This window comes from Planococcus chinensis (assembly GCF_042681545.1).
In the GTDB taxonomy this organism is placed as follows: Bacteria; Bacillota; Bacilli; order Bacillales_A; family Planococcaceae; genus Planococcus; species Planococcus chinensis.
In genome coordinates this window covers 1-56511 of sequence record NZ_JBHUFW010000024.1, presented here as the reverse complement: position 1 = coordinate 56511, position 56511 = coordinate 1, and the positions used below count along the sequence as shown (strand labels likewise).

The following is a 56511-nucleotide window of genomic DNA, read 5'->3' as shown; positions in this document are numbered from 1 at the left end:
AAGAAGTGGCTGAGAAAGAAGCAGCTGGCATGCCGTATACATTGCGTATGAAAGTGCCGGCTGACGTAACGTATGAGTTTGAAGACCTGGTCCGCGGACCGATTTCCTTCGAATCAAAAGATGTTGGCGACTGGGTATTGGTAAAGACAAACGGCATCCCGACGTATAATTTCGCAGTAGTCATCGATGACCACTTGATGAAAATTTCACATGTCTTCCGCGGTGAAGAGCATTTGTCGAATACGCCGAAACAGATGATGATTTTCGATGCCTTCGGCTGGGAGCATCCGGTCTATGGCCATATGACGTTGATCATCAATGAAGAACGCAAGAAATTATCGAAGCGCGATGAATCGATCCTTCAGTTTATCTCCCAATACAAAGACCTGGGCTATATCCCGGAAGCGTTGTTCAATTTCTTCGCGCTTCTCGGCTGGTCTCCGGAAGGCGAAGAGGAGATCTTCTCGAAAGAGGAGCTGATCCGCATTTTCGACGTCAGCCGTTTGTCAAAATCGCCATCGATGTTCGACAAGCAGAAATTGACGTGGATGAACAACCAGTACATCAAAGCGATGCCGCTTGAAGAAGTGGTGAAACTCGCGCTTCCGCATTTGCAGAAAGACGGCAAATTGCCGCAGGACTTGACGGCAGAGCAGGCGGAGTGGGCAGAAAAGCTGATTGCCTTGTACCATGACCAGTTGAGCTTCGGTGCAGAAATCACGGAACTGACGGAAGTGTTCTTCACGGACGAGATCGCATTCAAAGAAGATGAAAAAGCGATTCTTGCAGGTGAGCAGGTGCCGGAAGTGATGGCCTCGTTCAAAGAACAGCTCCAAAACCTGGAAACGTTCGAAGCAGCCGATATTAAAGCGGCAATCAAAGCGGTGCAAAAAGCGACCGGCCATAAAGGGAAAAATCTCTTCATGCCGATCCGCGTCGTGACCACCGGCCAGATGCATGGGCCGGAGTTGCCGGATGCGATTTCGCTTCTTGGGAAAGACAAGACGATTGCCCGCGTTGCCCAATTTGCGAGCGCGTAAATTGACTTCTCCTTTAAAAGAGGTACAATAAATTTACTATCAATAAAACGTTGACGAGAAGAAGTACATGCAGCAAGCTCTGAAGAGAGGATCCTCACCGGCTGAAAGGGATCCGGGCCGCTGCTGCATCGAAATGCCTCTCTGAGTGCTGAGTCGAATCGAGTAGACCAGACGTGTCGCCTGCGTTAAAGGCTTCGAGAGAGAAAGGGCCCCGTGCCTTTTCTAATCAGAGTGGAACCGCGCAGAAAAGCGTCTCTGTCATTTAATTGACAGGGGCGTTTTTTATTTTGCCGAGAATGATAAGAAAGGAGTAGGAGAGTATGTGGAAGCGAATGAAAGAAGATATCGAGGTCATTTTTGAACAGGACCCTGCTGCCCGCAACTATTGGGAAGTGGTTTTGACTTATGCCGGCCTGCATGCCATATGGGCCCATCGCATCGCTCATTATTTCTTCAAGAAAAAATGGTTTTTCCTCGCCCGGTTCATTTCTCAAGTCAGCCGCTTTTTCACGGGCATCGAAATTCATCCGGGTGCGGTGATCGGCCGGCGGTTCTTTATTGATCATGGTATGGGCGTCGTGGTCGGAGAAACGTGCATCATCGGCAACGATGTCACCATCTACCAAGGAGTGACGCTTGGCGGGACAGGGAAGGAGCGCGGCAAGCGCCATCCGACGTTGGAAGACGGCGTATTGGTCGCAACAGGCGCGAAAGTGCTCGGATCCATTGTTATCGGCGAGAATTCGAAAGTGGGCGCCGGCTCTGTCGTGCTGAAAAATGTTCCAGCGAATTCTACCGTTGTGGGAATTCCAGGAAAAGTGGTCATGCAAAACGGTGTGAAAGTGAAGCCGGATTTGAACCACCAGAACATGCCGGATCCGGTCATGGACAAATGCGACAGCATGGAAGCGAAAATTGCTGCATTGCAGCTGGAAATAGAACGATTGAAAAATGAGCAGAAGAAAGCAGGGAGATTGCAATGACGATCCAGATTTTTAATTCATTGAGCCGGCAAAAAGAGGAGTTTATCCCGCTCGAAGAGGGAAAAGTGAAAATGTATGTGTGCGGCCCGACCGTCTACAACTACATCCATATCGGCAATGCGCGCCCGGTCATCGTCTATGATACGGTCCGCCGCTACTTGGAGTACCGCGGCTATGACGTAACGTATGTCTCCAATTTCACCGATGTCGACGACAAATTGATCAAAGCGGCCAATGAGCTTGGTGTGGAAGTGCCGGAGATCGCCGAGCGGTTTATCCAGGCATACTTCGAAGACACGAAAGCGCTCGGCTGCAGCGAAGCGGATGTGCATCCGCGCGTCATGGACCACATGCCGCAGATCATCGAGTTTGTCGAAGCGCTGATCCAAAAAGGGTATGCCTATGAATCGCAGGGCGATGTCTATTACCGTACGCGCAAATTCGACGGCTATGGCAAACTGTCCCATCAGTCAGTCGACGAACTGAAAATCGGTGCGCGCATCGAAACCGGCGACAAAAAAGAAGACGCCCTCGACTTTGCGCTATGGAAAACAGCGAAACCAGGAGAGATTTCATGGGACAGCCCTTGGGGCAAAGGCCGCCCCGGCTGGCATATCGAATGCTCGGTCATGGCCCGTGAGCACTTAGGGGACACAATTGACATCCACGCCGGCGGGCAGGACCTGACATTCCCGCACCACGAAAACGAAATCGCCCAGTCGGAGGCGTTGACCGGCAAACCGTTTGCCCGCTATTGGATGCATAACGGCTATATCAACATCGACAATGAAAAAATGTCCAAGTCGCTGAACAATTTCGTTCTGGTCAATGACATTCTAAAAGAACTTGATCCGCAGGTGCTGCGCTTCTTCATGCTGTCTGTCCATTACCGCCATCCGATCAACTATTCACAGCAATTGGTGGAAGATGCCATCGCTGCGCTTGAACGGCTGCGGACTGCCTACGGCAACCTGAAGCACCGCCTGGAAGCATCCGCCGGCCTCGGTGACCATTCGGATATCTGGCTGTCGAAAATGGAAGCGATCAAAGCCGAGTTTGTCAAAACGATGGATGACGATTTCAATACGGCAAATGCCATTTCCAAACTTTTCGATTTGTCGAAGCTGTCGAACACCTATTTAGTGGAGAAACAAACGTCCACGGAAGTGCTGCAGGCTTTCATTGACATGTTCGATGAGCTCGCCGGCGTGCTTGGCCTGCCGTTCAACCAGACGGAAGAACTGTTGGATGAAGAAGTGGAAGCGCTCCTTGCAGAACGCATCGAAGCCCGCAAAAATCGCGACTTCGCCCGGGCGGATGAAATCCGTGATTTGTTCAAAGAGAAAAACATCATTTTGGAAGACACAGCGCAAGGCACACGCTGGAAAAGAGGATAAGGACATGAATGTTTTACGCAATCAGGACGTCGACCAGCTGAACGCGCTGGCGCTCGCTTATATGGGGGATGCGGTATACGAGCAGGCAGTGCGGGAGCACCTCTTGCGCTCCGGGCGGGTCAAGCCGAATACGCTTCACCGCCTGTCCACCACATTCGTCTCCGCCAAAGCGCAGGCTGTGGTCTTGAAACGGCTAACCGAAGAGGAGTTTCTATCGGAAGAGGAGTTGGCGGTCATGCGGCGCGGCCGCAACGCCAAGTCCGGTTCGGTGCCGAAGAATACGGACGTCCAGACTTATAATTTCAGTACCGCGTTCGAAGCGGTGCTGGGCTGGCTGTATTTGAAAGAACGGCAGGAGCGGGTGGATGAAATCGTCCGCTATGCCATCGAGATCATTGAAGAGTTGAGAGGAGTGGTGAAATGAGTGAAGAGCTAACGCCCGAAATCATCGGCGGCAAAAACCCGGTGCTTGAAGCGCTGCGCGCCGACCGTGATGTCAATAAAATCTGGATTGCTGAAGGCGTGCAGAAAAAAGGGCTGACCGAACTGCTGCAATTGGCAAAAGAAAAAGGCGTGCTGGTGCAGTTTGTGCCAAAAAAGAAAATTGACAGCTTGACCGATTCCAACCACCAAGGGATTGCGGCGGCTGTGGCAGCCTATAACTACGCAGAACTTGACGATCTGTTCGAAGCGGCGTCCAGCCGGTCGGAAGATCCGTTCTTTTTAATCCTTGATGAATTGGAAGACCCGCATAATCTCGGGTCGATCATGCGGACGGCGGATGCTATCGGGGTCCACGGCTTGATTATTCCAAAAAGGCGGGCAGTCGGGCTGACGGCCGTTGTTGCGAAATCTTCGACGGGTGCGATTGAACATGTGCCGGTCGTGCGGGTCAACAATCTGTCCCAGACGGTCGACGAGCTGAAAAAGCGCAGCGTCTGGATTGCTGGAACCGATGCGAAAGAGTCGGTCGATTACCGCCGGATGGATGCCAATCTGCCGCTGGCTGTCATTATCGGCAGCGAAGGGAAAGGCATGAGCCGCATTTTGCGGGATAAATGCGATTTCCTGTATCAACTGCCGATGATTGGCCACGTTACGTCACTGAACGCTTCAGTTGCGGCAAGCCTCCTCATGTACGAAGTCTACCGGAAGCGGAATCCGCTGGGTTGATGCCATGGACATTCTACTGGTTGATGGATATAACATCATAGGGGATTGGCCAGAACTGCAGGAATTGAAAAAAGAGAAGCTTGCCGAAGCACGGGACCGATTGATCGAGCTGATGGCTGAATACCAGAGCTATAAAGGATGGCGCGTCATCATCATTTTTGACGCCCACCTTGTACCTGGCATTGAAGCGAAAAACCGCCGGCATGATATTGAAGTGATCTACACCCGGGAAAGTGAGACGGCAGATGAGCAGATTGAAAAGCTCGCTACGAGCTTGAACAATCGCAGGGACCAGATTTATGTAGCAACTTCCGATATGACCGAACAGCGGGTGATTTTCGGCAAAGGGGCGCTCCGCATATCGGCGCGTGAACTGGAAATCGAAATGATTGAAATTCAAAAAAATATTACAAAAAAAGTAAAAGAAATCCAGGAGCAGCGTGCGTTCTCGAAGATTATGCTATCGGATGAAGTAGCGGAAATTTTCGAAAAATGGCGGCGCGGCCAGAAATGATAGGTTGACGCTCAATTTTTCCTTCCTGTATACTGAGGGTATCGAGGCTCGCAACCGGAGGGATAGCCGTGCTAAATCAAGAGCAAGTTCAAGCCCAACGATTCACAGAAATGACAGATGAGGAACTTGTTAGCTTAGTCCACAGCGGAAACACTGAGGCCTTGGATTTTTTAATTACGAAGTACCGGCACTTTGTCCGGATGAAAGCACGCTCCTATTTCCTGATCGGAGCGGACAAAGAAGACATTATCCAGGAAGGGATGATCGGCTTGTACAAAGCCATCCGCGACTTCCGCAGCGATAAATTATCGTCTTTCCGCGCCTTTGCCGAGCTGTGCATCATCCGCCAGATCATCACGGCGATCAAGACAGCGACCCGCCAGAAGCACATTCCGCTGAATTCGTATGTGTCGCTCGACAAGCCGATCTATGATGAAGAATCCGACCGGACGTTGATGGATGTCCTGACCGGCAACGGAGCCGACGACCCGGAAGAGTTGATGATCAACAATGAAGAGTTCTTGTATATGGAAGCGAAGATGGGGGAAGTTCTGAGCACGCTTGAACGGGAAGTGCTGGCGCTTTACCTGGACGGGCAATCTTATCAGGAAATTTCGGAAAAATTAGAACGCCATGTCAAGTCGATCGACAATGCGCTCCAGCGCGTGAAACGGAAATTGGAAAGGCATCTCCAATTTGACGAGACCCGAACGTCCTGAAGTGCAGTTGACAGCCTAGTGCTAAGGTGATAACCTTGAAAAAGCTGAAAACTCGAATAGGGTGAGAAAAATGGCTAAAAAAATCGTTTTAAGCTGCTCGAAATGTGCATCCCGCAATTACACGGTACCGGCACGATCGGAACCTGGCACACGTTTGGAACTTAATAAATTCTGTGCTCATTGCAATGGGCATACCGTGCATAAACAAACGATATGAATATTAAGTGAATGCCGAACGATATAGAGTGATTTTGAAATTCGGAGGTTTTTTAAACAATGGGCAACATTGGCAGTTTCTTGAAGAACGTCGTCACGGAAATGAGAAAAGTAAGCTGGCCGAAACGCAAAGAGTTGACTCGCTACACGGTAGTCGTTCTTTCGACCGTTATTTTCATGGCTCTTTTCTTCGCTTTGATTGATACAGGCATTTCGGAATTATTCCGCTGGTTCTTGGCACTTTAAGGTGTACACAAAATAACACGAAAAAATAGCCCGTCAGTAGTCGAGAACGGGTTTTTTCATTTGGAGAAAAAGGAGGGATGGACGCTTAGTCCGAACGAATATGGAGAAAAATTGGTATGTAGTCCACACGTATTCCGGTTACGAAAATAAGGTGAAAGCAAACTTGGAAAAGCGTGTCGAAACGATGGGCATGCAAGACAAGATCTTCCGTGTCATCATCCCGGAAGAACAAGAAACGGATTTCAAAGACGGCAAAAAACGCACCGTCATGCGCAAAACCTTCCCGGGCTATGTGCTCGTGGAATTGATCATGACGGATGAATCCTGGTATGTTGTCAGAAACACGCCAGGCGTGACCGGCTTTATCGGTTCTTCTGGCGGTGGCGCTAAGCCGACGCCGCTATTGGATGAAGAAGTTGATTTCATCCTGAAGCAAATGGGCATGTCTTCACGCAAAGTGGAAATCGACTTTGCAGTCGGCGATACCGTCGAAGTTATGGAAGGGCCGTTTGCGAACTTCCAAGGGAAAGTGGAAGAGATCGACGAAACAAAAGGCAAAGTGAAAGTTTCGATCGATATCTTCGGCCGTGAAACAAAAATGGAGCTTGATTTCGACCAAGCCCAAAAAATTTAAAAGCTGCTTGCTATTCTGCCCGGAAAGTGTTATCATTTCATAGGTCAGACTGTCATCAGACAATTTGTACAGGATAAACTAATTCTATCAACATAGTTGACAGAGATATTGAGTGGGAGGGGAAACCCTATTACCACATCACGGACTTAAGGAGGTGTGTTTCGTGGCTAAAAAAGTGATTAAAGTTGTAAAATTGCAGATCCCTGCAGCAAAAGCTAATCCAGCGCCACCGGTTGGTCCAGCATTGGGTCAAGCAGGTGTTAACATCATGGGCTTCTGTAAAGAGTTCAACGCGCGTACGGCAGATCAAGCAGGACTGATCATTCCAGTTGAGATTTCGGTATTTGAAGACCGTTCATTTACTTTCATTACGAAAACTCCACCCGCAGCTGTCCTACTTAAAGTAGCAGCCGGTATTGAATCAGGTTCAGGCGAACCGAACCGCAATAAAGTAGCGACTGTGAAACGCGACAAAGTTCGCGAAATCGCAGAAACTAAAATGCCAGATCTAAATGCTGCTTCAGTTGAAGCTGCAATGTTGATGGTTGAAGGTACTGCTCGCAGCATGGGCATTACAATCGAAGACTAATACGGCAGTTGTTTTTGGATGGGTTGCGTGAGTTCAAATTGAACCGCGCAGCCTTTAATCGTGGGAGGTTTAAACCGTTAGACCACAACAAGGAGGACGTTTAAAATGGCTAAAACAGGCAAAAAGCTGCAAGAAGCAGCAAAATTGATCGACCGTACAAAACTTTACGATGCTAAAGAAGCGATCGAACTTGCGAAAAAAGCAAGCACAGTAAACTTCGATGCAACAGTGGAAGTCGCTTTCCGTCTTGGAATCGACACGCGCAAGAACGACCAGCAGATCCGTGGAGCTGTAGTGCTTCCGAACGGTACTGGTAAAACTCAAAGCGTATTGGTTTTCGCTAAAGGCGAAAAACTTAAAGAAGCTGAAGCAGCAGGCGCAGATTTCGTCGGCGACGCTGAATATATCCAAAAAATCCAGCAAGGATGGTTTGACTTCGATGTAATCGTTGCAACTCCGGACATGATGGGTGAAGTTGGTAAACTTGGACGCGTTCTAGGGCCAAAAGGCTTGATGCCAAACCCGAAAACAGGCACAGTTACATTTGATGTGACAAAAGCTGTTCAAGAAATCAAAGCTGGTAAAGTGGAATACCGTGCAGACAAAACTGGTATCATCCACGCGCCAATCGGGAAAGTTTCTTTCGAAGACAGCAAACTTGCTGAAAACTTGGAAGCAATCTACGACGTTGTTCTTAAAGCTAAGCCATCGGCAGCTAAAGGAACGTACATCAAATCCCTAAACGTAACAACTACAATGGGACCTGCTGTCAAAGTGGATTCTAGCTCTGTAGGAAAATAAGAGTATTGACAAATCTTTTGCGCTTTGCTAAACTGGCGAAGTTGTAAAAAGTATATTTGTACCGCAGACAGCAGGGGCGCCAGCCGCTTAATTTATCCCTGCCGAGGACATGATGAATTCAGTTGACATCTTTTTGATGCTGATATTATGCCTCTGTGTCTGTAAAGACCAGAGGCTTTTCTTATGGACGGACGGTACAGATGAAAAATCTATAGGAGGTGCCCAAATGACCAAAGCAGTTGAAACGAAAAAAGTAGTTGTGCAAACGATCGCTGACAAATTCAACGCTGCAGCTTCAGTTGTAGTTGTTGATTACCGTGGGTTGAACGTTGCTCAATTGACAGAACTTCGTAAACAGCTTCGTGAAGCAGGCGTTGAGTTCAAAGTTTACAAAAACTCAATGACTCGCCGTGCGACAGAAATGCACGGACTTGAAGCGATCAACGAACACTTTACAGGACCAAACGCCATTGCATTTTCTAACGAAGATGTAGTAGCACCAGCGCGGATCATCAACGATTTCGCTAAAAAGAACGAAGCGCTTGAAATTAAAGCGGGTATCATCGAAGGCACTGTAGCATCTGCAGAAGATGTAAAAGCATTGGCAGAACTTCCATCACGCGAAGGTCTACTTTCTATGCTACTCAGCGTACTTCAAGCACCAATGCGCAACTTCGCTGCGATCACAAAAGCGGTTGCGGACAGCAAAGAAGAACAAGGCGCTTAATAAGTTAGCCGGATAAGCACGACAAAAAAATCACCTTTCCATAGGAGGAAACTATAATGACACAAGAACAAATCTTAGACGCAATCAAAGAAATGACAGTTCTTCAACTTAACGACCTAGTAAAAGCAATCGAAGACGAGTTCGGCGTAACTGCTGCTGCTCCTGTTGCTGCAGCTGCTGCTGGCGGTGCTGCTGTTGAAGAGCAAACTGAATTCGACGTAATCTTGAACTCTGCTGGAGATCAAAAAATCAAAGTAATCAAAGTAGTACGCGAAGTTACTGGCCTAGGCTTGAAAGAAGCTAAAGCACTAGTTGACGAAGCTCCTAAAGCTCTTAAAGAAGGCGTTTCTAAAGAAGAAGCAGAAGAAATCAAAGCTAAAGTTGAAGAAGTTGGCGCTTCAGTAGAAGTTAAATAATTTCAACTTTTCATGGAATAAGAAAGAAAGCTCGTCAGTATCTTTACCGACGGGCTTTTTCTTCTTTCTAAATTCGGAAATGCCGGGCAGATTTCGTGATGAGTTAAGAACGGTAAGGAGGACTCCATGTGTCACAGCATTATTATTCCAAAAATCCTCAAACAAAAAGCAACCCTCGAGAATGGACATATACATTGCGGGGCGAGAAATTCCATTTCCAGACAGATGCAGGCGTATTCAGCAAAGGTGAAATCGATTTCGGTTCCCGGCTGCTGATCGAAGCGTTCGAGGATTCGGAATTGTCAGGGCCGATTTTGGATGTCGGCTGCGGGTACGGGCCAATCGGAATGGCCATCGCCAAAACATTTCCCCATAAAGAAGTTCATATGGTAGACGTGAACACACGCGCCCTTGAACTGGCTAGAAAAAACACCGAAAAAAACGGAGTCGGAAACGTCCGGATCTACGAAAGTGATGGATTAGGGTCTGTTGAAGAGGAAGGGTTTTCGTCGATCTTGACGAATCCGCCGATCCGCGCAGGAAAAGAGACGATCTTCCGGTTTTATGAAGAAGCATATACGAAGCTTGAACAAGGCGGGTCGCTTTGGGTGGTCATCCAGAAAAAACAGGGAGCACCTTCAACGCAGGAGAAATTAGAGGAACTTTTCGGGAATTGCCGTACAGCGGATAAGAAGAAGGGGTACTTTATTTTTGAGGCGAGAAAAGTTTGACTTGACAAAACGCCTATGTTATTATAATGAAATGCAAAATTATTATTTTGAGGTCGTTTGCCCTTTTTAGGGCATCGCATGGCGACACGCAACCACAGGTATACAGAAAATGAGCTCTCAGTCAGCCTCGTTTTCTTTTTGTCTTTTCGATATCATACACCATTTGGCAGAAATCGCAAAGACCTATAATCGTTTTATTGAGGGGTGAATAAGTTGGTAGGTCAACTAGTTCAGTACGGGCAACATCGTCAACGTAGAAGTTTTTCGAGAATTAAAGAAGTGCTCGATCTTCCAAACCTGATTGAGATTCAATCAGCGTCTTATGAGTGGTTCCTCGAAGAAGGGCTGCGCGAAATGTTCCGAGATATCTCGCCGATTGAAGATTTCACTGGAAATCTGTCGCTTGAGTTTGTTGACTACAGTCTCGCGGAACCGAAATATCCAGTCTCTGAATCAAAAGAACGTGATGTCACTTATGCGGCACCGCTGCGCGTAAAAGTGCGTCTGCACAACAAAGAAACAGACGAAGTGAAGGAACAGGATGTCTTTATGGGCGATTTCCCATTGATGACCGAAACTGGAACTTTTGTGATCAATGGCGCGGAACGCGTTATCGTTTCCCAGTTGGTGCGTTCACCAAGTGTTTACTTCCACGACAAGACCGATAAAAACGGCAAGAGAGGCTTCGGGGCAACGGTTATCCCTAACCGCGGCGCTTGGCTTGAATATGAAACAGATGCTAAGGACGTTGTATATGTCCGCATCGACCGCACGCGCAAATTGCCGGTAACGGTCCTTTTGCGGGCGCTTGGCTTCGGATCCGACCAAGAAATCATCGATTTGCTTGGAGATAACGAATACCTGCAAAACACCCTTGAAAAAGACAACACCGAAAGCACAGAAAAAGCGCTTCTTGAAATCTATGAGCGTCTGCGCCCTGGTGAGCCGCCGACAGTCGAAAGCGCAAAGAGCTTGCTCTACTCGCGTTTCTTCGACCCAAAACGCTATGACCTGGCAAATGTCGGCCGCTATAAAATGAACAAAAAACTTCACATCAAAAACCGTCTTTTCAATCAAACAATCGCTGAAACGCTGGTTGATCCTGAAACAGGCGAAATCCTGGTGGAAGCTGGCACGGTTATCGACCGCCGCGTGTTGGACCGCTTGATCCCTTATCTGGAAGGCGGCGTGAATTTCCACACTGCATCCCAGTCCGGCGGCGTCCTTGAAGGCGACGTTACACTGCAGTCCATCAAGATCTATGCTCCAAACGATGAAAATCAAAAAGAAATCACCGTCATTGGCAACGCTTATGTGGAAGACAAGATCAAACACGTAACGCCTGCTGATATCATTTCTTCTATCAGTTACTTCTTTAACCTTCTTTACGGAGTTGGAAACACAGATGACATCGATCACCTGGGTAACCGCCGCCTTCGTTCAGTCGGGGAATTGCTGCAAAACCAATTCCGCATCGGGTTGTCCCGTATGGAACGCGTTGTGCGCGAGCGTATGTCGATCAATGACACGCAAGCGATCGTGCCGCAGCAATTGATCAATATCCGTCCGGTTATTGCATCCATTAAAGAATTCTTCGGTAGTTCTCAGCTTTCCCAGTTTATGGACCAAACAAACCCATTAGGGGAATTAACTCACAAACGCCGTCTATCTGCGCTTGGGCCTGGTGGTCTGACGCGTGAGCGCGCCGGCTTTGAAGTGCGCGACGTTCACTACTCGCATTATGGACGCATGTGCCCGATCGAAACGCCTGAGGGCCCGAACATTGGGTTGATCAACACGCTTTCGACTTTTGCGAAAGTGAACAAATTCGGTTTCATTGAAACGCCTTACCGCCGTGTCGATCCGGAAACCGGAATCGTAACACCGCAAATCGATTACTTGACTGCCGACGAAGAAGATAATTACGTAGTGGCTCAGGCCAACTCGCGATTAAATGAAGACGGCTCTTTCGTAGAAGAAGAAGTGGTAGCCCGTTTCCGCGGTGAAAACACATTGCTTAAACGCGAACGCATCGATTACATGGACGTTTCGCCGAAACAGGTCGTTTCAGTTGCGACAGCTTGTATCCCGTTCCTTGAAAACGATGACTCCAACCGTGCATTGATGGGAGCGAACATGCAGCGTCAAGCAGTTCCATTGCTTAACCCTGAAGCACCTTTCGTCGGTACGGGCATGGAACATTTGGCGGCACGTGATTCAGGTGCGGCTGTCATCGCTAAATACGAAGGTATTGTTGAATCGGTGGAAGCACGTGAAATCAAAGTGCGCCGGATCGAAGAAGTGGATGGCAAAGAAGTCAAAGGCGACGTCACTTCTTACAAATTGCAAAAATTCGTCCGTTCAAACCAAGGGACCAGCTATAACCAACGCCCGATCGTCAAAGTCGGCGACCGCGTATCGCCTCGCGATATCCTGGCGGATGGACCTTCGATGGAACGCGGCGAAATGGCCCTTGGCCGCAACGTCCTTGTAGCGTTCATGACATGGGACGGCTTCAACTATGAAGATGCGATCATCATGAGTGAGCGTTTGGTAAAAGACGATGTGTATACATCTGTCCACATCGAAGAATACGAGTCCGATTCACGCGATACAAAACTTGGGCCGGAAGAAATCACACGCGACATCCCGAATGTCGGGGAAGATGCGCTTCGCAACCTGGACGACCGCGGAATCATCCGTGTCGGTGCAGAAGTGAAGGACGGCGACATTCTGGTCGGGAAAGTTACGCCGAAAGGGGTTACGGAACTGACAGCTGAAGAGCGCCTATTGCATGCAATCTTCGGTGAAAAAGCGCGTGAAGTGCGTGATACGTCCCTTCGTGTACCACACGGAGCCGGCGGAATCGTGCTTGATGTGAAAATCTTCAACCGCGAAGACGGCGATGAATTGCCGCCGGGTGTAAACCAGCTGGTGCGTGCATACATCGTCCAGAAACGTAAAATTTCAGTCGGGGATAAAATGGCCGGACGTCACGGAAACAAAGGTGTAATCTCGCGCATTCTTCCTGAGGAAGACATGCCGTTTATGCCGGATGGAACTCCTGTTGACATCATGCTTAACCCGCTTGGGGTACCATCACGGATGAACATCGGACAAGTACTTGAGCTTCACTTAGGTATGGCGTCCCGTTCACTTGGAATTCATATGGCATCATCTGTTTTTGATGGAGCCAATGAAGAAGATGTGTGGGAAACGATGGAAGAAGCCGGAATGCCGCGCGATGGAAAAACCATCCTTTACGATGGCCGTTCAGGTGAAGCATTCGATAACCGTGTGTCTGTAGGAATCATGTACATGATCAAACTTGCGCACATGGTCGATGATAAATTGCACGCCCGTTCAACCGGTCCATATTCGCTTGTTACGCAGCAGCCACTTGGCGGTAAAGCCCAGTTCGGCGGACAGCGTTTCGGTGAGATGGAAGTTTGGGCGCTTGAAGCATACGGGGCAGCCCATACGCTTCAGGAAATCCTGACTGTGAAGTCGGATGATGTGGTCGGACGCGTGAAAACGTATGAAGCGATCGTCAAAGGCGAAAGCGTTCCAGAACCGAGCGTTCCGGAATCGTTCAAAGTTTTGATCAAAGAGCTTCAGAGTTTAGGTATGGACGTTAAAATGCTGACGATTGATGACGAAGAAATCGAATTGCGCGATTTGGATGAAGAAGAAGATCTTCAACCGGCCGATTCGCTGAACATCCTGCCAATCGCAGATACAGAAGCACCTGTTGGAACAGTTGATTGATAAATCTTGGAATCGGGCGGTCTTAGCCTGCCGCCCGTCTTCCAATCACTTGGTCGCAAACGAGGAAAAGCCGTACAGAAACTCGAGACAAAAGGGAGGTAGGCTCCTTGATAGATGTTAACAATTTTGAGTATATGAAAATCGGATTAGCGTCACCCGATAAAATTCGCTCATGGTCTTATGGAGAAGTCAAAAAGCCAGAAACAATTAACTACCGTACATTAAAACCAGAAAAAGACGGTTTGTTCTGTGAACGTATTTTCGGTCCTACAAAAGACTGGGAATGCCATTGCGGAAAATACAAACGTGTCCGTTATAAAGGTGTAGTCTGTGACCGTTGTGGCGTTGAAGTCACACGTTCAAAAGTACGCCGTGAGCGCATGGGCCACATTGAACTTGCAGCTCCTGTATCACATATTTGGTATTTCAAAGGAATTCCGAGCCGCATGGGCCTTATCTTGGATATGTCCCCGCGCTCACTCGAAGAAGTCATTTACTTTGCTTCTTACGTAGTAATCGATCCTGCAGATACACCGCTTGAAAAGAAACAGCTTCTTTCGGAAAAAGAATACCGGGCTTATCGCGATAAGTTCGGGAAAAAATTCCAAGCCGCAATGGGTGCTGAAGCGATCAAACGACTTCTGCAAGAAATCGATCTTGAACGCGAAACGGATTCGTTGAAAGAAGAATTGAAAACTGCTCAAGGGCAGCGCCGCACACGGGCGATCAAACGCCTTGAAGTAGTGGAATCTTTCCGCAACTCCGGAAACAATCCGGACTGGATGATTCTTGATGTTCTTCCAGTTATTCCGCCGGAACTTCGCCCGATGGTTCAATTGGATGGCGGACGTTTTGCGACTTCCGACTTGAACGATTTGTACCGTCGCGTGATCAACCGGAACAACCGTCTGAAACGCTTGTTGGACCTTGGTGCACCTAGCATCATCGTCCAAAACGAAAAACGCATGCTGCAGGAAGCTGTTGATGCGTTGATCGATAATGGCCGCCGCGGCCGTCCTGTCACTGGACCGGGTAACCGTCCGTTGAAATCTCTTTCTCACATGTTGAAAGGGAAACAAGGGCGCTTCCGTCAAAACCTTCTTGGTAAACGCGTTGACTATTCAGGCCGTTCCGTTATCGTTGTAGGACCGAACTTGAAAATGTACCAATGCGGATTGCCGAAAGGAATGGCAATCGAGCTGTTCAAGCCTTTCGTCATGAAAGAACTTGTTGAACGAGGATTGGCCCATAACATCAAGAGTGCGAAACGCAAGATCGAGCGTCTGCATTCAGAAGTTTGGGATGTACTCGAAGACGTGATCAAGGAGCATCCGGTTCTATTGAACCGTGCACCAACGCTTCACCGACTCGGTATCCAGGCGTTTGAACCAACACTTGTGGAAGGCAAAGCAATCCGTCTTCATCCGCTAGTATGTACTGCATACAATGCCGATTTCGATGGTGACCAAATGGCCGTCCACGTACCGCTTTCTTCTGAAGCACAAGCGGAAGCCCGTCTTCTTATGCTTGCTGCCCAGAATATCTTGAACCCGAAAGACGGAAAACCGGTTGTAACTCCTTCTCAGGATATGGTTCTAGGAAACTATTACTTAACACTTGAGCGCAAAGGAGCTACAGGCGAGGGCGCTACATTCTCAGGTCCGGAAGAAGCGCTTGTCGCTTACCAGACTGGTCATGTACACCTTCACACAAGAATCGCGGTTCTTGCCGGATCCTTGAACAACCCGACATTTACGGCAGAACAGAACAAAATGCTCCTATTGACGAGTGTCGGTAAGATCATTTTCAACGAAATTCTGCCGAGATCATTCCCTTATATCAACGAGCCGACCGATTTCAACTTGCAGGTGGAAACACCGGCTAAGTATTTCGTGCCGACTACGACCGACATCCGTGGCTACTTTGCTGAAGCTGAACTCGTGACGCCGTTCAAAAAGAAAATTCTTGGAGAAATCATTGCGGAAGTCTTCAAACGCTTCCACATTACAGAAACTTCAAGAATGCTTGACCGTATGAAGAGCCTTGGCTTTAAATACTCGACGCAAGCCGGTATCACGGTTGGTGTGGCGGATATCGTCGTACTTCCTGATAAAGGTGAAATCCTGATCGAAGCGCAAGCGAACGTGGATAAAGTTATGAAGCAATTCCGCCGTGGTTTGATCACGGAAGAAGAACGCTATTCGCGTGTTATCTCTTATTGGAGCAATGCAAAAGACGTCATCCAGGAAAAACTGATGGCATCTCTTGATAAATTGAATCCGATTTATATGATGAGTGACTCCGGAGCGCGTGGTAATGCTTCCAACTTTACACAGCTTGCGGGTATGCGCGGACTCATGGCCAACCCGGCCGGCCGCATTATCGAACTCCCGATCAAATCTTCATTCCGTGAAGGTCTGACGGTACTCGAATACTTCATCTCCACTCACGGTGCACGTAAAGGTCTTGCCGATACGGCCTTGAAGACAGCTGACTCCGGTTACTTGACACGCCGTCTCGTAGACGTTGCACAAGATGCAATCGTCCGCGAAAACGATTGTGGTACAGACCGCGGCTTGCTTGTCGGAGCCTTGAAGGAAGGGTCAGAAGTGATCGAAGAGCTGGACGAGCGTATCTTGGGCCGTCATGCGAAGAAAACGATCCGCCACCCTGAAACAAAAGAAGTCATTGTAGAAAAAGACGAATTGATTACACAAGACTTGACACGCCTCATTGTAGAAGCGGGAATCAAAGAAGTGACGATTCGCTCAGCATTTACATGTAATACGAAACACGGCGTTTGTAAGAAATGCTACGGTACGAACTTGGCAACTGGCGACGAAGTTGAAGTGGGCGAAGCAGTGGGTATCATTGCCGCTCAGTCAATCGGAGAACCAGGAACCCAGCTTACAATGCGTACATTCCATACAGGCGGGGTAGCAGGAGACGATATTACACAAGGTCTTCCGCGTATCCAGGAAATCTTCGAATCGCGTAATCCGAAAGGGCAAGCGGTCATTTCTGAAATCAACGGTACAGTTACCGAAGTGGATGAAATCCGTGAAGGCCAGAAGGAAATCACGATCCAAGGTGACGTCGAGACACGCAAATACTTGGCGCCTTACAATGCCCGCCTTAAAGTGCACGTGGATGATGTCATCCGCCGCGGCGAAGTATTGACGGATGGATCGATCGATCCGAAGCAATTGCTGCAAGTTAAAGATGTTCAATCTGTCCAAGTGTATTTGTTGAAAGAAGTCCAGAAAGTTTACCGTATGCAAGGGGTAGAAATCGGCGATAAGCACGTTGAAGTTATGGTCCGTCAAATGTTCCGTAAAGTCCGCGTAATCGAAGCCGGCGATACTGACTTGCTTCCAGGTTCACTATTGGATATTCACCAATTTACAGAAGCGAACGAAAAAGCTGTGCTTGAAGGCAACCTGCCTGCTACAAGCCGCCCGGTCATCCTGGGTATCACAAAAGCTTCACTTGAAACAGAATCTTTCCTATCTGCCGCTTCATTCCAGGAAACGACGCGCGTCCTAACAGATGCAGCGATCAAAGGAAAACGCGACGAACTTTTAGGATTGAAAGAGAACGTTATTATCGGCAAGCTTGTTCCAGCCGGAACAGGAATGCAGCGTTACCGCCAAATCAAAATTGCACAGGCTGAAAAAGCTGTGAAAGAAGAGATTGTCGGCAGCGAATCATAATTTAATTGGATTCCGGAGAGGTCTTTAAAAACTCTCCGGGATTTTTTAGGAATATTGTTGACATGAATTGCTGAGAGTGATAACATGTTGAGGGTTGATGGTTTAGCTGTCTGTTGCTTGGAAAGGCATGCGAATGTCTTGTAAAAGATTCAGGCAAAAGAAGCATCATCGGTATAAAGCAATCAGTAAAAGCATTAGAAAGCGGCATTGTCCAAGATGTAAGAGCGGCAAAGACGCGAACGATCGAATGGCCGAGCAGATTTATCCAACAGCCTTAGAAAAGGTATTCCGATCAGATTTGCAGATTCACGATCCAAGCTTGGCAAAGCAAAGGCAATTATGCCAGCGCAGCTGCTGTGGCGTTTACTGGATACCAGTTTTTGTGTGAAAACACAAAGGCTTTGTTTTTACCCAAAAAATGAACCACCTGGATATGTGGTATTAGAACACCTTTTGAGAGGAGGAAAAAATCGATGCCTACAATTAACCAATTAGTTAACAAGCCTCGTAAACCAAAAAGCACTAAATCAGACTCACCAGCGTTGAACAAAGGGTATAACAGCTTCAAAAAGTCTCAGACTGACGTAAGCTCACCTCAAAAACGTGGAGTTTGTACTCGTGTTGGTACAATGACACCAAAGAAACCGAACTCCGCTTTGCGTAAATACGCGCGTGTACGGTTGACAAACCAAATTGAGGTCAATGCATACATCCCTGGAGAAGGCCACAACCTTCAAGAGCACAGTGTAGTTCTTCTTCGCGGCGGACGCGTAAAAGATTTACCTGGTGTGCGTTACCACATCGTACGTGGAGCACTTGATACTGCTGGAGTAAACGGCCGTATGCAAGGACGTTCTAAATACGGAACAAAACGACCAAAAGTCAAAAAATAAAAAGTTAAAATAACGAAGTGATTTCGTTGAAAGGAGGAACATACATGCCTCGTAAAGGTCCTGTAGCTAAACGTGACGTGTTGCCAGATCCAATTTACAATTCGAAATTGGTGACACGCTTAATTAATAAAATGATGGTTGACGGAAAAAGAGGTACTTCACAAAAGATCCTATACGGAGCGTTCGAACTAGTTAAAGAACGCAGCGGGAAAGATCCGATTGAAGTATACGAACAAGCATTGACTAACGTTATGCCAGTTCTTGAAGTTCGCGCACGCCGTGTCGGTGGAGCTAACTACCAAGTACCGGTTGAAGTTCGTCCAGAGCGCCGTACAACTCTAGGTCTTCGCTACCTTGTAAACTATTCACGTCTTCGTGGAGAGAAAACAATGGAAGAGCGTTTGGCTAATGAAATTCTAGATGCTGCAAACAACACTGGAGCAGCGGTTAAGAAACGTGAAGATATCCACAAAATGGCGGAAGCGAACAAAGCGTTTGCTCATTATCGCTGGTAATTTCTTTCAAGATGTAAAAATCTTAATCCGAGACGGAAGGAGAAAGACAACATGGCTAGAGAGTTCTCCTTAGACAAAACACGTAATATCGGAATCATGGCACACATTGATGCCGGTAAAACGACTACTACGGAGCGTATTTTATACTACACAGGCCGTATCCACAAAATCGGCGAAACGCATGAAGGTGCTTCTCAAATGGACTGGATGGAGCAGGAGCAGGAACGTGGAATCACGATCACTTCTGCTGCGACAACAGCGTCATGGAAAAACCACCGCGTCAACATCATTGATACTCCTGGACACGTAGACTTCACTGTTGAAGTTGAACGTTCATTGCGCGTACTTGATGGAGCTGTTACAGTTCTTGATGCTCAATCTGGTGTTGAGCCTCAAACTGAAACGGTTTGGCGTCAAGCTACAACATATGGTGTTCCACGTGTTGTATTCGTCAACAAAATGGATAAAATCGGTGCTGACTTCCTTTACTCTGTAGGCACATTGCACGATCGCCTACAGGCAAATGCACATCCGATCCAACTTCCAATCGGTGCTGAAGATGAGTTCGAAGCGATCATCGACCTAGTCGAAATGAAAGCAGTCTTCTACGCAAACGATTTGGGAACTGAAATCACTGTAGGTGAAATCCCTGAATCCCACAAAGAGCTAGCAGAAGAGTGGCACACTAAATTAGTGGAAGCTGTTGCTGAGCTTGATGAGGAATTGATGGAGAAATACCTAGGCGGAGAAGAAATCTCTGTGGAAGAACTTAAAGCCGGTATCCGTAAAGGTACTTTGGATGTTGAGTTTTACCCAGTGGTCTGCGGAACTGCTTTCAAAAACAAAGGTGTTCAATTAATGCTTGACGCAGTAATCGACTACCTGCCATCACCATTGGATGTACCTCCAATGACTGGCGTCCTTCCAGATTCTGATGAGGAAGTTATCCGCAAGCCTAGCGAAGACGAGCCATTCTCAGCGCTAGCGTTTAAGGTAATGACGGATCCATACGTTGGGAAATTGACTTTCTTCCGTGTGTACTCTGGTACTCTTAAATCTGGTTCTTACGTACAAAACTCTTCAAAAGGCAAACGTGAACGCGTAGGACGTATCCTGCAAATGCACGCTAACTCCCGTGAAGAGATTGCTGAAGTTTACTGCGGCGATATCGCTGCTGCAATCGGCCTTAAAGATACTTCTACTGGAGACACTTTGAGCGACGAGAAGCACCAGGTAATCCTTGAGCGTATGGTCTTCCCAGAACCGGTTATCTCCCTTTCTGTGGAACCAAAATCTAAAGCCGACCAAGACAAAATGGGTCAAGCTCTTGCGAAATTGCAAGAAGAAGATCCGACTTTCCGTGCGCACACTGACCAGGAAACTGGCCAAACGATCATCGCAGGTATGGGTGAACTTCACCTTGATATCCTAGTTGATCGCATGCGCCGTGAGTTTAACGTAGAAGCTAACGTGGGTGCACCTCAGGTATCTTACCGCGAGACATTCCGTCAGTCTGCTAAAGTCGAAGGTAAATTCGTACGCCAGTCTGGTGGACGTGGACAGTTCGGACACGTTTGGATCGAATTCGCTCCAAACGAAGAAGGAGCAGGTTTTGAGTTTGAAAATGCAATCGTTGGTGGTGTGGTTCCACGTGAATACATCCCAGCAGTTGAAGCGGGTCTTCGCGACTCTCTTGATAACGGTGTAATTGCCGGCTATCCATTGATCGACATCAAAGCTAAATTGTTCGACGGATCTTACCATGATGTCGACTCGAATGAAATGGCATTTAAAGTTGCTGCTTCTATGGCGCTTAAAAATGCAATCTCTAAAGTTAACCCGGTTCTTCTTGAGCCAATCATGCGCGTCGAGGTTGTTATTCCTGAGGAATACCTTGGAGATATCATGGGTGACATCACGTCACGCCGCGGCCGTGTAGAAGGTATGGACGCACGCGGAAACGCGCAAGTTGTCCGTGCTATGGTACCTCTTGCTGAAATGTTCGGCTATGCGACTTCATTGCGTTCTAACACGCAAGGCCGTGGTGTGTTCTCTATGCACTTCGACCACTATGAAGAAGTACCGAAATCAATTTCAGAAGAAATTATCAAAAAAAATAAAGGCCAATAATTGAATTTTGACCTTTAATAAAGTATAAATAGTTTGTATGCCAGGAATAATAGGGCCCTGTTATTCCAGCACAGCGAACTACCTACTAACTTACATTCTGAGGAGGATTTTTCTAATGGGAAAAGCTAAATTTGATCGCTCTAAAACACACGCTAATATTGGTACAATCGGTCACGTTGACCATGGTAAAACAACTTTGACTGCAGCTATCGCTACAGTTCTTGCTAAAGCGTCAGGCGGGGAAGCTCGTTCTTACGACCAAATCGATAACGCACCAGAAGAAAAAGAGCGTGGAATCACAATCAATACTTCACACGTTGAATATGAAACAGCTACGCGTCACTATGCACACGTTGACTGCCCAGGACACGCCGACTATGTTAAAAACATGATCACTGGCGCTGCTCAAATGGACGGCGGGATCCTAGTAGTATCTGCTGCTGATGGCCCAATGCCACAAACTCGTGAGCACATCCTTCTTTCACGTCAAGTAGGTGTACCTTACCTAGTTGTATTCATGAACAAATGTGACATGGTTGATGACGAAGAGCTTCTTGAACTTGTAGAAATGGAAGTTCGCGATCTTCTTTCTGAATATGATTTCCCTGGCGATGACATTCCTGTCATCAAAGGTTCTGCTCTTAAAGCTCTTGAAGGAGAAGCTGAGTGGGAAGAAAAAATCATGGAATTGATGAACGCTGTTGACGAGTACATCCCAACTCCACCACGTGACACTGACAAGCCATTCATGATGCCTGTTGAGGACGTATTCTCAATCACTGGCCGTGGTACAGTTGCTACTGGACGTGTTGAGCGTGGACAAGTTAAAGTCGGCGATACTGTTGACATCATCGGTCTTACTGAAGAACCAAAATCTACAACTGTAACTGGTGTAGAAATGTTCCGTAAATTGCTTGACTATGCTGAAGCTGGCGACAACATCGGTGCTCTTCTTCGCGGGATCTCTCGCGACGACGTGCAACGTGGACAAGTATTGGCTAAACCAGGCACAATCACTCCACACACTGAGTTCACAGCTGAAGTTTATGTTCTTTCAAAAGAAGAGGGTGGCCGTCACACGCCATTCTTCACAAACTACCGCCCGCAGTTCTACTTCCGTACAACTGACGTAACTGGCGTTTGCAACCTTCCTGAAGGCGTTGAAATGGTTATGCCTGGAGACAACATCGAAATGACTGTTTCTTTGATCTCTCCAATCGCGCTTGAAGAAGGAACTAAGTTCTCTATCCGTGAGGGTGGACGTACTGTAGGCGCTGGCGTAGTTGCAAAAATCACTAAATAATTTTTGCTAAGACCCAAACCCCCGGTTTATCATTTGATAAACCGGGGGTTTTTTTGTTTTTAGAAGCAGGCTGATGCCTGCTTTTTCTCGTTATATGAAGTATGTAATATATTGCGTTCAAAAAATTTTCACATTTTTTTAAGAGCCGTGGAAACGTTGCTACATCAACAATGAAAACGGATACATTATTTATCAATATTCTAAATAGACTAAAAATTCACGGAAAGTTGATTGACACCCCTTAAAATAGGCGATATGATAGCAACAATTTACATCGAGAAAACAAAAATTAATAAATTCCAGAAACAAAATATCCAAAGAAAGAAGTGGACAGCATGGGCGAACAAATGATTTATATGGATGGCAATTTTGTTAAAAAAGAAGATGCGAAGGTTTCTGTTTACGATCACGGATTTTTATACGGTGATGGAGTGTTCGAAGGAATTCGATCCTACAATGGAAACGTGTTCCGGTTAGAGGAACATTTAGAACGTCTTTACGATTCCGCTAAATCGGTCATGCTTGAAATTCCACATTCTGTTGAAGAGTTGACGTCAATCGTAGTGGAAACACTCCGGCGCAACGAATTAAAAGATGCGTATATCCGCCTGGTGGTATCGCGGGGGCCGGGAAACTTAGGGCTCGATCCTCTCAGTTGTCCGAGACCAAGCGTTATTGTCATTGCAGAAGCATTGTCGCTCTTTCCGAAAGCCTTATACGAAACGGGCATTGAAATCGTATCAGTAGCCACACGGCGAAGCCGGTCGGATGTGCTGAGCCCGAAAGTCAAATCGCTTAACTACATGAATAATATTCTAGTGAAAATCGAAGCCAACCTGGCGGGCGTTTCCGAAGCGCTCATGCTGAATGATCAAGGCTATGTCGCAGAAGGATCTGCAGACAACATCTTCATCGTCCGGAAGAATAAATTGCTGACACCTCCGGGATATGTCGGAGCGCTTGAAGGCATTACACGAAACGCAATTATGGAAGTGGCGAAAGAAAAAGGCTACGAAATGCAGGAAGCCGTTTTTACAAGACATGATGTATATGTCGCTGATGAAGTCTTCTTGACCGGAACGGCAGCGGAAGTAATCGCTGTAGTGAAAGTGGATGGAAGAACGATCGGAGATGGAAAGCCTGGACCGGTAACAAACGATTTGCTTAGCTCGTTCCGCGAACTGGTCCAACAAGATGGCGTTAAGGTTTATGCAAATCAATTGAATGCAGTATGACAAATGAATAATCCAATTCAATGACGAGGTTAAAGAACATGGAAGATGTATTCACAGAGAGCCGGTACAGGTGGAAGCCGGCAATACTACCATTTTCGACATCCCCTCTGAGTGGAATGCTGAAAGGCTCCGGCCGAATAGGTATTCCCGGTGGCCGCTTAAAGCGGCTCATCGTTAACAGCAGATAAGCCGAGCTTATCTATGAGGCTGCAGTTGTGCAGCGAACTAGGGTGGTACCATGAAGCTTTTTCATCCCTATGCGAAGAACATGTTTCTTTGTGTAGGATGAAAAAGCTTTTTTTATTCTAACAAAGACACAATCCAAAAGGAGGCGGAAAGATTGGGAGTAAATTTGGAAGTTAGAGAAGCAGTAGAACAGAAATTAAAAGGCAGCGGTGCTGATGTCCTGATTCAATCGTTGAAAGAGCAGGGTGTGGATGTGATTTTCGGCTATCCGGGAGGAGCCGTGCTCCCGATCTATGACGCGCTCCACAGAAACCCGATCCGCCATGTGCTGGCACGGCATGAACAAGGTGCCATCCACGCAGCGGAAGGATACGCCAGAGTATCCGGGAAAACCGGGGTGGTGATTGCGACATCCGGCCCGGGGGCAACAAACTTAGTGACTGGAATCGCGGACGCAATGCTCGATTCCCTTCCGTTGGTCGTCTTTACCGGACAAGTTGCCAGCAGCGTCATCGGAACGGACGCTTTCCAGGAAGCGGATATCATCGGGATCACGCAGCCGATCACCAAGCACAATTACCAAGTGAAAAACGTGGAAGATTTCCCTCGGATCATCAAGGAAGCATTTTATATCGCTTCAACCGGGCGGCCGGGACCGGTGGTCGTCGATATCCCGAAGAACATCTCAACAGAGCTGATGCAAAGCTATGAAGATGAAGAAGTGAACCTTCCGGGATACCAGCCGACGACACAGCCGAATTACCTGCAAATACAAAAAGCCGCTAAGGCATTATCAAAAGCGAAAAAGCCGCTGATTCTAGCAGGAGCCGGCGTCCTGGCAGCAAAGGCGTCAAAAGAGCTTCAAGAATTTGCAGAACGCCACCGATTGCCGATCACGAATACATTATTGGGGCTTGGCACAATCGGCGGAAGCCATGAACTGTTTCTTGGGATGGCCGGGATGCACGGCACCTATACCGCGAACACAGCCATCTGCGAGTGCGATGTACTTCTAAATATCGGCGCACGTTTCGATGACCGGTTGACTGGCAACTTGGCGCATTTCGCACCGAAAGCGAAAGTTATCCACATCGATATCGATCCTGCTGAAATCGGCAAGAACGTACCGACCGCGATTCCGATAGTGGCTGATGCAAAAGAAGCGCTCCGCGAATTGCTGAACCAGGATTTTGAATCTCCTGATACTGCCGGCTGGCTAGAAGAGCTGGCAGCGAATAAAATCGATTATCCGCTCCAATACAAAGCGGACGATAGAAGAGGCATCCTTCCACAGCAGGCAATTGAACTGATCCATCGCCTGACCGGCGGCGACGCGGTCGTGACGACGGATGTCGGCCAGCACCAGATGTGGGCAGCCCAGTACTACAAGTTCTCCCATCCGCATAATTGGGTGACCTCCGGAGGCCTTGGCACAATGGGATTCGGTTTCCCTGCAGCCATCGGCGCTCAGCTGGCGCGCCCGACAGAAAAAGTCGTGGCAATTGTCGGTGACGCCGGATTCCAGATGACGCTTCAGGAACTTTCGTTGCTCCAGGAACTCCGGCTTCCGGTGAAGGTTGTAATTTTGAACAACCAAAGTCTTGGAATGGTACGGCAATGGCAGGAAACATTCTACGAAGAACGCTATTCTCAATCATTGATCCAAGTACAGCCGGACTTCGTGAAATTGGCACAGGCATATGACATTGCCGGCTATAAAGTGGAGACGATGGAACAAGCGGAAGCAGTATTCAAAGAAGCGTTCGAATCAGATGAACCGGCGCTAATCGATTGCCGGGTAGTACAGATGGAAAATGTCTATCCGATGGTTGCGCCAGGCAAAGGGCTCAACGAAATGATCGGGGTGACAAGCGAATGAAACGAGTCATAACAACTACAGTAATCAACCAAAGCGGCGTCCTGAACCGGGTAACGGGCCTTTTGATGAAACGGCAATTCAATATCGAGAGCATTTCCGTCGGACACACCGAAAAGCCGGGAATGTCGAAAATGACATTTGTCGTCAATGTGGAGGATGAAGGGAAGCTTGAGCAGCTGCTCAAGCAGCTGCAGAAACAGATTGATGTCATCAAAGTCAATGACATTACCGATAAAGCAATGGTCATGAGGGAGCTGGCGATTGTAAAAGTGGTTTCCCCGCCAGCTGTCCGCAATGAGCTTTATGCAATCGTCGAACCGTTCCGCGCAACAGTGGTGGATATGAGCAAGAACGTCACCACCTTCCAAGTGGCCGGCGATCCGGAGAAAGTCGAGGCATTCATCGACCTGATGAGGCCTTATGGCATTAAAGAAGTAACACGAACCGGTGTATCTGCATTTGTCCGTGAGACGCAAAAGACCCCGGCAGCACAGCTGTCGATTCTTTAACAAAACCCAAACACTCGAGGAGGAAATTAAAAATGGCGAAAATGTATTATAACCAAGACGTAAACGAACAGGTATTAGAAGGAAAGACAATTGCGGTCATCGGCTACGGCTCACAGGGACATGCCCATGCCCAGAACTTAAAAGAATCCGGATTTGATGTTGTGGTTGGTGTAAGACCCGGGAAATCATTCAAACAAGCGCAAGAAGACGGCATGAATGTGACCACGGTGGCGGAAGCGGCGCAGGCAGCGGACATCATCATGGTCCTGGTACCGGATGAGAAGCAGACGAAAATCTACAACGAAGAAATCAAACCAGCATTGACTGCAGGAAAATCACTCGTTTTCGCACATGGCTTTAACGTTCATTTCAACCAAATCGTCGCTCCGGAAGATGTGGATGTCTTCTTGGTAGCACCAAAAGGGCCGGGGCATCTGGTCCGCCGCACATACGAAGCAGGTGCTGGAGTTCCGGCATTGATCGCCATCCACCAGGATGTTTCAGGACAGGCTCAGGAAGTGGCGCTGGCTTATGCGAAAGGGATCGGCGCTGCCCGTGCAGGCGTGCTGGAAACGACCTTCAAAGAAGAGACTGAAACGGATCTATTCGGAGAACAGGCTGTGCTTTGCGGCGGTGTTACATCACTTGTGAAAGCGGGCTTTGAAACTTTAGTGGAAGCGGGCTATCAGCCAGAAGTCGCTTACTTCGAATGCATGCATGAATTGAAATTGATCGTTGATTTGATGTATGAAGGCGGATTGTCAGGCATGCGCTATTCGATTTCAGACACGGCGCAATGGGGCGATTTTGTATCAGGTCCACGCGTGGTCGATGCAGCGACAAAAGGCCGCATGAAAGAAGTTTTGACGGATATCCAGACAGGGAAATTCGCAAAAGGCTGGCTGCTTGAAAATCAATTGAACCGCCCGGAATTCACAGCCATCGAAAAAGCGGAAGAAAACCACCAAATCGAACAAGTAGGCCGAGTGCTGCGTGAAATGATGCCATTTGTCAACGAAGGCAAAAAGACAAAAACAAAAGAGGTGGTCGCCAGTGCGCAAAATTGACATCTTTGATACAACGCTACGGGACGGAGAACAGTCGGCCGGGATCAACTTGAATACTGCTGAGAAAATCGAAATCGCCCGCCAACTCGAACGTTTTGGCGCGACGATCATCGAGTCAGGATTTCCGGCAGCCTCGCCGGGAGATTTCGATGCGGTAAAGCGCATCGCAGGAACAGTAAAAAATTCAATCGTGACAGGCTTAGCCCGTTCAGTTGAAAGTGATATTTCCACGGCATGGGAAGCATTGAAAGGCGGCGAACAGCCGCATGTCCATATCTTCCTGGCAACATCGCCGATCCATATGGAACATAAATTGATGAAAACACCGGAGCAGGTCCTGGAAACGGCCGTCGCTTCTGTGAAATACGCTAAGAAATTCTTCCCGCTTGTCCAGTGGTCGGCGGAAGATGCCTCAAGGTCCGATCCGGAATTCCTGGTCCGTATCATCCGTGAAGTCATCAAAGCGGGAGCCACGACGATCAACTTACCGGATACAGTAGGATATGCGACTCCGGCGGAATACGGTGCCATGTTCAAATATGTAAGCGAAAACGTCATCGGAATCGAGAACGTCAAATTGTCCGCTCATTGCCATAACGATCTAGGGATGGCGACCGCCAATACACTTGCAGCGATTGAAAATGGTGCAACCCAAGTGGAAGGGACCATCAACGGCATCGGCGAACGTGCCGGCAACGTGGCGCTTGAAGAAATCGCAGTGGCGCTTCACATCCGAAAGCAGATTTACGAAATCGAAACAGGAATCGAGCTGAAAGAAATCAAGCGCACAAGCCAATTGGTCAGCCAATTGACGGGCAGCCTGATCCAGCCGAACAAAGCGGTGGTCGGCAAAAATGCTTTTGCCCATGAGTCAGGCATCCATCAGGATGGCATGCTAAAAAACCCGTTGACGTACGAAATCATTACGCCGGAACTGATCGGCGATGCATCAACCGAATTGGTGCTCGGCAAGCATTCCGGCAGGCACGCCTTCAAAGACCGGGCGATCAAGATGGGCTTTGAACTGAGCGATGAGAAATTGAACAAAGCCTTTATCGAATTCAAGAAATTGGCTGACAGTAAAAAAGAGATTGTTGAAGACGATTTGTTCGTCTTGCTGACAGACCAGCAGATCAATGAAAAAGACGTGCCGGTGTATGAACTGGAAAGCGTGCAAGTTCATTACGGAACAGCGAACATCCCGACGGCTACAGCATCTGCCCACGGACCTGACGGCCAGCTGGTCCGGGATTCTGCAACAGGCGCAGGTTCGGTGGAAGCGATATTCAACAGCCTCGAGCGCATTGTCGCCGGCAAAGTGCATATTCTTGATTACCGCGTGACGTCGATCGGCAAAGGGCGCGACGCGTTAGGTGAAGCGGTCATCAACATGACCTATGATGGAGAGACCGTTACGGGCCGGGATGTAGCGCAGGATGTACTGGAAGCGACAGCGAAAGCGTATTTGAATGCAGTGAATCGCCAATTGGTGAAAAAAGGGCAGAAAGCCAGCGTAGTCACAGCTTAAAACAACAGGAATGAAAGAGGAGGAATTTCAATGGAAAAAACGATAGCGGTATTGCCAGGAGATGGAATCGGACCAGAAGTTACAGATGCAGCGGTAAAGGTACTGCAATCGATTGCCATGCGCTACGGGCATACATTCCATTTGAAGCACGCGGCAATCGGCGGATGCGCAGTGGATGCATACGATAACCCGCTGCCGGAAGAAACCGTGGCAGCATGTGAAGCGAGCGATGCCATTCTGCTTGGTGCGGTAGGCGGCACGAAATGGGATCAGCATCCGGCCCATCTCCGTCCGGAAAAAGGCTTGCTGAATATCCGCAAGCGTTTCGGTTTATTCGCAAATATCCGGCCGGTCAAAGCGGTGCCGGCATTGCTCGGTTCCTCCCCATTAAAAGAAGAAGTGGCGAAAGAAGTGGACATGGTCATTGTCCGGGAATTGACAGGAGGCCTTTATTTCGCAGAGCCGAAACACCGTACGGAAAAAGCCGGAGTGGATACGCTAGTCTATACTCGACCGGAGATTGAACGGATCGTTGATAAGGCGTTTGAAGTGGCCCGCGGGCGACGCGGCAAATTGACTTCGGTCGATAAAGCGAATGTATTGGAAACGAGCAAGCTATGGCGGGAAGTGGTCGAAGAGCGAAAAGCGTTTTATCCGGACGTGGAAGTCGAGCATATGCTGGTGGACTCAGCCGCAATGAAACTGATCACGGATCCGCGTGCGTTTGATGTGGTGGTCACGGAGAACATGTTCGGCGATATCTTAAGCGATGAAGCTTCGGTCATCACAGGATCGCTTGGAATGCTGCCTTCAGCAAGCATCCGTGCAGATGGTTTCGGGCTTTATGAACCGGTCCATGGGTCGGCTCCGGACATTGCCGGCCAGAACAAAGCGAACCCGTCAGCAGCTATCTTGTCAGCGGCGATGATGCTCCGCCATTCGTTCGGCCTCCATTCAGAAGCGTCGGCAATTGAAGAAGCGGTAATGGGCGTCCTGGAAGACGGCTATTGCACAGGCGATTTGTACACGGCTGGAAAACGGACGGTTTCAACTGAAGCGTTTGTAACGAAAGTCATCGAAGAGCTGGAGCGGGAATTCGTTTCCGAACACATCATGTATTCTTACGTTTAAGTAAAGGAGTGGGCCCTATGGCAAAAACGATCATCGAAAAGATTTGGGAACAGCATATTGTCTTTGAAGAGCCCGGGAAGCCGGATCTTTTATATATCGACTTGCACTTATTGCATGAAGTCACTTCTCCTCAAGCATTTGAAGGGCTGCGGCTGAATGGCCGGAAAGTGCGCCGGCCGGATTTGTGTTTTGCCACTATGGACCACAACGTGCCGACGCGAAACCGCGACCGGATCACGGACCCGATTTCGCGCAAGCAGATCAAGACGCTGCAGGAAAACTGCGAAGAGTTCGGGGTGCCGCTGGCCGGCATCAACCATCCTGACCAAGGCATTGTCCACGTCATCGGACCGGAGCTCGGGCTCACCCAGCCGGGCAAGACGATTGTCTGCGGCGATAGCCACACCTCCACGCACGGGGCATTCGGTGCGTTGGCTTTCGGCATCGGCACCAGCGAAGTTGAGCATGTCCTATCGACCCAGACGCTTTGGCAATCAAAACCGAAAACCATGGAAATCCGCATCGACGGCGAATTGGGCTTCGGTGTTTCTTCAAAAGACGTGATTTTGGCCATCATTGCGAAATTCGGCGTCGATATGGGCACCGGCCATATCATCGAGTATACGGGAGACGCCATCCGCCGCATGTCGATGGAAGAGCGCATGACCATCTGCAATATGTCGATTGAAGCAGGGGCGCGTGCCGGCTTGATCAGCCCGGATGAAACCACCGTGGCCTATTTGGAAGGACGCCGCCATGTGCCGCAAGGAGCCGCTTTTGATGAAGCTGCTGAGCGGTGGCTTGCACTGGCGACTGACGAAGGAGCGGTGTATGATGTATCGCTTTCCATCCATGCAGATGAGATCTCACCGTTTGTCACGTGGGGAACAAATCCGTCGATGGGTTCAGGGATTGCGGGGCATGTGCCTTACGCATCCGATTACGAGACTCAAGCGGACCGCGATGCACTGAAACAGGCGCTCGCCTATATGCAGCTTGAAGAGGGAGCTCCTTTGTCGTCAATCGACATCCAGCATGTCTTTATCGGTTCCTGCACCAATGCCCGAATCGGCGACCTTCGTGCAGCCAGTGCCATAGTTGAGGGACGCAAAGTGCATCCGTCTGTGACAGCCATTGTCGTTCCGGGATCAGAAACCGTTAAACGGGCGGCTGAAGCGGAAGGATTGGACCGGATTTTCTTGGAAGCCGGCTTTGAATGGCGAGAGACAGGCTGCAGTATGTGCCTAGCGATGAATGAAGATTCCGTACCGGCAGGGGAGCGCTGTGCTTCGACCTCCAACCGCAACTTTGAAGGGCGCCAAGGAGCAGGTTCCATGACGCATTTGGTCAGCCCGGTAATGGCTGCTGCCGCAGCGATCGAAGGGCATTTGACGGATGTCCGCAAATACATGAAAGAACCTGTGCCCAGCTCATAAACTGACTCATCAAGGAGGCCGCATAAATGAAGCCAATCAACCATATTGAAAGCGTCATGACGCCGCTTGACCGCAAAAACGTAGACACCGACCAAATCATCTCGAAGGAATTTCTGAAGCGCATCGAGCGCACCGGGTTCGGCAAGTATTTGTTCCATCACTGGCGCTTCCGCCCCGATGGCACTCCGGCTGAAGACTTTGTCTTGAATGATCCCCGTTTCAACGGCTCCGAAATCCTGGTTGCACAAGAAAACTTCGGCTGCGGCTCTTCACGCGAGCATGCCCCGTGGGCCATTCAGGACTATGGGTTCAATGTCGTCATCGCGCCCAGCTTTGCGGATATCTTCTATAATAACTGTGTCAAAAATGGCATCTTGCCTATCCGCTTAGCACATGCCGAAGTGGACGAGCTGATCCACAAAGGGCAGCAGCGTCCTTACCGGCTGGAAGTCAATTTGGAAGAACAGACCGTAACCGGTGAAGACGGCACGCATTACGGCTTCACTATCGACCCTTATTGGAAAGAGATGCTCTTAAAAGGCTGGGACGAGATCGCGTTAACCTTCCAATATGAATCTTACATTGCGGCATTTGAAGCAAAGCAGTTCGCATAGTTTCGGGATACGGTGAATTAATAAAGTGAAGAGTTATATGCCGCTTCGGCGCTTTGGGCATGGCTCCCGCAATGAGCCAAGAAAACCGCTCGTCTCATTGCTTCGCCTAGCCCGTAGGCGCACCGGCGCTGGTGGAGTTTATTGAAAGCTTATAGTTTCACTAATTTAGCAGTACTATCTGAGATATGAAGCAAAACAGCGCAGACGACTGCGGGAACAGCTCAGCGCGAGCCCGCGGCAAGCGCAGCTGTTTTGCGGAATATCGGGTATGAAAATCATTAGTTCACCGTATCCCGATTAAAAGAGGAGATGATTTTGTTGGGAATTCGTACGATACAGTAGGCTTATTCAATGCATTCGAGAAGTTGGCACCGATTGTCCACCGCACGCCGTGCAAGCAGTCCTATACGCTGAATTGCCTGACAGGCAGTGAAGTTTCACTGAAGCTAGAGAACCTGCAGAAGACGGGTTCGTTCAAAGTGCGGGGCGCCTTCAATAAAATCAGCCAGTTGTCAGACGCTGAATGTGAAAGAGGCATCGTTTGCGCTTCTGCCGGCAACCATGCCCAGGGCGTTGCAATGGCTGGAAAGGAAAAAGGGGTGCCGGTGACGGTATTCATGCCCGAAGGAACGCCGGAAGCGAAAGTCTTGGCTACGCGCCAGTACGGAGCGACGGTCCGCCTTGTCGGGAAGAGCTTCGACGAAGCCTATGCGGCAGCGAAAAAAGAGCAGTTGATGACAGGGGCTGCGTTTGTTCATCCATTCGACGACTTGGCCATTATTGAGGGCCAGGCGACAGTCGCGATGGAAATGCTCCAGCAATGCCCGGATCTTGATACCATCGTGGTGCCGGCAGGCGGCGGCGGGCTGCTCGCCGGGACGGCCATCGCTGTCAAAGTGATTCGTCCGGAAATCCGGGTGATTGGCGTGCAGGCAAGAGCCGCTTCCGCCATTGCATCGGTATTCCATGGCACAAACAACTCGGCAGTTCCATTTTTGCCGACGATCGCAGAAGGCATCAAAGTGAAAGAGCCGGGCAAATTGACCACTCAAATCATCCAAGCATACGTGGATGACGTCATCACTGTCAGCGAGCAGGAAATCGCTTCGTCGATCCTGTTCATGCTTGAACGGGAAAAGATGCTTGTGGAAGGAGCGGGAGCGGCTGCTGTAGCGGCAGTGCTCCATCATCACCTCCCTTTTCATTCCGCCCGCACCGGCATTATCGTCAGCGGCGGCAATTTTGATATCGGCAAACTCGAGGCATGCAGAAAAATCGCTACTGATATGGGTACGGCCAGTTCGTATTGATAGTGGGTCCCTTCGTATAAACGGAGGGTTTTTTTGTGTTTGCAAAAGCATATTGTCGGACTTTTTCCACTTTGGAAAAAGCCGGTTCAAGCGGTTGACATGTATTTATCAATTTGTTAATTTAGATGAGTACTTTAACGCTTTAGCAAACTAAAGGAGTAGAGATAGATATGAATGCAGTTGTACTTGCCGTTATCATCATGCTGGTATTAAGCCTGCTACGGGTCAATGTGGTTTTCGCCTTGCTGATCGGCGCATTGGCAGGGGGGCTTGCCGGCGGTTTATCGTTTACAGACACCATCACTGCCTATACGGAAGGTTTAGGGGCAGGGGCGACCATTGCGCTCAGCTATGCTATGCTGGGTGGGTTCGCTGTCGCCATTTCACGGACCGGAATTCCGGAATTGCTCGTTGCGGGCGTTCTGAAAATGGTCAATAAAGAAGGGGAAGCGACAAGGGAAGGGTTGGCGAAGGCGCTGATCGTTTTTGCTCTATTAGTCATGGCAGTTTTCTCGCAGAACTTGATCCCGATCCACATCGCATTTATTCCATTATTGGTTCCGCCGATTTTGCACATTCTTAACGAATTGAAAATCGACCGCCGCTTGATCGCATCGGTTCTGACATTCGGGCTGACAGCTCCGTATATTTTATTGCCATACGGATTCGGGCTGATTTTCCATGAGATCGTCGCGACCCAGATGGAGCTCGCAGGTTTGCCGATCGACATGGCGGATATCCCAAGAGCGATGGCGATTCCGGTCGGCGGCATGGCCATCGGACTGGCTGTCGCGGTATTCATCTCGTACCGTAAACCGCGGACTTATCAAACGCTCGCTACTACTATAGAAGAAACTCAAACAAAAACCGCTTCGACGAAAGATATCGTTGTGACCATCGTCGCGTTGGCTGCTGCGCTGTACGGACAGATCCAGACCGATTCAATGATCATCGGAGCCCTTGCCGGCATCCTGGTGCTTTACGTATTCGGAGCAATGAAATGGCGGGATGCGGACGACGTGCTCACTGCCGGGATGCGGATGATGGCGTTCATCGGCTTTGTCATGATCTCGGCGAACGGATTCGCTTCGGTCATTCAGGCGACAGGCGCAATCGAACCGCTCGTCTCAAGCGCATCGGATTTGTTCAACGGCAATAAAGGCGCCGCTGCCTTGGTCATGCTGATCATCGGCCTGGTCGTGACGATGGGCATAGGTTCATCATTTGCCACGATTCCGATCATCGCCGCCATCTTCGTTCCGCTCAGCATGGAGTTTGGCTTCTCGACAATTGCCATCATCGCATTGATCGGCACAGCAGGCGCGCTTGGCGATGCCGGATCGCCGGCGTCCGATTCGACACTCGGCCCGACCGCAGGGCTGGCTGTCGACGGGCAGCACAACCACATCTGGGATACGTGCGTTCCGACGTTCATCCACTACAACATTCCGCTCGTGATATTCGGCTGGATTGCGGTCATGTTGCTCAGTTAAAGAAGAATGTTCGGACTATTAGCGTATGGGTTGCTTAACCGTTGAATCCTGCTATAATAAAAAAAGCGAATAAAAGAAAGAATTTCGTTGAAAGCCTTGCGGAATTCTTTTTTCTTTTGTATAATGGTGAATGTTGGTCTTTGACTGCGATGAAGCGAGAGGTTACCGATACACCCGGCCGCTTTGCCATGGCGAGTGATTGGAAAATTTTCGTGGAGAATGTCTATCCAAAATAGGCGAAAAGGGAGGGAAAATAATGGCAAAACAAAAAATTCGTATCCGTTTAAAAGCATATGATCATAGAATCCTAGATCAGTCTGCTGAGAAAATTGTTGAAACTGCAAAACGTTCAGGTGCAAGCGTATCGGGTCCGATACCGTTGCCGACGGAAAAATCAGTTTACACAATCTTGCGTGCTGTCCATAAGTACAAAGATTCTCGTGAGCAATTTGAAATGCGCACACATAAACGCTTAATCGATATCGTTAACCCAACACCACAAACTGTGGATGCGTTAATGAAACTGGATTTACCATCCGGCGTTGATATTGAAATCAAACTTTAATCGGTAAACGAAATAGAAAAAACACAAAAATTGCAGGAGGTGTGACAACATGACCAAAGGAATCTTAGGTAGAAAAATCGGTATGACGCAAGTTTTTGCTGAGAACGGTGATTTAATCCCTGTAACTGTAGTTGAAGCTGCTCCAAACGTAGTGCTTCAAAAGAAAACAGTTGAGGTTGACGGCTACGAAGCAATCCAATTAGGTTTTGAAGACAAGCGCGAAAAGCTTGCTAACAAACCTTCTAAAGGACACGTAGCAAAAGCGAACACTGCTCCTAAGCGCTTCATTCGCGAACTTCGCAATGTAAACTTAGCTGATTACGAGATTGGTCAGGAAGTCAAAGTTGATGTATTCGCAGAAGGCGATGTAGTAGATGTCACAGGAACAACAAAAGGTAAAGGTTTCCAAGGTGTTATCAAACGCCACGGACAATCACGCGGGCCAATGGCTCACGGTTCACGTTACCACCGTCGTCCTGGTTCAATGGGGCCTGTTGCTCCAAACCGTGTATTCAAACAGAAGAAATTGCCTGGTCAAATGGGTGGAACAACAATTACAATCCAGAACCTTGAAATCGTTAAGGTTGATGTGGAACGTAACTTGCTTCTAATCAAAGGCAACGTCCCTGGTTCACGTAAAGCAATGCTTCGCGTTAAATCAGCGATCAAATCGAAATAATAGTTTTTAGAGGAAGGAGGAAACACGAATGCCTAAAGTAGCTTTATTAAATCAAACAGGTTCACAAGTTGGCGACATCGAATTGAACGACTATGTATTCGGTATCGAACCAAATGAAGCCGTATTATTTGACGCAGTAATCGCTCAGCGCGCTTCTCTTCGTCAAGGTAACCATAAAGTAAAAAACCGCTCTGAAGTAGCCGGCGGTGGTAGAAAGCCATGGCGCCAAAAAGGAACTGGACGTGCCCGTCAAGGTTCGATCCGTTCACCACAATGGCGCGGCGGCGGAGTCGTCTTCGGACCGACACCACGCAGCTACAGCTATAAATTGCCTAAGAAAGTACGTCGCTTAGCTCTTCGCTCTGCTCTTTCTTCAACAGTAGTCGGAGAAAAATTGATGGTACTTGAAGGATTGACATTTGACGCACCAAAAACAAAGTCATTTACACAATTGATCGGCGACCTTTCAATCGGTAAAAAAGCTTTGTTCGTAACTGCTGACCTTGATGAGAACGTAGCATTGTCTGCGCGCAACATCCAAGGCATGACAGTGGTGTCGGCAACTGGCATCAACGTATTGGACTTGCTTGGACATGACAAAGTTGTCATGACAAAAGCAGCGATTGAGAAAATTGAGGAGGTGCTTAGTTAATGGAAGCACGTGATATTCTAAAGCGTCCGGTCATTACTGAGCGTTCTTCTGAAGTAATGGCAGATAAGAAGTACACTTTCGAAGTGGACACTCGCGCTAACAAAACACAAGTTAAACATGCAGTTCAGGAAATCTTCGGAGTTCAAGTTGAGAAAGTCAACATCATGAACTACAAAGGGAAATTCAAACGCATGGGCAAACACGCAGGCTACACAAACAAACGCCGCAAAGCGATTGTTAAGTTGACTGCTGACTCAAAAGACATCGAATTGTTCGAAATTTAATTTTTCATAAGTTCTTAAGGAACTACTAACGAAGGAGGGAAACAACATGGCGATTAAAAAATATAAACCTACCTCCAACGGTCGTCGTAACATGACGAGTTCTGATTTCGCTGAAATCACAACGAACAAGCCTGAAAAATCGCTTTTACAGCCAGTAAAGCGCAAAGGCGGCCGTAACAACCAAGGTAAGTTAACTGTACGCCACCACGGCGGCGGACATAAACGCCAATACCGTGTCATCGATTTCAAACGTAACAAAGATGGCATTCCAGGACGCGTTGCTACAATCGAGTACGATCCAAACCGTTCTGCGAACATCGCATTGATCCACTACGCTGATGGGGAAAAACGCTACATCTTGGCTCCTAAAGGAATCGTAGTCGGAACACAAATCATGTCAGGCGTTGAAGCCGACATCAAACCAGGTAACGCACTTCCGTTATCAAACATCCCAATGGGTTCTACAATCCACAACATTGAATTGAAGCCAGGCGGCGGCGGACAACTTGTACGCTCAGCAGGAACTTCAGCTCAGGTATTGGGTAAAGAAGGCAAATACGTAACTGTTCGTTTGCAATCAGGCGAAGTTCGCATGATCCTTGCTACTTGCCGCGCTACTATCGGTGCTGTAGGGAACGAACAACACGAATTGATTAACATCGGTAAAGCAGGACGCAACCGCTGGTTAGGCAAACGCCCAACAGTCCGCGGATCTGTAATGAACCCGAACGATCACCCGCACGGTGGTGGTGAAGGACGTTCGCCAATCGGACGTAAATCACCAATGTCTCCATGGGGCAAACCAACTCTTGGGTACAAAACACGCAAGAAAACGAACAAGTCAGACAAGTTCATCGTGCGTCGTCGTAAAAAATAATTTGATTCCGCTACGGTTCGCCATAAGAACCGTGGTGCAATCACGAAGGGAGGATCCCAAATGGGCCGCAGCTTGAAAAAAGGACCTTTTGCTGATGATCATCTTTTGAAGAAAGTTGATGCACAAAAGGACTCTGAGAAAAAACAAGTGATTAAAACTTGGTCTCGCCGTTCTACAATTTTCCCGACATTCATCGGACAGACAATTGCAGTATACGATGGTCAAAAACACATCCCTGTATATGTAACTGAAGATATGGTCGGCCATAAACTAGGTGAATTTGCTCCAACACGCAAATACGCTAGTCATGGCGCAGACGACAAGAAAACAAGACGTTAATTGAGAGGAGGATTTCCCCATGCAAGCAAAAGCTGTCGCTAGAACAGTACGTATTGCTCCTCGTAAAGTCCGTTTAGTAGTAGATTTAATCCGAGGCAAGCAAATCGGCGAAGCTGTTGCGATTTTGAACCACACTCCGAAAGCAGCATCTATTGTTGTTGAGAAGTTATTGAAATCTGCAGCTGCTAACGCTGAACACAACTACGAAATGGATCTGAACAACTTGGTTGTCAGTGAAGTATTCGTTGATGAAGGTCCAACACTGAAACGTTTCCGTCCACGTGCAATGGGACGCGCGAGCGCAATCAATAAACGTACAAGCCACATCACACTAGTGGTATCTGAGAAGAAGGAGGGATAATTCGTGGGACAAAAAATACATCCAATCGGGATGCGTATCGGCATCATTCGTGACTGGGAGTCAAAATGGTACGCTGAAAAGGACTATGCGACACTTCTTCACGAAGATATTAAAATCCGTGAATACATCGAAGCACGTTTGAAAGAAGCTTCAGTTTCTAAAATCGAAATTGAGCGCGCTGCAAACCGTGTAAACGTAACAATTCACACTGCGAAACCAGGGATGGTAATCGGTAAAGGTGGTTCTGAAGTAGAAGTACTTCGCACTCAACTGAACAACATGACTGGCAAGCGTGTACACATTAACATCATTGAAATCAAGAGAGCTGACCTTGATGCGAAACTAGTTGCTGAAAGTGTTGCACGTCAATTGGAAAACCGCGTGTCTTTCCGCCGTGCACAAAAACAAGCAATCCAGCGCACTATGCGTTCTGGCGCTAAAGGGATCAAAACTCAAGTATCTGGACGTCTAGGCGGCGCTGACATTGCGCGTGCTGAACACTACAGTGAAGGTACTGTTCCGCTCCATACGCTTCGTGCTGATATCGACTATGCGCACGCTGAAGCTGACACTACTTACGGCAAACTTGGCGTAAAAGTATGGATCTACCGCGGTGAAGTCCTTCCAACTAAGAAGAAATCTGAGGAAGGAGGCAAATAATATGTTAATGCCTAAACGCGTTAAATATCGTCGTGAGCACCGCGGAAAGATGCGCGGAGAAGCTAAAGGCGGCAAAGAAATCGCATTCGGTGAATTTGGTCTCCAGGCTTTGGAATCATCTTGGATCACTAACCGCCAAATCGAAGCTGCACGTATTTCCATGACTCGCTACATGAAACGTGGCGGTAAAGTATGGATTAAAATTTTCCCGCATAAACCTTATACGAAAAAGCCTCTTGAGGTACGTATGGGATCCGGTAAAGGTTCGCCTGAAGGCTGGGTAGCGGTTGTTAAAACAGGTAAAATTATGTTTGAACTTGCAGGAGTATCTGAAGAAGTGGCACGCGAAGCATTGCGCCTTGCATCTCACAAACTTCCGATCAAAACGAAGTTCGTAAAACGCGAAGAAATTGGTGGTGAATCGAATGAAAGCTAAAGAAATCCGTGACTTAACCACTGCTGAAATCGAACAAAAAGTGAAATCACTGAAAGAAGAGCTTTTCAACCTTCGCTTCCAATTGGCTACTGGTCAATTAGAAAACACTGCTCGCATCCGCGAAGTACGTAAAGCGATTGCCCGTATGAAAACTGTGATTCATGAAAGAGAAATCAGTGGAAACAACTGATAATTCGAGAGGAGGTTTGCAAGTATGACTGAGCGTAACCAACGCAAAGTATACACAGGCCGTGTTGTGTCTGACAAAATGGACAAAACCGTTACAGTAATGGTTGAAACTCAAAAGAAGCACGCACTTTATGGCAAACGTGTAAAATACTCTAAGAAATTCAAAGCTCATGACGAGCAAAACGAAGCTAAAATGGGCGACATCGTTCGCATCATGGAAACTCGTCCGCTATCAGCTACAAAACGTTTCCGTTTGGTGGAAGTTGTAGAAAAAGCGGTTATTATCTAATTTAAATTAATTTCGGAACGTAAGAAATTCCGGAGGGAGGTAACCTAAGTGATCCAACAGGAAACTCGTTTAAAAGTTGCAGACAACTCGGGTGCTCGTGAAGTACTAGCGATTAAAGTACTTGGTGGTTCTGGTCGCAAGACTGCAAACATCGGTGACGTAATCGTTTGTACCGTGAAAAAAGCAACACCAGGTGGCGTTGTTAAGAAGGGTGAAGTCGTCAAGGCTGTCATCGTTCGCACGAAAAGCGGAGCTCGCCGCAAAGATGGTACTTATATCAAGTTTGATGAAAATGCATGTGTTATCATTCGTGACGATAAAGGTCCACGTGGAACACGTATCTTCGGACCAGTTGCACGCGAACTTCGCGACAACAACTTCATGAAAATCGTTTCACTTGCTCCTGAAGTTCTTTAATAAATCAATGTGCGATACCAAGGAGGTGCGACAGAATGCATGTTAAAAAAGGTGATACAGTTAAGGTGATCTCAGGCAAGGACAAAGGCAAAACAGGTGTTGTTTTGACTGCTCTTCCTAAGAAAGACCGTGTGCTTGTTGAAGGTGTCAACATCATCAAAAAGCATACAAAACCGAACCAGGCAAACCCACAAGGTGGAATTGTCAGCCAAGAAGCAGCGATTCACGTTTCTAACGTAATGTTGATCGACCCTAAATCCGGCGAGCCGACTCGTGTAGGATACAAGGTAGTAGATGGTAAAAAAGTTCGTGTTGCAAAAAAATCCGGTGAACAGATAGATAAATAAAATTCCTGAATGAAGGGAGGTACACACATGAACCGCCTAAAAGAAAAATATGTGAATGAAATCACTCCTGCTCTAGTGAGCAAGTTTGAATATAAATCAGTAATGCAAGTGCCTAAAGTCGACAAGATCGTCATCAACATGGGTGTAGGCGAAGCTGTTCAAAACACTAAGTCCCTGGACTCAGCTGTTGAAGAATTAACTACAATCGCTGGCCAAAAACCAGTTATCACTAAAGCTAAGAAATCTATCGCTGGCTTCCGTCTTCGTGAAGGTATGCCAATCGGCGCTAAAGTAACACTACGCGGAGAGCGTATGTATGACTTCCTGGATAAATTGATTGCTATCTCACTTCCACGTGTGCGTGACTTCCGCGGCGTATCGAAAAAATCTTTCGACGGACGCGGCAACTACACATTAGGTGTGAAAGAACAATTGATCTTCCCTGAAATCGATTATGATAAAGTTTCCAAAGTACGCGGTATGGACATCGTAATTGTAACAACTGCGAACTCTGATGAAGAAGCTCGTGAGTTACTAACACAATTCGGAATGCCGTTCCAAAAGTAAACGTGAGGGAGGCGTAAACGTGGCTAAAAAATCTATGATCGCAAAACAAAAACGCACGCCAAAGTTTAAAGTACAAGAGTACACACGCTGTGAACGATGCGGACGTCCGCATTCAGTATTACGCAAATTTAAACTTTGCCGTATTTGTTTCCGTGAACTTGCATATGTGGGACAAATTCCTGGCGTCAAAAAAGCCAGCTGGTAATCCCCTAATTTGGGAAGGAGGTAAATGTAATGACAATGACAGATCCGATTGCAGATATGCTGACACGCATTCGTAATGCAAACATGGTTCGTCACGAGAAATTAGAGCTTCCGGCTTCTAATGTGAAAAAAGACATCGCTGAAATTTTGAAGCGTGAAGGTTTCGTCCGTGACGTAGAATATGTAGAAGATGACAAGCAAGGCATGATCCGGATTTTCTTGAAATACGGAGCAAACAACGAACGCGTTATTACTGGCTTGAAACGTATTTCAAAACCAGGACTACGTGTTTACGCTAAAACTAATGAGGTGCCTCGTGTACTAAACGGTCTTGGAATCGCTTTGGTATCGACATCACAAGGTTTGGTAACTGATAAAGAAGCCCGCGCGAAACAAATCGGCGGAGAAATCATAGCATACGTTTGGTAATAAGCAACAAACGAATGGAGGTGCAAAGAAATGTCACGTGTAGGTAAAAAACCAATCGAGGTGCCTGCTGACGTTACTGTAACTGTCGCTGAAGGCAACGTAGTAACTGTTAAAGGCCCTAAAGGCGAGATGACTCGCACATTTAACAAAGATATCAACATCGCTCTTGAAGACAACGTGCTAACATTGACACGTCCTTCTGAGTCGAAAGAACACCGCACAATCCACGGTACTACTCGTGCTTTGCTTGCGAACATGGTACTTGGAACTTCACAAGGATTCGAGCGCGTGCTTGAATTGGTCGGGGTTGGATACCGTGCTCAGCTTCAAGGCAACAAATTGGTTCTTAACGTAGGCTACTCTCACCCGGTGGAATTCACTCCGGAAGAAGGACTTACAGTTGAAGTTCCAGCCAACACACGAGTAATCGTTAAAGGGATCGACAAAGAACGCGTTGGAGCTCTAGCTTCTAACATTCGCCAAGTGCGTCCGCCAGAGCCGTATAAAGGCAAAGGTATCCGCTATGAAGGTGAAAAAGTTCGCCGCAAAGAAGGTAAAACAGGTAAATAATGCTGCTTAGGCAGGATGAAAGGAGTGACCTCAGTGATTACGAAACTCGACAAAAACGCATCTCGTAAAAAGCGCCATGCTCGTGTACGTTCTAAAATCACGGGTACAGCAACTCGCCCGCGTTTAAACGTATTCCGTTCAAATAAATATATTTACGCTCAATTGATCGACGATACAAACGGCGTAACACTCGCTAGTGCATCATCAATGGATAAGGATTTCGAAGGAAGTTCTAAAGGAAATCTTGAAGCTGCGGCAAAAGTTGGCGAAACTATCGCTAAACGCGCTGTAGAACAAGGATTGACATCGATTGTTTTTGACCGCGGTGGTTATTTGTATCACGGACGTGTCAAAGCTTTAGCAGAAGCAGCACGTGAAAATGGTTTACAATTTTAAAAGAAGGAGGGACACATTTCATGCGTCGTATTGATCCAAACAAACTTGAACTTGAAGAACGCGTAGTTACGATTAACCGCGTAGCGAAAGTTGTAAAAGGTGGACGTCGTTTCCGTTTCTCCGCATTAGTTGTTGTAGGCGACAAAAATGGTAATGTCGGTTTTGGCACTGGGAAAGCTCAAGAAGTTCCAGATGCTATCCGTAAAGCTATTGAAGATGCGAAGAAAAACTTGATCGAAGTGCCAATGGTTAAAGGCACAACTCCACACTTAGTAATCGGCCGCTTCGGTGCTGGCCAAATTCTTATCAAACCGGCTTCTCCGGGTACTGGTGTTATTGCCGGCGGACCTGTGCGTGCGGTACTTGAACTTGCAGGAGTACAAGACATCTTGTCTAAATCTCTAGGTTCAAACACACCAATCAACATGGTTCGTGCAACTATCAACGGTTTAACTCAACTGAAGAGCGCTGACCAAGTTGCAAAACTTCGCGGCAAAACTACAGAAGAGCTATTAGGATAAGGAGGGAAAATTACATGGCTACTAAACTAGAAATTACCCTCACAAAATCAGTGATCGGCGCTAAGCCGGCACAACGTAAAACTGTACAAGCCCTAGGCTTGCGCAAAATGCATCAGACAGTAGCGCACCAAGACAATGCAGCCGTTCGCGGTATGATTGACAAAGTCGCTCACTTAGTAACTATCAAAGAAGTTTAATCCCTGATTTCTATAGAAGGAGGTGCCAACCACATGAAACTTCATGAATTAAAACCAGCAGAAGGTTCACGCAGTTCTAGAAAGCGTATCGGACGCGGTATCGGTTCAGGTACTGGTAAAACAGCAGGTAAAGGCCACAAAGGTCAAAACGCACGTTCAGGCGGCGGAGTTCGTCCTGGATTCGAGGGTGGACAAAACCCATTGTTCCGTCGTTTGCCGAAACGTGGATTTACGAACATTAACCGTAAAGACTACGCTATTGTGAACCTTGACGTATTGAACCGTTTCGACGAAGGCACAGAAATTACACCTGCATTGCTTATCGAATCAGGTGTTGTGAGCAACGAACGTTCTGGAATCAAGATTCTGGGCAACGGTAACTTAGAGAAAAAATTGACAGTTAAAGCTCACAAATTCTCTGGAACAGCTAAAGAAGCAATCGAAGCTGCCGGCGGACAAACTGAGGTGCTTTAATGTTTCAGACAATCTCCAATTTTATGCGCGTGACTGATATTCGAAATAAAATCATCTTTACATTACTGATGCTCATCATTTTCCGTATCGGAACTTTCATTCCGGTACCGAATGTTGATGCGGATGTACTGCAAGCTACCGATCAGGCTGGCTTGATCGGATTCTTAAATACTTTCGGTGGAGGTGCCCTAGCTAACTTCTCGATTTTAGCGATGGGAATCATGCCTTACATTACAGCATCGATCATCGTGCAATTATTGCAGATGGATGTTGTACCGAAATTTGCAGAGTGGGCGAAACAAGGAGAAGTCGGAAGACGGAAACTTGCGCAATTCACTCGCTACTTCACAATTGTACTTGCCTTTATCCAAGCGATTGGTATGTCTTACGGATTCAACCAGATTTATGGCGGATCTTTGATTCAGAACAACTCGATTTCAACGTATGTTGTCATCGCGATCGTCTTGACCGGCGGTACAGCATTTCTACTGTGGCTTGGTGAGCAGATTACGGCAAAAGGTGTGGGGAACGGTATTTCGATTATCATCTTCGCTGGGATTGTCGCTGCAATACCTGGAGCTGTTAACCAATTGTATGCTCAGCAGATCGAAGGAGCTGGAGATCAGCTCGCGATCAACATTGCCTTAATGGCTTTGCTGGCATTAGCAGTCGTTGCTGTTACTGTATTGGTCATCTATGTTCAGCAAGCGCTGCGCAAGATTCCGATCCAGTATGCAAAACGCGTTGCTGGCCGCGGCCAGACAACAAGTGCACAACAAACGCATTTACCTTTGAAAGTGAACGCGGCCGGAGTTATCCCGGTAATCTTTGCAGTGGCGTTCATCATTACGCCGCAAACCATTGCTTCATTCTTCGGAGCGAACGCTGTTACAGATGCAATCCAGAATACGTTTGATTACACGCGCCCTGTCGGTATGATCATTTATATCGCTTTGATCGTGGCATTCACGTACTTCTATGCATTCATTCAGGTTAACCCTGAAAACATGTCGGACAACCTGAAGAAGCAAGGTGCTTATATTCCAGGAATCCGTCCGGGTAAAAATACGCAAGACTATTTAACAAGTGTTCTGTACCGTTTGACGTTTGTCGGTGCAATCTTCCTATCCGTTATTTCGGTAATGCCAATTTTCTTCACCAACTTGATGGGCTTGCCACAATCGGCCCAAATCGGCGGTACAAGTTTATTGATCGTGGTAGGGGTAGCATTGGAAACGATGAAACAGTTGGAATCTCAGCTTGTTAAACGTCATTACAAAGGCTTTATGAAATAATCAAGGGCACCAGGGAGCGTTTTGGCGTTCCTTGTCCGCTTGTCTGAGGGGGCAAACCGTATGAATATCGTATTAATGGGTCTGCCAGGTGCCGGTAAAGGCACTCAAGCAGATAAAATTGTTGAGAAGTACGACATCCCTCATATTTCTACAGGTGATATGTTCCGGGCAGCCATCAAAGGCGGAACGGAACTAGGCTTGAAAGCAAAATCGTTCATGGATCAAGGGGCACTCGTGCCTGATGAAGTGACTATCGGTATCGTCCGTGAGCGTCTTAGCGCAGCGGATTGTGAAGAAGGCTTCCTGTTGGATGGCTTTCCACGTACAGTCCCACAAGCTGAAGCGCTGGAATCTCTTCTTGCCGACCTCGGCAAAAGAATCGAGCATGTCGTAAACATCCAAGTTGAACAAGACGAACTAATTGCACGTTTAACAGGCCGATGGATCTGTAAAGTTTGTGGAACTGCTTACCATACTGTGTTCAATCCTCCTCAAGTTGAGGGAGTTTGCGACAAAGATGGCGGAGAACTCTACCAACGTGAAGATGATAAGCCTGAAACCGTCACTAAACGCTTAGAAGTTAACATTCAACAAACACAGCCGCTGCTTGATTTCTACGGAAACAATGGTGTGCTGAAAAATATAAATGGACAGCAGGATATTCAAAAAGTATTTGCTGACATTGATGCTCTTCTAAAGGGCGACCGAGGTTAAGTCCCGGCGCCGGGCGCAGTTAGTTGCCTCCATGTGGCTTTAAGGAGCACCGGAGATATGAATTTTCGAGAGCTGCAAAAGCAAACAAGGCTCCTTATATGAAGTCCGGTGCAGGGTTCGCAATGTGCAATTGTGCACTGGAAATAGTATAATGGGTTTCGTGGAAGCATCTGTGTAACGGGTTTGGAACTCATCCAAGGCAGTCCGGACGGTCGAGGAAACATGAGTCAGACTGTATGAACCGGATTACCCCCTCTCCGCAATTTGCGGGCAGTGGAACTCGGAGACTGTCTTTCGAATGTCACTCATGCATTCCTGGTGAATGAATTGAATTATTCAATCAGCAAATACTGTTTGAAGATGGGAACCTGATTTGTATACAGAAGGGAGACTGGGTCGATGGCGAAAGACGATGTAATTGAAATCGAAGGAACAGTCGTTGAGACTTTGCCTAACGCGATGTTTAAAGTGGAACTGGAGAACGGCCATACGATTCTTGCGCATGTATCCGGCAAGATCCGCATGCACTTCATCCGCATTCTGCCGGGGGATAAAGTAACAGTGGAACTTTCTCCTTACGATTTAACACGCGGTCGCATCACATACCGTTTTAAATAATCTTTTGCACTCCGGACTACTAAGGAGGTTGGGTTAGATGAAAGTGAGACCATCTGTGAAACCGATCTGCGAAAAATGTAAAGTTATTCGCAGAAACGGTAAAGTAATGGTAATCTGTGAAAATCCGAAACACAAACAAAGACAAGGCTAATAAAGAAGGAGGTGCATCACACACATGGCACGTATTGCTGGTGTTGACATTCCGCGCGACAAACGCGTTGTTATTTCATTAACATACATTTTCGGTGTTGGTAAAACTACTGCTCAGAAAGTTCTTGCTTCTGCTGGTATCTCTGAAGATACACGCGTCCGCGATCTTACTGAAGACGAGTTGAACAATATCCGTGAACAATTGGATCAATACAAAATTGAAGGTGACCTTCGCCGTGAAGTATCGATGAACATCAAACGCTTGATGGAAATCGCTAGCTTCCGAGGTATTCGCCACCGCCGCGGACTTCCTGTACGCGGACAAAATACGAAGAACAATGCGCGTACGCGTAAAGGTCCTCGTAAAACTGTAGCTAACAAGAAAAAATAATCAGTAAAGGAGGTATCTTCTTAACATGGCACGTAAACAACAAACTCGTAAGCGTCGTGTGAAAAAGAATATCGAATCCGGTATTGCTCACATCCGCTCAACATTCAACAACACAATCGTTACGATTACAGATATGCAAGGTAACGCAGTATCATGGTCAAGCGCTGGTGCTCTAGGATTTAGAGGTTCACGTAAATCTACGCCTTTCGCTGCTCAGATGGCTGCAGAAACTGCTGCTAAAACGTCGATCGAACACGGTCTTAAAACTTTGGAAGTAACAGTTAAAGGTCCTGGTTCAGGTCGTGAGGCTGCTATCCGTGCGCTTCAAGCTGCCGGTCTAGAAGTTACAGCTATCAAAGACGTAACTCCAGTTCCTCACAACGGTTGCCGCCCGCCAAAACGCCGTCGCGTATAATCGTTAATCTGAATAGGATTTTTGAACATCACGACTTACTGAATGTGTTCCGAATCGTTGCGAAAGTCTGTGACTATCGAATTCTTGATGAAACGAAAACACCGACGTTCTGAAGGAGGGTAAAATGAATGCTCGAAATAGAAAAACCGAAAATTGAAACGATCGAGCTCGACAATTCTGCCAAATACGGCAAATTTGTTGTCGAACCGCTTGAGCGTGGATATGGAACCACTTTAGGAAACTCCTTACGTCGAATCTTACTTTCATCTTTACCAGGCGCTGCTGTTACTTCGATTCAAATTGACGGTGTGCTTCACGAATTCTCCACTGTTGAAGGTGTAGAAGAAGATGTGGCATCAATCATCTTGAATATTAAGAAACTGGCACTGAAAATTTACTCTGACGAAGAAAAAGTCATTGAAATTGATGTAAAAGGTGATGGAACGGTTACGGCTGCAGATATCACGCACGACAGTGACGTGGAAATTCTGAATCCGGATCTATATATTGCAACAATCGCGAAAGACGGCCACCTGCGTATGCGCATGTATGCGAACCGAGGCCGTGGATATGCCCGTGCAGATCAGAACAAACGTGAAGATCTTCCGATCGGCGTTATCCCGATTGACTCTATTTACACACCAGTATCCCGCGTAAACTTCCAAGTGGAGAACACACGGGTAGGACAACTCGCTAATTTTGATAAATTGACGCTTGATGTATGGACAGATGGCAGCATTGGACCCAAAGAAGCGATTGCACTTGGTGCAAAAATCTTTACTGAGCATTTAAATATCTTCGTTGGTTTGACAGATGAGGCTCAAACGGCTGAAATCATGGTTGAAAAAGAAGAAGACCAAAAAGAAAAAGTATTAGAGATGACTATCGAAGAACTTGATCTTTCGGTCCGTTCTTACAACTGCTTGAAGCGTGCGGGTATCAACACGGTGCACGAACTGGCAAGCAAGTCGGAAGACGACATGATGAAAGTGCGCAACCTTGGACGCAAATCACTTGAAGAAGTGAAAGTAAAGTTGGAAGATTTAGGACTTGGACTTCGTAAAGAAGACTGATTCCAACAATCGGATCCGTACTATTTAACAAAGGAGGGAAACTTCAATGAGAAAGCTACAACGTACAAGTTCTCAACGTAAAGCGCTATTGCGTGACCTTACAACAGACTTAATCGTTCATGAACGCATTCAAACGACCGAAGCTCGTGCGAAAGAAGTGCGTTCGACTGTAGAAAAAATGATTACGCTTGGTAAGCGCGGAGATCTTCACGCTCGCCGTAAAGCAGCAGCATGGATGCGCCGTGAGTTGGTAACAACTGCAGACGCTGAAGGCAACGAAACAACAACTTATGCTTTGCAGAAATTGTTTGATGATGTTGCTCCACGCTACGCTGAACGCCAAGGCGGTTACACGCGCATCATGAAAATGGGGCCTCGTCGCGGAGATGGCGCACCAATGGTAATTATCGAATTGGTTTAATTTGAATCAGTAGATTCAAAGGCTGACGCAATCATGCCGAAGCACAATTGATTTAATTGGAGAGGGTTCATACCCTCTTCTTTTAGCATTATGATTTATACGACACTTAAGAAAAGCTGAGCGTTACGATGAGCGAGCCTTAACCGGCGGCGTCTTGTCTAGCTCTACGCACCTCATTCAACCCCGGCTTAAGCAATCGGGGCGCCATAGAGACAGAAAAGCGCATTTCTCTGAATGAGGTGCGCGCTTTTTTATTTCCAAAAGGTTTTACAGAGGCTTATGGAACCGAGTAGAGTAGAGAAGAGACAGGAATCAGAGGAGGTTAGCTGAGATGACTTCGATTATTATGTCATTTGACAATGTGACATTTACATATGCACCAGAAGACAAAACCGTACGGCCTGCCGTTGCAGACCTTTCTTTTGCCATCAGCGAAGGGGAATGGATTGCGCTTGTCGGCCATAACGGATCCGGCAAGTCGACGATTGCGAAATTGATGAACGGCTTGCTGTTTCCGGCGGCCGGACAGGTTTCTGCATTGGGCCAACACATGTCGGAGGAAAATTTATGGGATATCCGTTCACAGATGGGGATGGTGTTCCAGAATCCTGATAACCAATTTGTCGGGGCAACCGTCCAGGACGATGTAGCTTTTGCCCTTGAGAACAACGGGGTTCCGCACGCAGAAATGGTCATTCGGGTGAAAGAATCCTTGCGCCAAGTGAAGATGGACGATTACATGGACCATGAACCGCATCATTTATCCGGCGGCCAAAAGCAGCGGGTGGCCATTGCCGGCGCATTGGCTTTGCGCCCGCGTCTTTTAATACTGGACGAAGCTACATCCATGCTTGATCCGCAAGGGCGCATGGAAGTGATTGAGACGATCCAGGAGCTCCGGGAAGCGACGGGTTTGACCGTCATCTCGATTACGCACGATCTGGAAGAAGCGGCCCTTGCAGACCGGATGATCGTTATGAACCAAGGGCATAAACAGATGGAAGGGACCCCTCAGCAAGTCTTCCGGTCCGGAAGCGAGCTGGTAAGGCTGGGGCTGGATCTGCCCTTTGCCATGCGCATGTCGCATCTGCTCGAAGAAGCAGGCGTCCAGACAAATGGAGAACATATGACAGAAGATAAGTTGGTGGATGAATTATGGAAATTCTACTACAGGAAGTAGGATACAGTTACGCGCAAAATACGCCGTTTGAAAAAAGGGCGCTGCAGCACGTCAACTTGCACATCCCTTCAGGGTCCTACACGGCGATTATCGGGCATACCGGTTCCGGGAAATCGACTGTCCTGCAGCATTTGAACGCCCTTTTGGCACCCACCGAAGGCGCTGTCATCATCGGCGACCGCAAAATTGAAGCGGGGACCAAAGCGAAAAACCTCCGGGAAATCCGCAGACAAGTCGGCATCGTATTCCAGTTTCCGGAACAGCAGCTGTTTGATGAGACGGTCCTGAAAGACATCATGTTCGGTCCGTTGAATTTCGGTGTGCCGGAAGAGGAAGCAAGCCGCAGGGCGCATGAACTTGTTTCGCTCCTTGGCTTGCCGCCGGAAGTACTGGAGAAATCGCCATTCGATCTATCGGGCGGCCAAATGCGCCGTGTGGCAATTGCCGGCGTACTGGCGATGGACCCGAGTGTGCTGGTGCTTGATGAACCGACGGCCGGCCTTGATCCGAGAGGGCGCCGGGAAATCATGGACTTGTTCCATAAACTGCATGTGGAAAAAGGGCTGACCACGGTGCTGGTGACCCATAGCATGGAAGATGCGGCACGCTACGCCGACCGGATCGCCATCATGCACGGCGGGAAATGCGTCGTTACTGGAGAGCCGAAAGACATTTTTGCCAATGAAGAGCAATTGCTTGATTACCGCTTGGAGCCTCCGCGCACAGTGCGACTGCAGCGGCAGTTCGAAGAAAAGATGGGTATCCAAATGGACGGCATTTCCTTGACGGAAGAAGCGCTGGCAAAAAATATCGCCGTGGCGCTCGGGGAAGGGCGTGATTCCGAATGATGGAGAAGATGATTTTTGGCCGGTATATTCCCGGTGATTCCCTAATCCACCGGCTGGATCCGCGGGCGAAGATTCTGTTCGTGTTCCTTTTTATCGCCATTGTCTTTGTGGCGAACAATGCGCTGACCTACGGCATTTTGCTGGCATTTACCTTTGGCGTGATTTTCCTGTCGAAAATCCGTCTGTATTTCCTGGTGAATGGATTGAAACCGGTCTTTATCCTATTGATTTTTACCTTCCTCCTGCACCTCTTCTTTACGCAAGGGGGCCAGCTGCTTTTCAGTATCGGCTTTGTGGATATTTATGAAGAAGGGCTGCGGCAAGGGATTTTCCTGTCGATCCGCTTTTTGGTATTAGTGTTCATCACGAGCATCCTGACATTGACCACTTCGCCGATTTCCATCACGGATGGCATTGAGACGCTGCTTGGACCTTTCAAGCGCGTCAAGCTGCCTGTCCATGAACTGGCATTGATGATGTCGATTTCGCTGCGTTTCATCCCGACATTGATGGATGAGACCGGCAAAATCATGAAAGCGCAGATGGCCAGAGGGTCCGATATCGGCTCAGGTCCGGTGAAAGAACGCATCAAAGCGGTCGTGCCGCTGCTCATTCCGCTGTTTGTCAGCGCCTTTAAACGGGCGGAAGATTTGGCGACGGCAATGGAAGTACGCGGATACCGCGGCGGAGAAGGCCGGACCCGCTACCGCCAGCTTGACTGGCGCTGGGCTGATACCTTGAGCATCTTGGTATTGGCTGGTTTGACCGGCGTGCTTTGGTATTACCGAACATAAGGAGAGAAAGCATGAAACGAATGAAAGCGAAAATCGCTTATGATGGGTCCGGGTTTGCGGGCTACCAAATCCAGCCAGAAGCGCGCACCGTCCAGCAGGAGCTGATGGCGGTGCTCCAGAATATCCATAAAGGCGAAGTGATCCAAGTGATCGCGAGCGGGCGGACAGACGCCAAAGTGCATGCAACTGGCCAAGTGATCCATTTCGACACCCCGCTGTCCATTCCGGTGAGCGGCTGGCTGAAGGCATTGAATGTCCTGCTGCCGGAAGACATACGGGTGCTGGAGATAGCGGAAGCGGAGCCTGGGTTCCATGCCCGCTACCATACGATAGGCAAGACCTATCGCTATAAATGGGATCGCAGCCCGATCATCAGTCCGTTTACCCGCCATCAGATGGTCCATACCAAGCAGCGGCCGGATGTCGGCAAGATGCGGGAAGCGGCTGCCGCGTTTATCGGCACCCATGATTTCTCCAGTTTCTGCGCTGCCAATACCGGAGTCGTCGATAAAGTCCGAACGATCCGGCGCCTGGATTTCGAGGAACACGGGGAAGAGCTCCATATGGTTATTGAAGGATCTGGGTTCCTGTACAATATGGTGCGGATCATCGCGGGTACACTGATGGAAGTCGGCCTAGGGCGGAGAGAGGCGGCTGAACTGCGGGAAATCATCCGCAGCGCGGACCGGGGAGCTGCCGGAAAAACGGCGGCAGCCCACGGATTGTACCTGGAACATGTGGAGTACGAGAACTGAAGCAACTTTTCCAGGTGTTTTTAGAAAAACCCTTGACTTTCCACGTCATTCATTATAAGATGATGTATGGTATTTTCATTACCCCCACGATATGCCCCGGAAGGTTATTTGTGTTAAGGGATAACGAAAAAACGGAACAACGGACATGTTTCAACGGAACTTGGGACATGATTAATAACAGAGATGATATTTTAGGAGGACAATATACATGCGTACAACATTCATGGCTAAAGGTCACGAAGTCGAGCGTAAATGGTTGGTTGTCGATGCAGAAGGGCAAACTCTTGGACGTTTAGCTTCTGAAGTCGCTTCAATCCTACGCGGTAAATACAAACCAACATTCACACCAAACGTTGACACAGGTGATCACGTGATCATCATCAACGCTGACAAGATCCACTTGACTGGTAAAAAATTGTCAGACAAAATCTACTACCGCCACACGCAATACTCAGGCGGTTTGAAGCAGCGCACAGCTCTTGAAATGCGCACTAAATACCCGACTAAAATGCTTGAATTGGCTATTAAAGGGATGCTTCCTAAAAACAGCTTAGGCCGTCAAACGTTCAAGAAATTGCACGTTTACGCAGGACCAGAGCACAACCACCAAGCACAACAACCAGAAGCTTACACACTTCGCGGATAATCATTAGTAAATAAGAGGAGGATACACCTTTGGCACAAGTTCAATATATTGGTACAGGTCGCCGTAAAAACTCTACAGCTCGCGTACGTTTAGTACCAGGAGACGGCACAATTACAATCAACAACCGTGACGTATCGGATTACGTTCCATACGAAACACTTGAGCAAATCATCAAACAACCACTAGTGGCTACTGAAACTCTTGGAAGCTACGATGTGCTTGTAAACGTAAGAGGCGGCGGCTTCACAGGTCAAGCTGGAGCAGTACGCCACGGAATTGCACGCGCTCTACTTACTGTAGATCCTGCTTTCCGCCCAGCTTTGAAATCAGCTGGATTGCTAACTCGTGACCCACGTATGAAAGAGCGTAAGAAACCAGGTCTTCGTTCAGCTCGTCGTGCACCACAGTTCTCAAAACGTTAATTTCAAATTACCCAAAAGCACTTTCCGAAGCGATTCGGAAAGTGCTTTTTTCATGCGCTTTGCCAAAAGACAGAATAGATTTAAAATGAATAGCGCTATGTTATACTGTACGGTGAGCAAAAGTGATAAGGAGTGTATCGATATGTTAACTGAAGTACAAGTACGCGAATTACTTGGAGAGTTACAAGACCCGTTTTTACATAGATCGTTGGCTGAAACGAACGGCATCACTTCCGTAACGATTAAGGAAGAGAAAAACCACGTAAGCGTCAAGCTGGCTATCGCAAAAACGAATACGCCTGAGCAGATGCAGCTGCAAATGAAAGTGGTAGACATTTTGAAAGGTGCGGGAGCTGGGTCAGTCGGCATCCGTTTTGAAGAATTGCCGCCGGAAACGCTGGCAAGTTTCCGTGGGACGGCAAACGAATCGGAAGCCCAGGATCTTTTGTCTCCTCTCAACAAAGTGGAATTTATTTCAATCGCGAGCGGAAAAGGCGGCGTCGGAAAATCGACGGTTTCCGTCAACTTGGCGGTCGCACTTGCCCGCCTCGGCAAAAAAGTCGGCTTGATCGACGCAGACATCTACGGCTTCAGCGTGCCGGACATGATGGGGATCGACAAGTCGCCAGTTGTACGCGGCGACACCATCATTCCTGTAGAACGTTTCGGCGTAAAAGTCATCTCGATGGGCTTCTTCGTTGAAGATAACATGCCGGTTGTGTGGCGTGGTCCGATGCTTGGGAAGGTTCTAGATCAGTTCTTCCGCGACGTGGAATGGGGCGATCTGGATTACCTGCTCTTGGACTTGCCGCCAGGCACAGGGGATGTGGCACTTGATATCCACCAGATGCTTCCGGCTTCCAAAGAGATCGTCGTAACGACGCCGCACCCGACTGCCGCATTTGTCGCAGCGCGTGCCGGGGCGATGGCCATCCAGACGAACCATGAAGTACTGGGCGTCATTGAAAACATGTCTTGGTTCGAAAGCAAAGAGACCGGCAAGAAGGAATACCTCTTCGGTCAGGGCGGCGGCCCGAAACTGGCAGAAGAATTGCAAGCGCCATTGCTCGGCCAGATTCCATTAGGCCAGCCGGACTGGAACGAAGCGGACTTTGCGCCTTCCGTTTACCTGGAAGACCATCCGACAGGGAAAATCTATGAAGATATTGCCAACCAGATCTTAAAGCAGTTTGCCAATAAACAATGAGACGGAGCCTGAAAGCTGGACCCAGCTTTCAGGTTTTTTCTATTTATGAACAGAATGCCATTTGTTCGATGGTTTCTTTACATCTTCGAGGCGCGCCTGATGGATTTTTTAGTTGGGGGTTGGTACAATTTTAAGAGGATTTTAAACAATGGAGGCATTAACGTGACGATACGAAATTGGGTTAAATTTTTTATAAATGCTATGTTGATCGGGGGGGGCATCACGGGGATTCTCGGCCTGTTCATCCGGTGGAATGATGTGTTTGCGCCTGCTTACGCAGCGGGAGCATGGGGAGAATTCTTCGCAGGATTCGTCTGGATGGTAGTGGTCGGAATGACGATGAGCCTAATCGCTCAAATGGGCTTTTTCGCATACTTGACGATCCATCAATTCGGGGTCAACATGTTTCGGACGTTGACTTTGTGGAATTGGGTGCAGTTGCTGATCATTGCGGTTGTCATCTTTGATTTGATTGTTTTCCGGTTCATGCCGAATGCAGAGACTGCTGCACAAGGCTGGCTTTACGCAGGGCTCTTGGCCATCCTCATTGCTTCAGCAATCGTGACGGCGTACTTCAAAGCGAAGTGGACGACGAAATCGACGTTCATCTCAGCGCTGTTCTTCATGATTGCCGTGACGACACTCGAGTGGCTGCCCGTGTTGATGGTCCAGGCAGGGAATGTAGACAGCTGGGTGACGCTTTTGCTATTCCCGTTCTTGGCGGTTAATGCTTATCAGCTATTGATGCTGCCGAAGTACAATGCGAAGTCCGACGAAGACCGGCAGAAACTTGAAGAGCGCAGAGCTGCCCGTAAAATGGCAGCAGAGACTGCTCCTAAAAAATAAGATGAAATGAAAATCCGTCCGGCCTCTTTCCGAGAGAACCGGGCGGATTTTTTTCAGTTCTTTACAGGAACTTTTCATTTTTCATCCGATTAAAAATTAGAGAACAACGGAAAGAAGGAGGCGGGAAAGGGGAGCGGGGCCTTGGAACCCTTGCTGTACCAAGGAAAGGAGGCTTCAGAAAGAGGAGGAGAAAAAGAAAGGGAATCATTTTAAAAAACTTTTTCAAATGTGTTGACAGAAGAATAAACATGCTTTAATATAATAAAGGTCGCCAAGCAAGAACGCGAAACAAAAACAGCTAAGGCGCACAACATGAACCTTGAAAACTGAACAGCAAAACGTCAACAAAAATTGTTGAGGCGTTCCGACGCCGAAACAAATTTCTGC

The 56511-nt window shown here is 47.9% G+C and carries 67 protein-coding genes, 1 pseudogene and 2 other annotated features (1 of these 70 only partly in view); all 68 genes and pseudogenes read left to right on the top strand.

All coding sequences use genetic code 11. The features are described from left to right. Positions 1–1040: the 3' portion of a glutamate--tRNA ligase gene (gene gltX, locus ACFSDB_RS17960; protein ID WP_204893684.1), read on the top strand. Its footprint begins 424 nt before the window's first position; only the last 1040 of its 1464 coding nucleotides appear in the window; its start codon lies beyond the left edge, outside the window; it ends in the stop codon at positions 1038–1040. Positions 1041–1081: 41 nt separating this feature from the next. Beyond that, positions 1082–1300: a binding site (T-box leader), on the top strand. A 60-nt stretch (positions 1301–1360) separates the two neighbouring features. Then, positions 1361–2023: a serine O-acetyltransferase gene (cysE, locus tag ACFSDB_RS17955; protein WP_204893685.1), complete on the top strand. Its 663-nt coding sequence runs from the start codon at positions 1361–1363 to the stop codon at positions 2021–2023. After that, on the top strand, positions 2020–3420 hold the full coding sequence (cysS, locus tag ACFSDB_RS17950) for a cysteine--tRNA ligase (RefSeq protein WP_204893686.1): 1401 nt from the start codon (positions 2020–2022) through the stop codon (positions 3418–3420). Before cysE ends, cysS begins: the two co-directional genes overlap by 4 nt. Positions 3421–3424: 4 nt before the next feature. Continuing rightward, positions 3425–3844 carry a Mini-ribonuclease 3 gene (locus ACFSDB_RS17945; RefSeq protein WP_204893687.1) on the top strand — a complete coding sequence of 140 codons (420 nt, stop codon included), beginning with the start codon at positions 3425–3427 and terminating at the stop codon, positions 3842–3844. Then, on the top strand, positions 3841–4593 hold the full coding sequence (gene rlmB, locus ACFSDB_RS17940) for a 23S rRNA (guanosine(2251)-2'-O)-methyltransferase RlmB (RefSeq protein ID WP_204893688.1): 753 nt from the start codon (positions 3841–3843) through the stop codon (positions 4591–4593). The genes ACFSDB_RS17945 and rlmB overlap by 4 nt, the downstream gene beginning before the upstream one ends. 4 nt (positions 4594–4597) lie before the next feature. Further along, the gene (locus ACFSDB_RS17935; RefSeq protein ID WP_204893689.1) at positions 4598–5107 is read left to right on the top strand and encodes an NYN domain-containing protein; all 510 of its coding nucleotides are present in this window, start codon (positions 4598–4600) and stop codon (positions 5105–5107) included. Positions 5108–5175: 68 nt separating this feature from the next. Beyond that, entirely contained in the window at positions 5176–5826 is a 651-nt protein-coding gene (sigH, locus tag ACFSDB_RS17930; protein ID WP_204893690.1) for an RNA polymerase sporulation sigma factor SigH, read from the top strand. A 70-nt stretch (positions 5827–5896) separates the two neighbouring features. Then, complete coding sequence (rpmG, locus tag ACFSDB_RS17925; RefSeq protein ID WP_204893691.1) at positions 5897–6043, top strand: 50S ribosomal protein L33; 147 nt, start codon at positions 5897–5899, stop codon at positions 6041–6043. 59 nt (positions 6044–6102) lie between these two features. Next, complete coding sequence (secE, locus tag ACFSDB_RS17920) at positions 6103–6288, top strand: preprotein translocase subunit SecE (protein ID WP_204893692.1); 186 nt, start codon at positions 6103–6105, stop codon at positions 6286–6288. 100 nt (positions 6289–6388) lie between these two features. Next, a complete protein-coding gene (nusG, locus tag ACFSDB_RS17915) occupies positions 6389–6922 on the top strand; it encodes a transcription termination/antitermination protein NusG (protein WP_204893693.1) in 534 nt (177 codons plus the stop codon). A gap of 163 nt (positions 6923–7085) precedes the next feature. Then, positions 7086–7511, top strand: a complete 426-nt coding sequence (gene rplK / locus ACFSDB_RS17910) for a 50S ribosomal protein L11 (RefSeq protein WP_033542812.1) — start codon at positions 7086–7088, stop codon at positions 7509–7511. A 105-nt stretch (positions 7512–7616) separates the two neighbouring features. Continuing rightward, positions 7617–8312: a 50S ribosomal protein L1 gene (gene rplA, locus ACFSDB_RS17905; protein WP_204893694.1), complete on the top strand. Its 696-nt coding sequence runs from the start codon at positions 7617–7619 to the stop codon at positions 8310–8312. A 43-nt stretch (positions 8313–8355) separates the two neighbouring features. Then, positions 8356–8503, top strand: a sequence feature (ribosomal protein L10 leader region). Between the two features lie 35 nt (positions 8504–8538). Continuing rightward, positions 8539–9039 (top strand): 50S ribosomal protein L10, encoded by a 501-nt coding sequence (gene rplJ / locus ACFSDB_RS17900; RefSeq protein ID WP_204893696.1) that lies wholly within the window; start codon positions 8539–8541, stop codon positions 9037–9039. Between the two features lie 56 nt (positions 9040–9095). Beyond that, positions 9096–9455: a 50S ribosomal protein L7/L12 gene (rplL, locus tag ACFSDB_RS17895; RefSeq protein WP_204893697.1), complete on the top strand. Its 360-nt coding sequence runs from the start codon at positions 9096–9098 to the stop codon at positions 9453–9455. Between the two features lie 128 nt (positions 9456–9583). Continuing rightward, positions 9584–10186, top strand: coding sequence for a class I SAM-dependent methyltransferase (locus ACFSDB_RS17890; RefSeq protein ID WP_204893698.1), 603 nt, complete (start codon positions 9584–9586; stop codon positions 10184–10186). Positions 10187–10399: 213 nt separating this feature from the next. Further along, on the top strand, positions 10400–13954 hold the full coding sequence (rpoB, locus tag ACFSDB_RS17885; protein ID WP_204893699.1) for a DNA-directed RNA polymerase subunit beta: 3555 nt from the start codon (positions 10400–10402) through the stop codon (positions 13952–13954). Positions 13955–14061: 107 nt separating this feature from the next. After that, the gene (gene rpoC, locus ACFSDB_RS17880; RefSeq protein WP_204893700.1) at positions 14062–17667 is read left to right on the top strand and encodes a DNA-directed RNA polymerase subunit beta'; all 3606 of its coding nucleotides are present in this window, start codon (positions 14062–14064) and stop codon (positions 17665–17667) included. Between the two features lie 473 nt (positions 17668–18140). Then, positions 18141–18560 carry a 30S ribosomal protein S12 gene (rpsL, locus tag ACFSDB_RS17875; protein ID WP_204893701.1) on the top strand — a complete coding sequence of 140 codons (420 nt, stop codon included), beginning with the start codon at positions 18141–18143 and terminating at the stop codon, positions 18558–18560. 44 nt (positions 18561–18604) lie between these two features. Continuing rightward, a complete protein-coding gene (rpsG, locus tag ACFSDB_RS17870; protein WP_008432480.1) occupies positions 18605–19075 on the top strand; it encodes a 30S ribosomal protein S7 in 471 nt (156 codons plus the stop codon). Positions 19076–19126: 51 nt separating this feature from the next. Further along, entirely contained in the window at positions 19127–21205 is a 2079-nt protein-coding gene (fusA, locus tag ACFSDB_RS17865) for an elongation factor G (RefSeq protein ID WP_204893702.1), read from the top strand. Positions 21206–21320: 115 nt separating this feature from the next. After that, positions 21321–22508, top strand: a complete 1188-nt coding sequence (gene tuf, locus ACFSDB_RS17860) for an elongation factor Tu (RefSeq protein ID WP_204893703.1) — start codon at positions 21321–21323, stop codon at positions 22506–22508. A gap of 335 nt (positions 22509–22843) precedes the next feature. Further along, a complete protein-coding gene (gene ilvE / locus ACFSDB_RS17855) occupies positions 22844–23743 on the top strand; it encodes a branched-chain-amino-acid transaminase (protein WP_204893704.1) in 900 nt (299 codons plus the stop codon). Between the two features lie 340 nt (positions 23744–24083). Beyond that, positions 24084–25808 carry an acetolactate synthase large subunit gene (gene ilvB, locus ACFSDB_RS17850; RefSeq protein WP_204893705.1) on the top strand — a complete coding sequence of 575 codons (1725 nt, stop codon included), beginning with the start codon at positions 24084–24086 and terminating at the stop codon, positions 25806–25808. Beyond that, entirely contained in the window at positions 25805–26317 is a 513-nt protein-coding gene (ilvN, locus tag ACFSDB_RS17845; protein ID WP_204893706.1) for an acetolactate synthase small subunit, read from the top strand. Before ilvB ends, ilvN begins: the two co-directional genes overlap by 4 nt. 23 nt (positions 26318–26340) lie before the next feature. Continuing rightward, a pseudogene (gene ilvC / locus ACFSDB_RS17840) lies at positions 26341–27384 on the top strand (ketol-acid reductoisomerase); the annotation flags it as partial. After that, entirely contained in the window at positions 27371–28912 is a 1542-nt protein-coding gene (locus tag ACFSDB_RS17835; protein ID WP_204893708.1) for a 2-isopropylmalate synthase, read from the top strand. The pseudogene ilvC and the gene ACFSDB_RS17835, both read left to right, overlap by 14 nt. A 30-nt stretch (positions 28913–28942) precedes the next feature. Beyond that, the gene (leuB, locus tag ACFSDB_RS17830; RefSeq protein ID WP_204893709.1) at positions 28943–30043 is read left to right on the top strand and encodes a 3-isopropylmalate dehydrogenase; all 1101 of its coding nucleotides are present in this window, start codon (positions 28943–28945) and stop codon (positions 30041–30043) included. Positions 30044–30060: 17 nt separating this feature from the next. After that, the gene (leuC, locus tag ACFSDB_RS17825) at positions 30061–31479 is read left to right on the top strand and encodes a 3-isopropylmalate dehydratase large subunit (RefSeq protein ID WP_204893710.1); all 1419 of its coding nucleotides are present in this window, start codon (positions 30061–30063) and stop codon (positions 31477–31479) included. 26 nt (positions 31480–31505) lie between these two features. After that, positions 31506–32093 (top strand): 3-isopropylmalate dehydratase small subunit, encoded by a 588-nt coding sequence (leuD, locus tag ACFSDB_RS17820; RefSeq protein WP_204893711.1) that lies wholly within the window; start codon positions 31506–31508, stop codon positions 32091–32093. A 365-nt stretch (positions 32094–32458) separates the two neighbouring features. Continuing rightward, positions 32459–33403 carry a threonine ammonia-lyase gene (locus tag ACFSDB_RS17815; protein WP_377340839.1) on the top strand — a complete coding sequence of 315 codons (945 nt, stop codon included), beginning with the start codon at positions 32459–32461 and terminating at the stop codon, positions 33401–33403. 170 nt (positions 33404–33573) lie between these two features. Then, positions 33574–34896: a Na+/H+ antiporter family protein gene (locus ACFSDB_RS17810; protein ID WP_204893712.1), complete on the top strand. Its 1323-nt coding sequence runs from the start codon at positions 33574–33576 to the stop codon at positions 34894–34896. A gap of 256 nt (positions 34897–35152) precedes the next feature. After that, on the top strand, positions 35153–35461 hold the full coding sequence (gene rpsJ, locus ACFSDB_RS17805) for a 30S ribosomal protein S10 (protein ID WP_004233624.1): 309 nt from the start codon (positions 35153–35155) through the stop codon (positions 35459–35461). 49 nt (positions 35462–35510) lie between these two features. Further along, positions 35511–36140 carry a 50S ribosomal protein L3 gene (gene rplC, locus ACFSDB_RS17800; protein ID WP_204893713.1) on the top strand — a complete coding sequence of 210 codons (630 nt, stop codon included), beginning with the start codon at positions 35511–35513 and terminating at the stop codon, positions 36138–36140. A gap of 28 nt (positions 36141–36168) precedes the next feature. After that, complete coding sequence (gene rplD, locus ACFSDB_RS17795) at positions 36169–36792, top strand: 50S ribosomal protein L4 (RefSeq protein WP_204893714.1); 624 nt, start codon at positions 36169–36171, stop codon at positions 36790–36792. Then, positions 36792–37076, top strand: coding sequence for a 50S ribosomal protein L23 (gene rplW / locus ACFSDB_RS17790; protein WP_204893715.1), 285 nt, complete (start codon positions 36792–36794; stop codon positions 37074–37076). The genes rplD and rplW overlap by 1 nt, the downstream gene beginning before the upstream one ends. A gap of 46 nt (positions 37077–37122) precedes the next feature. After that, positions 37123–37953, top strand: a complete 831-nt coding sequence (gene rplB, locus ACFSDB_RS17785) for a 50S ribosomal protein L2 (RefSeq protein ID WP_204893716.1) — start codon at positions 37123–37125, stop codon at positions 37951–37953. 60 nt (positions 37954–38013) lie between these two features. Then, positions 38014–38292: a 30S ribosomal protein S19 gene (rpsS, locus tag ACFSDB_RS17780; RefSeq protein WP_204893717.1), complete on the top strand. Its 279-nt coding sequence runs from the start codon at positions 38014–38016 to the stop codon at positions 38290–38292. Positions 38293–38311: 19 nt separating this feature from the next. Then, positions 38312–38653, top strand: coding sequence for a 50S ribosomal protein L22 (rplV, locus tag ACFSDB_RS17775; RefSeq protein WP_203334933.1), 342 nt, complete (start codon positions 38312–38314; stop codon positions 38651–38653). 3 nt (positions 38654–38656) lie between these two features. Next, on the top strand, positions 38657–39313 hold the full coding sequence (gene rpsC / locus ACFSDB_RS17770) for a 30S ribosomal protein S3 (RefSeq protein ID WP_204893718.1): 657 nt from the start codon (positions 38657–38659) through the stop codon (positions 39311–39313). 1 nt (position 39314) lies between these two features. Then, complete coding sequence (rplP, locus tag ACFSDB_RS17765) at positions 39315–39749, top strand: 50S ribosomal protein L16 (protein WP_052654124.1); 435 nt, start codon at positions 39315–39317, stop codon at positions 39747–39749. After that, positions 39739–39939, top strand: coding sequence for a 50S ribosomal protein L29 (rpmC, locus tag ACFSDB_RS17760; RefSeq protein ID WP_204893719.1), 201 nt, complete (start codon positions 39739–39741; stop codon positions 39937–39939). Before rplP ends, rpmC begins: the two co-directional genes overlap by 11 nt. Before the next feature lie 24 nt (positions 39940–39963). Continuing rightward, positions 39964–40227, top strand: coding sequence for a 30S ribosomal protein S17 (rpsQ, locus tag ACFSDB_RS17755; protein ID WP_204893720.1), 264 nt, complete (start codon positions 39964–39966; stop codon positions 40225–40227). A 48-nt stretch (positions 40228–40275) separates the two neighbouring features. Further along, positions 40276–40644, top strand: coding sequence for a 50S ribosomal protein L14 (gene rplN, locus ACFSDB_RS17750; RefSeq protein ID WP_204893721.1), 369 nt, complete (start codon positions 40276–40278; stop codon positions 40642–40644). Positions 40645–40679: 35 nt separating this feature from the next. Then, positions 40680–40991 (top strand): 50S ribosomal protein L24, encoded by a 312-nt coding sequence (gene rplX, locus ACFSDB_RS17745; RefSeq protein WP_204893722.1) that lies wholly within the window; start codon positions 40680–40682, stop codon positions 40989–40991. 27 nt (positions 40992–41018) lie between these two features. Then, a complete protein-coding gene (rplE, locus tag ACFSDB_RS17740; RefSeq protein ID WP_204893723.1) occupies positions 41019–41558 on the top strand; it encodes a 50S ribosomal protein L5 in 540 nt (179 codons plus the stop codon). A 19-nt stretch (positions 41559–41577) separates the two neighbouring features. Next, positions 41578–41763 carry a 30S ribosomal protein S14 gene (gene rpsN / locus ACFSDB_RS17735; RefSeq protein ID WP_006828941.1) on the top strand — a complete coding sequence of 62 codons (186 nt, stop codon included), beginning with the start codon at positions 41578–41580 and terminating at the stop codon, positions 41761–41763. Between the two features lie 29 nt (positions 41764–41792). Next, positions 41793–42191, top strand: coding sequence for a 30S ribosomal protein S8 (rpsH, locus tag ACFSDB_RS17730; RefSeq protein WP_006828942.1), 399 nt, complete (start codon positions 41793–41795; stop codon positions 42189–42191). Positions 42192–42221: 30 nt separating this feature from the next. After that, positions 42222–42761 carry a 50S ribosomal protein L6 gene (gene rplF / locus ACFSDB_RS17725; RefSeq protein WP_204893724.1) on the top strand — a complete coding sequence of 180 codons (540 nt, stop codon included), beginning with the start codon at positions 42222–42224 and terminating at the stop codon, positions 42759–42761. Between the two features lie 33 nt (positions 42762–42794). After that, positions 42795–43157, top strand: a complete 363-nt coding sequence (gene rplR, locus ACFSDB_RS17720) for a 50S ribosomal protein L18 (RefSeq protein ID WP_204893725.1) — start codon at positions 42795–42797, stop codon at positions 43155–43157. A gap of 20 nt (positions 43158–43177) precedes the next feature. After that, a complete protein-coding gene (rpsE, locus tag ACFSDB_RS17715) occupies positions 43178–43678 on the top strand; it encodes a 30S ribosomal protein S5 (protein ID WP_135500642.1) in 501 nt (166 codons plus the stop codon). Between the two features lie 14 nt (positions 43679–43692). Further along, a complete protein-coding gene (rpmD, locus tag ACFSDB_RS17710) occupies positions 43693–43875 on the top strand; it encodes a 50S ribosomal protein L30 (RefSeq protein WP_204893726.1) in 183 nt (60 codons plus the stop codon). A gap of 33 nt (positions 43876–43908) precedes the next feature. Further along, positions 43909–44349, top strand: coding sequence for a 50S ribosomal protein L15 (gene rplO, locus ACFSDB_RS17705; protein ID WP_204893727.1), 441 nt, complete (start codon positions 43909–43911; stop codon positions 44347–44349). Further along, a complete protein-coding gene (gene secY / locus ACFSDB_RS17700) occupies positions 44349–45644 on the top strand; it encodes a preprotein translocase subunit SecY (RefSeq protein ID WP_204893728.1) in 1296 nt (431 codons plus the stop codon). The genes rplO and secY overlap by 1 nt, the downstream gene beginning before the upstream one ends. Before the next feature lie 60 nt (positions 45645–45704). After that, entirely contained in the window at positions 45705–46358 is a 654-nt protein-coding gene (locus tag ACFSDB_RS17695; RefSeq protein ID WP_204893729.1) for an adenylate kinase, read from the top strand. A 399-nt stretch (positions 46359–46757) separates the two neighbouring features. Next, a complete protein-coding gene (gene infA / locus ACFSDB_RS17690) occupies positions 46758–46976 on the top strand; it encodes a translation initiation factor IF-1 (protein ID WP_006828950.1) in 219 nt (72 codons plus the stop codon). A 37-nt stretch (positions 46977–47013) separates the two neighbouring features. Then, the gene (gene rpmJ / locus ACFSDB_RS17685; RefSeq protein WP_006828951.1) at positions 47014–47127 is read left to right on the top strand and encodes a 50S ribosomal protein L36; all 114 of its coding nucleotides are present in this window, start codon (positions 47014–47016) and stop codon (positions 47125–47127) included. A 24-nt stretch (positions 47128–47151) separates the two neighbouring features. After that, on the top strand, positions 47152–47517 hold the full coding sequence (gene rpsM, locus ACFSDB_RS17680) for a 30S ribosomal protein S13 (RefSeq protein ID WP_204893730.1): 366 nt from the start codon (positions 47152–47154) through the stop codon (positions 47515–47517). Positions 47518–47542: 25 nt separating this feature from the next. Beyond that, positions 47543–47932, top strand: a complete 390-nt coding sequence (gene rpsK / locus ACFSDB_RS17675) for a 30S ribosomal protein S11 (protein WP_006828953.1) — start codon at positions 47543–47545, stop codon at positions 47930–47932. Between the two features lie 128 nt (positions 47933–48060). Then, positions 48061–49005 carry a DNA-directed RNA polymerase subunit alpha gene (locus ACFSDB_RS17670; RefSeq protein ID WP_377340821.1) on the top strand — a complete coding sequence of 315 codons (945 nt, stop codon included), beginning with the start codon at positions 48061–48063 and terminating at the stop codon, positions 49003–49005. 46 nt (positions 49006–49051) lie between these two features. Beyond that, the gene (gene rplQ / locus ACFSDB_RS17665; RefSeq protein WP_204893869.1) at positions 49052–49426 is read left to right on the top strand and encodes a 50S ribosomal protein L17; all 375 of its coding nucleotides are present in this window, start codon (positions 49052–49054) and stop codon (positions 49424–49426) included. Between the two features lie 331 nt (positions 49427–49757). Next, entirely contained in the window at positions 49758–50606 is an 849-nt protein-coding gene (locus ACFSDB_RS17660; protein ID WP_204893868.1) for an energy-coupling factor ABC transporter ATP-binding protein, read from the top strand. Further along, positions 50582–51454 carry an energy-coupling factor ABC transporter ATP-binding protein gene (locus tag ACFSDB_RS17655; protein ID WP_204893867.1) on the top strand — a complete coding sequence of 291 codons (873 nt, stop codon included), beginning with the start codon at positions 50582–50584 and terminating at the stop codon, positions 51452–51454. The genes ACFSDB_RS17660 and ACFSDB_RS17655 overlap by 25 nt, the downstream gene beginning before the upstream one ends. Further along, positions 51451–52248: an energy-coupling factor transporter transmembrane component T family protein gene (locus ACFSDB_RS17650; RefSeq protein ID WP_204893866.1), complete on the top strand. Its 798-nt coding sequence runs from the start codon at positions 51451–51453 to the stop codon at positions 52246–52248. The genes ACFSDB_RS17655 and ACFSDB_RS17650 overlap by 4 nt, the downstream gene beginning before the upstream one ends. Positions 52249–52259: 11 nt before the next feature. Next, positions 52260–53003: a tRNA pseudouridine(38-40) synthase TruA gene (gene truA / locus ACFSDB_RS17645; protein ID WP_204893865.1), complete on the top strand. Its 744-nt coding sequence runs from the start codon at positions 52260–52262 to the stop codon at positions 53001–53003. A 208-nt stretch (positions 53004–53211) separates the two neighbouring features. Further along, on the top strand, positions 53212–53649 hold the full coding sequence (gene rplM / locus ACFSDB_RS17640) for a 50S ribosomal protein L13 (protein WP_204893864.1): 438 nt from the start codon (positions 53212–53214) through the stop codon (positions 53647–53649). A 29-nt stretch (positions 53650–53678) separates the two neighbouring features. After that, a complete protein-coding gene (gene rpsI / locus ACFSDB_RS17635; RefSeq protein WP_036803984.1) occupies positions 53679–54071 on the top strand; it encodes a 30S ribosomal protein S9 in 393 nt (130 codons plus the stop codon). A gap of 142 nt (positions 54072–54213) precedes the next feature. Beyond that, positions 54214–55278, top strand: coding sequence for an Mrp/NBP35 family ATP-binding protein (locus ACFSDB_RS17630; RefSeq protein WP_204893863.1), 1065 nt, complete (start codon positions 54214–54216; stop codon positions 55276–55278). 162 nt (positions 55279–55440) lie between these two features. After that, positions 55441–56124 (top strand): KinB-signaling pathway activation protein, encoded by a 684-nt coding sequence (locus ACFSDB_RS17625; RefSeq protein ID WP_204893862.1) that lies wholly within the window; start codon positions 55441–55443, stop codon positions 56122–56124. Positions 56125–56511: the final 387 nt, after the last annotated feature.

What these genes read in the sequence shown, in the direction of transcription:
- tuf (WP_204893703.1), top strand. Translation starts at nt 21,321, where the DNA reads ATGGGAAAAGCTAAATTTGATCGCTCTAAAACACACGCTAATATTGGT.
- rplC (WP_204893713.1), top strand. Translation starts at nt 35,511, where the DNA reads ATGACCAAAGGAATCTTAGGTAGAAAAATCGGTATGACGCAAGTTTTT.
- cysE (WP_204893685.1), top strand. Translation starts at nt 1,361, where the DNA reads ATGTGGAAGCGAATGAAAGAAGATATCGAGGTCATTTTTGAACAGGAC.
- infA (WP_006828950.1), top strand. Translation starts at nt 46,758, where the DNA reads ATGGCGAAAGACGATGTAATTGAAATCGAAGGAACAGTCGTTGAGACT.
- rplJ (WP_204893696.1), top strand. Translation starts at nt 8,539, where the DNA reads ATGACCAAAGCAGTTGAAACGAAAAAAGTAGTTGTGCAAACGATCGCT.
- rplW (WP_204893715.1), top strand. Translation starts at nt 36,792, where the DNA reads ATGGAAGCACGTGATATTCTAAAGCGTCCGGTCATTACTGAGCGTTCT.
- ACFSDB_RS17695 (WP_204893729.1), top strand. Translation starts at nt 45,705, where the DNA reads ATGAATATCGTATTAATGGGTCTGCCAGGTGCCGGTAAAGGCACTCAA.
- rpsS (WP_204893717.1), top strand. Translation starts at nt 38,014, where the DNA reads ATGGGCCGCAGCTTGAAAAAAGGACCTTTTGCTGATGATCATCTTTTG.
- rpsJ (WP_004233624.1), top strand. Translation starts at nt 35,153, where the DNA reads ATGGCAAAACAAAAAATTCGTATCCGTTTAAAAGCATATGATCATAGA.
- rpsL (WP_204893701.1), top strand. Translation starts at nt 18,141, where the DNA reads ATGCCTACAATTAACCAATTAGTTAACAAGCCTCGTAAACCAAAAAGC.
- secY (WP_204893728.1), top strand. Translation starts at nt 44,349, where the DNA reads ATGTTTCAGACAATCTCCAATTTTATGCGCGTGACTGATATTCGAAAT.
- rpsK (WP_006828953.1), top strand. Translation starts at nt 47,543, where the DNA reads ATGGCACGTAAACAACAAACTCGTAAGCGTCGTGTGAAAAAGAATATC.
- rplE (WP_204893723.1), top strand. Translation starts at nt 41,019, where the DNA reads ATGAACCGCCTAAAAGAAAAATATGTGAATGAAATCACTCCTGCTCTA.
- ACFSDB_RS17660 (WP_204893868.1), top strand. Translation starts at nt 49,758, where the DNA reads ATGACTTCGATTATTATGTCATTTGACAATGTGACATTTACATATGCA.
- rpsH (WP_006828942.1), top strand. Translation starts at nt 41,793, where the DNA reads ATGACAATGACAGATCCGATTGCAGATATGCTGACACGCATTCGTAAT.
- rplO (WP_204893727.1), top strand. Translation starts at nt 43,909, where the DNA reads ATGAAACTTCATGAATTAAAACCAGCAGAAGGTTCACGCAGTTCTAGA.
- rpmC (WP_204893719.1), top strand. Translation starts at nt 39,739, where the DNA reads ATGAAAGCTAAAGAAATCCGTGACTTAACCACTGCTGAAATCGAACAA.
- rpsM (WP_204893730.1), top strand. Translation starts at nt 47,152, where the DNA reads ATGGCACGTATTGCTGGTGTTGACATTCCGCGCGACAAACGCGTTGTT.
- ACFSDB_RS17655 (WP_204893867.1), top strand. Translation starts at nt 50,582, where the DNA reads ATGGAAATTCTACTACAGGAAGTAGGATACAGTTACGCGCAAAATACG.
- fusA (WP_204893702.1), top strand. Translation starts at nt 19,127, where the DNA reads ATGGCTAGAGAGTTCTCCTTAGACAAAACACGTAATATCGGAATCATG.
- secE (WP_204893692.1), top strand. Translation starts at nt 6,103, where the DNA reads ATGGGCAACATTGGCAGTTTCTTGAAGAACGTCGTCACGGAAATGAGA.
- rplV (WP_203334933.1), top strand. Translation starts at nt 38,312, where the DNA reads ATGCAAGCAAAAGCTGTCGCTAGAACAGTACGTATTGCTCCTCGTAAA.
- ACFSDB_RS17670 (WP_377340821.1), top strand. Translation starts at nt 48,061, where the DNA reads ATGCTCGAAATAGAAAAACCGAAAATTGAAACGATCGAGCTCGACAAT.
- rplA (WP_204893694.1), top strand. Translation starts at nt 7,617, where the DNA reads ATGGCTAAAACAGGCAAAAAGCTGCAAGAAGCAGCAAAATTGATCGAC.
- ACFSDB_RS17810 (WP_204893712.1), top strand. Translation starts at nt 33,574, where the DNA reads ATGAATGCAGTTGTACTTGCCGTTATCATCATGCTGGTATTAAGCCTG.
- rpmJ (WP_006828951.1), top strand. Translation starts at nt 47,014, where the DNA reads ATGAAAGTGAGACCATCTGTGAAACCGATCTGCGAAAAATGTAAAGTT.
- ACFSDB_RS17630 (WP_204893863.1), top strand. Translation starts at nt 54,214, where the DNA reads ATGTTAACTGAAGTACAAGTACGCGAATTACTTGGAGAGTTACAAGAC.
- rplP (WP_052654124.1), top strand. Translation starts at nt 39,315, where the DNA reads ATGTTAATGCCTAAACGCGTTAAATATCGTCGTGAGCACCGCGGAAAG.
- leuC (WP_204893710.1), top strand. Translation starts at nt 30,061, where the DNA reads ATGGCAAAAACGATCATCGAAAAGATTTGGGAACAGCATATTGTCTTT.
- cysS (WP_204893686.1), top strand. Translation starts at nt 2,020, where the DNA reads ATGACGATCCAGATTTTTAATTCATTGAGCCGGCAAAAAGAGGAGTTT.
- leuB (WP_204893709.1), top strand. Translation starts at nt 28,943, where the DNA reads ATGGAAAAAACGATAGCGGTATTGCCAGGAGATGGAATCGGACCAGAA.
- rplQ (WP_204893869.1), top strand. Translation starts at nt 49,052, where the DNA reads ATGAGAAAGCTACAACGTACAAGTTCTCAACGTAAAGCGCTATTGCGT.
- rplM (WP_204893864.1), top strand. Translation starts at nt 53,212, where the DNA reads ATGCGTACAACATTCATGGCTAAAGGTCACGAAGTCGAGCGTAAATGG.
- ACFSDB_RS17935 (WP_204893689.1), top strand. Translation starts at nt 4,598, where the DNA reads ATGGACATTCTACTGGTTGATGGATATAACATCATAGGGGATTGGCCA.
- nusG (WP_204893693.1), top strand. Translation starts at nt 6,389, where the DNA reads ATGGAGAAAAATTGGTATGTAGTCCACACGTATTCCGGTTACGAAAAT.
- rplL (WP_204893697.1), top strand. Translation starts at nt 9,096, where the DNA reads ATGACACAAGAACAAATCTTAGACGCAATCAAAGAAATGACAGTTCTT.
- ACFSDB_RS17945 (WP_204893687.1), top strand. Translation starts at nt 3,425, where the DNA reads ATGAATGTTTTACGCAATCAGGACGTCGACCAGCTGAACGCGCTGGCG.
- rlmB (WP_204893688.1), top strand. Translation starts at nt 3,841, where the DNA reads ATGAGTGAAGAGCTAACGCCCGAAATCATCGGCGGCAAAAACCCGGTG.
- rpmD (WP_204893726.1), top strand. Translation starts at nt 43,693, where the DNA reads ATGGCTACTAAACTAGAAATTACCCTCACAAAATCAGTGATCGGCGCT.
- ilvN (WP_204893706.1), top strand. Translation starts at nt 25,805, where the DNA reads ATGAAACGAGTCATAACAACTACAGTAATCAACCAAAGCGGCGTCCTG.
- rplB (WP_204893716.1), top strand. Translation starts at nt 37,123, where the DNA reads ATGGCGATTAAAAAATATAAACCTACCTCCAACGGTCGTCGTAACATG.
- rpmG (WP_204893691.1), top strand. Translation starts at nt 5,897, where the DNA reads ATGGCTAAAAAAATCGTTTTAAGCTGCTCGAAATGTGCATCCCGCAAT.
- rpsG (WP_008432480.1), top strand. Translation starts at nt 18,605, where the DNA reads ATGCCTCGTAAAGGTCCTGTAGCTAAACGTGACGTGTTGCCAGATCCA.
- rplD (WP_204893714.1), top strand. Translation starts at nt 36,169, where the DNA reads ATGCCTAAAGTAGCTTTATTAAATCAAACAGGTTCACAAGTTGGCGAC.
- ACFSDB_RS17650 (WP_204893866.1), top strand. Translation starts at nt 51,451, where the DNA reads ATGATGGAGAAGATGATTTTTGGCCGGTATATTCCCGGTGATTCCCTA.
- rpsE (WP_135500642.1), top strand. Translation starts at nt 43,178, where the DNA reads ATGCGTCGTATTGATCCAAACAAACTTGAACTTGAAGAACGCGTAGTT.
- leuD (WP_204893711.1), top strand. Translation starts at nt 31,506, where the DNA reads ATGAAGCCAATCAACCATATTGAAAGCGTCATGACGCCGCTTGACCGC.
- rpsQ (WP_204893720.1), top strand. Translation starts at nt 39,964, where the DNA reads ATGACTGAGCGTAACCAACGCAAAGTATACACAGGCCGTGTTGTGTCT.
- rplF (WP_204893724.1), top strand. Translation starts at nt 42,222, where the DNA reads ATGTCACGTGTAGGTAAAAAACCAATCGAGGTGCCTGCTGACGTTACT.
- rplX (WP_204893722.1), top strand. Translation starts at nt 40,680, where the DNA reads ATGCATGTTAAAAAAGGTGATACAGTTAAGGTGATCTCAGGCAAGGAC.
- truA (WP_204893865.1), top strand. Translation starts at nt 52,260, where the DNA reads ATGAAACGAATGAAAGCGAAAATCGCTTATGATGGGTCCGGGTTTGCG.
- ilvE (WP_204893704.1), top strand. Translation starts at nt 22,844, where the DNA reads ATGGGCGAACAAATGATTTATATGGATGGCAATTTTGTTAAAAAAGAA.